We start from the raw sequence: 57,671 nt of genomic DNA, 5'->3' as shown, positions 1-57,671 counted from the left end.
GCGCGCCAGATGGGTGCCTCGGTAGCGCCGAGCCACGCTCGGCGAGCGCAGCGGCGGATCAGCGGCCCGCAGAAGGCGGCGTAATCAATACAGCCGGGGAAGGGTCCCGCCACCACACCCGGGTAGCGCCGAGCCACGCTCGGCGAGCGTAGCGGCAAATCAGCGGCCCGCGCAGAACGCGGCGTAATCGATATAGCCGGGGAACTCGACGCCCGGACCACAGACCGCGCACTGCGGGTCGGGGCTGAGCCGGGTTTCGCGGAAGCGCATCGCCAGCGCATCGAAGCGCAGCAGGCGTCCGGTCAGCGGCTCGCCGATGCCCAGCAGCAGCTTCAGCACCTCGGTCGCCTGCAGGATACCGGCCAGTCCGGGCAGGACGCCGAGCACGCCCGCCTCGGAACAGTTCGGCGCGAACTCCGGCGGAGGCGGCTGCGGGAACAGGCAGCGGTAACACGGCGCCACGCCGCGCTGGCGTCCGGCGTCAAACACGCTCACCTGGCCATCGAAGCGCTCGATCGCGGCATACACAAGGGGCTTGGCGTGCTTGATGCACGCGTCGTTGAGCAGGTAGCGCAGCGGGAAGTTGTCCGAGCCGTCGAGCACCACGTCCACCCCGTCCATCAGCGCGTCGATGTTTGACGAGGTGGCACGCTCGGCGATGGCCTCTACTTTGAGAGAAGGGTTCAGGGCCAGCAGGCGCTCGCGGGCCGAGTCCACTTTCAGCGTGCCTACGCTGGCTTCGGTGTGCACGATCTGCCGGTGCAGGTTGCTGCGCTCCACGCGGTCATCGTCGACAAAACGGAGCTGCCCTACCCCGGCCGCGGCCAGGTAGAAGCCGGCAGGCGAGCCCAACCCGCCAGCGCCCAGCACCAGCACGCGCGACCGTTGCAGTTGGCGCTGGCCTGCTTCGCCGACCTGCGGCAACAGCAGATGGCGGGCATACCGATCGTAGAAATCGCGGTCTTCGGCCGATGTCAGGGGCTGCACCAGCGGCAGTCCCTGCGCGCGCCAGGCGACGGTGCCGCCGGCCACCGAGGCGACGTTTGCATAGCCGGCAGCGAGCAGCGCCTGCGCCGCATCGACGGAGCGCCGGCCGGTCTGGCAGATCAGCAGGATGTCCTGGTCGGTGCGCGGCAGGTGCGCGCCAGGATCGGCCTGCAGCACGCCGCTGGCGATGCCGTGCGCGCCTTGGGCCATGCCGCCTGCACGCTCGTGCGCCTCGCGCACGTCGATCAGCGCCGCGCCGTGAGCGAGGCGTTGCAGGGCGATTTCCGGGGTTATTTCGGGGATACGCATGGCGGCATTATCGGCCATGCGCGCAGGGGTGGCACACCGCCGCTGCGCTCGCCGACCATGGGTCGGCGTTACCGGTGATCTGGTCGCGCCGCGAACGGCCCGCTGCGCTCGCCGACCATGGGTCGGCGCTACCGTGGGTTCGGCGTCAGTGGATTCGGCGTTACCGGGTCGCGTCAGCGACCCTTGACGTGCTTCATCAGGCGACGCTTGGCCTTGACCTGGCGTTCGGTCAGCGGGTTCTTCTTGCCTTCGTACGGGTTCGCTCCCTCGCGGAAGATGAACTGCACCGGCGTACCGACCAGCTTGAAGCGCTTGCGGAAGAAGTTCTCCAGGTAGCGCTTGTACGACTCGGACAGCTCTTTCAGCCGCGTGCCGTGCACGATGAAGGTCGGCGGGTTGGCGCCGCCCGGATGCACGTAGCGCAGCTTGGACACGTGGCCACGAATGGTCGGCGGCGGATTGGCCTGGTAGGCCACTTCCAGCGCCTGGTTCACTTCGCTGGTGCTGAACTGATGGTTCGCCGACGCATGCGCACGGTGCACTGCATTGAACAGTTCACGCAGGCCAGAGCCGTGCATCGCCGAAATACGCACCGACTCGGCCCACGGCACGAAGCCCAGGCGCAGCGACAACTGGGTCTCCGCCTGTTCGCGCTGGTAGTCGGTCAGTCCGTCCCATTTGTTGATCGCAATCACCAACGCACGGCCGGCATCCAGCACCGCACCGAGCACGGTGGCGTCCTGGTCGGTCACGCCTTCGTGTGCGTCCAGCATCAGCACGGCCACCTGGCACTGCTCGATCGCCTGCATGGTCTTGACGACGGAGAACTTCTCCACCGCTTCGTCCACGCGGCCCCGACGGCGCAGGCCGGCGGTGTCGATCAGTCGGTAGTCACGGCCCTCGCGCTCCAGGTCCACCGAGATGGAATCCCGGGTGGTGCCCGGCACTTCAGAGGCGATCATCCGCTCCTCGCCGAGGATGCGGTTCACCAGCGTCGACTTGCCCACGTTGGGGCGACCGACGAAGGCGATGCGCACGCGGTTCGGATCGTTGTCCATCTCTTCGGCGCTGCCTTCTTCCGGCAGGCGCTCGACGATTTCCTCGAGCAGGTCATCCAGACCCTGACGATGCGCCGCCGAGACGGTCATCATCTCGCTGAAGCCGTACCGCGAGAATTCCGCGCGCACGGTGTGCTCGTCGGTGCCGTCGATCTTGTTGATCAGCAGCACCTTGGGCTGCTGCTGCTTGCGCAGCCACGCCAGGATGTCATCGTCCAGCGACGAGGTGCCGTCGCGGGCATCCACGACGAACACGATCAGGTCGGCTTCCTCCGCAGCAGCACGTGCCTGGCGCGCGGTCGCGCCGGCCAGGCCTTCTTCCTGCTCGGCGATGCCGCCGGTGTCCACGATCAGGAACGGGTTGTCCTCGTCCAGGCGACAGACACCGTAGTTGCGGTCACGGGTCACGCCGGGCTGGTCATGGACCAGCGCGTCGCGGGTGCGCGTGAGCGCGTTGAAAATTGTGGACTTGCCGACATTCGGCCGTCCGACCAGGGCGACCAGGGGCAGCATCGCGTTTACTCCGTAATTAATTGGCCAACCGGTAAGCGGTCAGCTTGCCTTCGACGTTCTGCACCAGCAGCACCCCGTCAGCGACTATCGGTTGGGCCTTGACGGTCCCGCCGGTCTTTGCCCGGGCGGCCATCGCGCCGTCGGACTGTTGCAGCCAGTGAACATAGCCGTCGAGATCGCCGACAACCACGTAATCGCCCTGCAGCGCAGGACCGGTCAACTGGCGCCGGGCCAGGCCGGTCTGCGACCAGCTGGCCGCACCGCTCTGCTTGTCCAGGCCGAATACACCGCCCTGGTTGTCAGTAACGATCACGTAGGACGTCGACACGGCGACACCACCGGCACCGCCGTGATCGCGCGCCCACAGCGGGCGGCCGGTCGGGCCTTCGATGGCCATGGTCTGGTTCTTGAAGCTGCTGGCATACAGCGTGGCGCCTTCCAGCACGGGGGCGCCATCCACGTCGGCCATGCGGTCCAGTTCGGTGCGCCCTTCCGGGTTGCCGACCACCTGGTCCCACAGCGTGCGGCCATCGGTGGACGCCATCGCGGAGATGCTGCCGTCGTCGTTGCCGACGAACAGCACGCCCGGACCCGGCACGATCGGCGCGTTGCCGCGCACGGTCAGCGCCGGCAGTTCGCGCGGGTTGAACCAGCGCTGGGTGCCGTTGGACACATCGAACGCGGTGATGCGGCCGTCATTGCTGCGTACGTACACCATGCCTTGGCCGATGGCCGGCGCGGAAATCACTTCGCCGGGCACCTTGGCGCGCCACTTCTCGGTGCCGTCGTTGGCATCGAGCGCGATCACCTGTCCGTCCAGCGTACCGATGGCCACCAGGCCTTCGCCCACGCCCGGTCCACCGGACAGGCGCAGCTTCGGCTTCTTCTTTTCCTTGGCCGGCTCGTACGTCCAGATCTTCTTGCCGGTCTGCAGATCAATGGCGTGCACGCCACCGGTGATCGCCGCGCCGTAGACGCGACCATCGGCCACGACCGGACCCTGGCGGACGCCGATGCGCTCTTCGCCCTTGCCCAGGTTGACCGTCCACAGCTTGTCGATCTTCACCGTGGCATCGAACTTCACCAGTTCGGCCGGTTCCTGCAGTTTCTTCGCCGCTGCGTCCTTGCCGGCGAACCAGCCCTTTACCGTGCTGCAGCCGGACAGTGCCATGCCGAGCATCGCAACCGTGGCAACCCGCTTGAGGATGACCATCTGACCCATTACACCGTCTCCTCAGTCGCCGCGACCGTGCCGCCGGCGTCCATCAACTTGGTTTCCAGCAGGCGCCGTTGGGGCGCTGCCACGTCCAGCGTCTTAAGCGCTTTCTCGTACTGCCCGCGGGCTTCATCCCGCTTGCCGGCGGCCATCAAGGCGTCGCCATGAATCTCCAGCGCACTGCTGTCGGTGGCCGAGCCCAGCAGCTTGATGGCTTCGTCGCCCTTGCCGGTCGCAACCAGCAGACGCGCAATGCGTTGGTCAACCACGTGCTTCAGGTCGCCTTCCACGCTGACCGCGCGCAGGGTGGCAAGCGCGTCATCGTTCTTGCCGGCTTCCACCTGCGCTTTCGCCAGCTGCAGGGCAGCCAGTTCGGAATAGATGTTGGACGGGCCGGCGTCGAGTGCCTTCACTGCCTTGCCCGCCTCATCGAGTTTGTTCTCCTCGATGCCCTTGAGCACCTTCTGGTACTCCAGGTTGGCCGAGGCCAGCTTGTCGCCGTGCGACTGCTGCCAGTAGCCCCAGCCCCAGATCGCGCCGACGGCCACTGCTACGCCACCGAGGATGCTCAGGCCGTTCTTGCGCAGCCAGGAGCGGACGCGTTCACTTTGTTCGTGCTCGTCGAGCAGGTCGTCGATCGCCATGCGTACTCTCGCCCTACCCGAGCCGGAGACAAGCTCGCCGGGGAGGACTGTTCATTGGGTTGTGGAGTGCCGCCGCGGTCTCAGTTGGAAACCGGGACCACGGAGCCGTCAGAGGATACCGTAAAGCGGGCAACGTTGGCTCGCTGATACGGACCGAGATCGATGATGGTGCCGTTCTGCTGAACCTGCACCTGCGAGGCGTTGCCCAGCACGATCCGGCTGACCTGGCCTGCCGGGAAGCTGCGCGACTGGCCCGCCTTGATCAGCGCTTTTTCCACCGTCGCCCCATCGGGCCCGGTGATGTCCACCCAGCTGTCGCCGCTGAACTGCAGTGCCAACGCCGTGCCGGCAGCCACCGGCGGCTCGACCGCCGCAGGCCGTGGCACCGGCGTCAACGAGGCCATGTAGGGCTGGGCGGGCGGTCGCTGCGGTGTCGCAGCGGCCGTCGGTTCCGGCGCGGCATCGCGGCCATCGGCAGGCGGCGCGACGGCCACCGTTGCCGGGATCACATCCAGGGAGGCCGTGTTGGGCCCCTGCCCGCTGCCATCCAGATGGCTGCGGGTAGCGAACCAGACCGGCACCGCGAGCGCTGCGGTGATGCCCACGTACAGGAGGCGTCGGCCCAGGCTTTCCGCGATGCGCCGCGCGCGCGGCGTATGGGTATGGCTGACCAGGGTAGGCGGCACGATCGGCCCCACCTGGGCCTGTTCAAGCACCTGTCCCACGTCCACGCCCAGCAGCCGCGCATAGCTGCGCAGCTGGCCGCGGACGAACACCGGCGCGCCCAGACGCTGCCACTGCTCTTCCTCAAGCGAACGGACGACCTGCACAGGCATGTGCAGGCGCTTGGAAACCTCGTCAAGTGTCAGTCCTGCCGCTTCACGGGCCTGGCGGAGGCGTTGGCCACAGCCGGCTGCCGTCTCGAAAGCGTTCACGGTCTGGTTGTCAGTCACTATGCTTCAACCCTTGGAATTGGGGTCCGCATCCTGCGGAAATTCCTGACGAATCCGCTGCTGGTAGCGTGCGGCGGCTGCCGCATCACCCAGTCGCGTCTCGATTTGCGACGCCAGTTGTAACACGGAACGCGTTGACGGTGCAGCCGCGAGGCGGCGCTCCGAAAACGCACGCGCTTCCATGAAACGGCCATCGTCGTACGAAAGTTGCGCCATCGCGGTCAGCGCCTGGGCGTTTTTGGGCTCGCTGGCCAGCGATGCGCGCAGGTCACGCTGGGCGCGTTCACGCTGCCCGGCATCCAGGGCGCAGGCACCGGCGTTGGACAGCGCGATGGCCGGCGTGGCGTAGCCCGGCGCCACCAGCGCCCGGTCGAACCACGGCAGCGACTCCGCCGCACGCCCCTGCTGGCACAACCACGCCGCGTAGTTGTTCAGCACGTCGCCGCGCTCGGGAGCCAGCACGGTGGCCCGCTGCAGCAGCTGGCCGGTCTGTACGTTGTCGCCACGCCGCTGCGCGACGGCAGCGAGCAGCAGCAGCGCGTCAGGGCGTCCACTGTCCAGCTTGAGCGCCGAACGCGCGCGCTTTTCCGCCGCGTCCAGATTGCCGGCCCCGAGGTCGGCCCCGGCCAGCGTCACGTCGTTGTTGTATTGGTGCTGGCGTCGCACCTGTTCGCCGTCATGGGCTGTGTAGGTGGGCGCAACCGACATCTCGGCCTTGCCCATCTTCAATCCGCCCCCCTTGCTGCCACCACCGCACCCCGCCAGCACCAGCGCGCACAGGGCAGCACCGGCGAGCAGGCGGTCAGGCCGCTGCATCGCGCCCGGCCCGTACGTTCTCAAGCGCATCAAGGGTCTTGTTGAACTCGGCCTGGCGCCGCGTCCGATCCATGACCTGCCCCTTCAACTGGCCACACGCCGCATCGATGTCATCACCGCGGGTACGGCGCACCATCGTCAGCACGTTGTTGTCCAGCAGGATGGTCTGGAAGGCGCGGATCTGCACATCGTCGGAGCGTTCGTATCGCGTGCCCGGGAAGGGATTGAAAGGGATCAGGTTGACCTTGCCCGAGCCCTTGGCCTGCACCGCGTTGTCGAACTGGCGCATCAACCGGGCCAGTGCACGGGCGTGCTCGGGCTGGTCGTTGATGCCTTTCATCAGGGTGTATTCGAAGGTCACCGATTCGCGGCGCTTGTTGCCACGCAGGTAGCGCGCGCAGGACGCCATCAGATCTGCGATCGGGTACTTCCGGTTCAGCGGCACGAGGGTCTCGCGCAGCTCATCGGTCGGCGCATGCAGGGACACCGCCAGCGACACATCGCTTTCGGTGGACAGCCGATCGATCATCGGCACCAGGCCGGAGGTGGACAGAGTCACCCGCTTGTTGGCGAGGCCATAGCCCAGGTCGTCGCGCATCACGTTCATCGCGCGCACGACGTTGTCGAAATTCATCAGTGGCTCGCCCATGCCCATCATCACCACGTTGGTGAGACGGCGCATCAGGTGCGGCACGTTGCCCAGGTGACGCGCGGCAATCCATACCTGGCCGATGATCTCGGCGGTGGACAGATTGCGGTTGAAGCCCTGGGTGGCGGTCGAACAGAACGTGCAGTTCAGCGCACAGCCCACCTGCGAGGAAACGCACAGCGTGCCGCGGCTCTTGTCCGGAATGTAGACCGCTTCGATGGCGTTCTTGCCATCGTTGCCCATCGCCAGCAACCACTTGTGGGTGCCGTCGGCGGACGGTTTGTCGAACACGATGTTCGGAACCAGCACCTCGGCATGTTCCTGCAGCTTGGCGCGCAGTCCCTTGCCGAGGTCGGTCATTTCATCGAAATCGGTGACGTAGCGATGGTGGATCCACTTCATCACCTGATGTGCCCGGAACTTCTGTTCGCCGAGTTTTTCGACGAAAAAACGCTCCAGGCCCGCGCGATCGAGGTCGAGCAGGTTCTGCTTGCCAGCCGTGGGTGCCGACTTCGGCAGCGGCTGGATGGCGGGTGTCTGTACGACCTCGTTCACGGCAACCTCTTAACGGGAGACCACTTCCGTGGCGGCAAAGAAGTAAGCGATTTCGTTGGTGGCGTTCTCGACCGAGTCCGAGCCGTGGGCGGCATTGGCATCGATGGATTCAGCGAAATCAGCGCGGATGGTGCCGGCCGCGGCTTCCTTCGGATTGGTGGCGCCCAGCAGGTCGCGGTGGGCCAGAACGGCGTTCTCGCCTTCCAGCGCCTGGATCATCACCGGGCCGGAGATCATGAACTCGACCAGCGCGTTGAAGAACGGACGCTCGCGGTGCACGGCGTAGAAGCCTTCGGCTTCGCGGCGCGACAGCTGCTTGTACTTGGCAGCGACGACCTTCAGGCCGGCCTTTTCGAAGCGGGCGTAGATTTCACCGATGACGTTCTTGGCGACGGCGTCGGGCTTGATGATCGAAAGGGTGCGCTCCAGCGCCATGGTGGTATCTCCGAGATCCGGGCCACTCAAGGCCCGAGGGTAGCATGAAAAAAACCCACGTCGAAACGCGGGCTTAGGCTGATATACGTAGGCTTATTGTAGCGCCTCGCCGCAACACACGGTAGCCCCGGCCATTCATCTGCGGCCGGGGATGAACGGCGGCGACATGATGCTGCGGCGCACAATGCATTGCGCCGAGCCCCAGGTCTAATATCAAACAATCGTTTGATTGAACCCTGTTCTCCATGGCCAGACCTGCCCACTTCTCCACCAAAGACCGCATCCTCGGCGCCGCCGAGGCGTTGTTTGCGCTGCATGGCTTTGCCGGGACGTCGCTGCGCCAGGTGACCAGCCAGGCTGACGTCAACATCGCAGCGGTCAACTATCACTTCGGATCCAAGGAAAACCTGGTCAACGAGGTGTTCCGGCGCCGCATGGACGAAATGACCGCCGCGCGGATGGCGCAGTTGGAGAAAGCACGCAGCGAGCATCCGGGCGAACTGCGGCCGGTGCTGGCCGCATTCGTCGAGCCGGCGCTGGCGATGGCGCAGGACAGCCAGAGCGGTGGCGCGTTCGTGCGCGTCATCGCCCGTGCCTATGCGGAGAAAAACGACAACCTGCGGCGCTTCCTGTCGGATCACTACGGCCACGTGCTGCGAGACTTCGGTCGTGCCATTTCCGCCTGCGTGCCGGATCTGAGCAAGGAAGAGCTGTACTGGCGCCTCGACTTCCTGGCCGGGTCGCTTACCTATGCGATGGCCGATTTCGGCCTGATCAAGCGACCTGCCGGCGTCACCGAAGCCGCGCATGGTGCCCAGGCCGCACAGGAACTCATCCGTTTCGCCGAAGCCGGCTTCCGCGCGGCTGCACGCAGCGCCGCGATGTCCGCCAGCCCGGCTGTCACCCCACCTTCCCTTTCCACCCAGTAACTGCTGACCAACCAAGGCTTATCGACATGTCCAATTCCCTGCTAGTCCGCCGCGCCGCCGTGCTGGGTGCCGGCGTCATGGGCGCCCAGATCGCAGCCCACCTGACCAACGCCGGCGTCGACACCGTGCTGTTCGACCTGCCCGCCAAGGAAGGCCCCGCCGACGGCATCGTGCTGAAGGCGATCGCCAACCTGGGCAAGCTCAGCCCTGCCCCGCTCGCCAGCAAGTCCTACGCCGAGGCGATCACGCCGGCCAATTACGAGAGCGGGCTGGAGCAGCTGCGCGACTGCGACCTGATCATCGAAGCCATCGCCGAGCGGATGGACTGGAAGCAGGGCCTGTACAAGAAGATCGCGCCGTTCGTGGCCGACCACGCCGTGCTGGCCTCCAACACGTCCGGCCTGGGCATCAACAAGCTGGCCGACGTGCTGCCCGAACAGCTGCGTCATCGCTTCTGCGGCGTGCATTTCTTCAACCCGCCGCGCTACATGCACCTGGCCGAGCTGATCCCGGCCTCCACCACCGACGCCAGCGTGCTGGAGGGCCTGGAAAGCTTCCTGGTCACCACCTTGGGCAAGGGCGTGGTGTACGCCAAGGACACCCCGAACTTCATCGGCAACCGCATCGGGGTGTTCTCGATCCTGTCCACCATCCACCACACTCAGGAATTCGGCCTGGGCTTCGACGAAGTCGACGGCCTGACGGGCCCGCTGGTCGGCCGCCCGAAGTCGGCGACCTACCGCACCTCTGATGTGGTCGGCCTGGACACCATGGCGCACGTGATCAAGACCATGGGCGACACCCTGCCCAACGATCCGTGGCACGCGTTCTTCAAATCGCCGAAGTGGCTCGACGCGCTGATTTCCAAGGGCGCACTGGGCCAGAAGACCGGCGCGGGCATCTTCCGCAAGGTCGGCAAGGACATCATGGTGCTGGACCTGGAAAAGCAGGATTACCGCGCCGCTGACCGGACCGCTGCAGCGGAAGTGGTCGAGATCCTGAAGATCAAGAATCCGGCGGAAAAGTTCGCCAAACTGCGCGAGAGCCAGCACCCGCAGGCACAGTTCCTGTGGGCCACCTTCCGCGACCTGTTCCACTACAGCGCGTATCACCTGGCTGACATCGCCGAGACCGCGCGCGACGTCGACCTGGCCATCCGCTGGGGCTACGGTTGGTCGCTGGGTCCGTTCGAAACCTGGCAGGCCGCCGGCTGGAAGCAGGTCGCGCAGTGGATTGCCGATGACATCGTCGCCGGCAAGAGCATGAGCAGCGCGCCACTGCCGGATTGGGTGTTCGATGGCCGCGATGGCGTGCACGCCGCCGAAGGCAGCTACAGCCCGACGCGCAACGCCAAGCTGCCGCGCTCCGCATTGCCGGTCTACCAGCGCCAGCGCTTCCCCGATCCGCTGCTGGGCGAACAGTTCCCGCAGGGCGACACCGTGTATGAAAACGACGGCGTGCGCATGTGGCACGACGGCGATGGCATCGCGGTGGTCGGCTTCAAGACCAAGATGAACACCGTGTCCGATCACGTGCTCGATGGCCTGCAGGAAGCCATCAAGCGCGCCGAGAAAGACTTCAAGGGCCTGGTGATCTGGCAGCAGAAGGAACCCTTCTCCGCCGGCGCCGACCTGGCCGGTGCACTGGGCCTGCTGCAGGCCGGCAAGGTCGAGCAGTTTGAAGAAATGGTGCACAACTTCCAGCGCACCAGCCAGGCGATCAAGTACTCGCTGGTACCGGTAGTGACGGCGGTGCGTGGCCTGGCCCTGGGCGGTGGCTGCGAATTCCAGATGCACAGCGCGAAGAGCGTGGCATCGCTGGAAAGCTACATCGGCCTGGTGGAAGCGGGCGTTGGCCTGCTGCCCGCCGGCGGCGGCCTGAAGGAGTTGGCGGTGCGTGCATCGCAGGCTGCCGGCCCCGGTGGTGATGTGTTCGCCGAACTGAAGAAGACCTTTGAAACGGTGGCCATGGCCAAGGTCTCCAACTCGGCGGTCAACGCGAAGGAACTCGGCCTGATGCGCGCCACCGACAAGGTGGTGTTCAACAGCTTCGAGGCGCTGCACATCGCCAAGGCTGAAGTGCTGGCCCTCGCCGAAGGCGGCTATCGCCCGCCGATGCCCTCGCGCCGCATCCAGGTCGCCGGTGATGTCGGTATCGCGACCTTCAAGATGATGCTGGTCAACATGCTGGAAGGCCGCTTCATCAGCCCGTACGACTACGAGATCGCCGTACGCATCGCGACCGTCCTGTGCGGCGGCGAAGTGGATCGCGGCACGCTGGTGGACGAGGAGTGGCTGCTGACCCTGGAGCGCAAGCACTTCGTCGAACTGGCACAGCAGGAAAAAACCCAGGCCCGCATCGCGCACATGCTGAAGACCGGCAAGCCGCTGCGGAACTGACGGGACATCGGTCGTGCCGGCCGTTGGCCGGCAACCTCATCCCAACCCCTATTGAAGAGATCACTGCAATGACCAAGCAAATCCAGGACGCCTACATCGTCGCCGCCACCCGCACACCGGTAGGCAAGGCGCCCAAGGGCATGTTCCGCAACACCCGTCCCGACGACATGCTGGCCCACGTGCTGCGCTCGGTGGTAGCGCAGGCGCCGGGCATCGACGTCAACCGCATCGACGACGCCATCATCGGCTGCGCGATGCCGGAAGCCGAGCAGGGCATGAACGTGGCGCGCATCGGCGTGCTGCTGGCCGGCCTGCCGGACACCATCGCGGCGCAGACGGTGAACCGTTTCTGCTCATCCGGCCTGCAGGCCGTCGCCATGGCGGCGGATCAGATCCGTCTGGGCAATGCCGACCTGATGCTGGCCGGCGGTACCGAATCGATGTCGATGGTGCCGATGATGGGCAACAAGATCGCGATGGCCCCGAGCGTGTTCGATAACGACCACGTGGCCATTGCCTACGGCATGGGCATCACCGCTGAGAAGGTCGCCGAAGAGTGGAAGGTGTCGCGCGAAGAGCAGGACGCCTTTGCCCTCGCCTCGCACCAGAAGGCGATCGCCGCGATCCAGAACGGCGACTTCAAGGACGAGATCAGTCCGTACGACGTGCGCACCCGTCAGCCGGACCTGGCCGACGGCCGCCGCATCATCACCCGCGACACCGTCGTCGACACCGATGAGGGCCCGCGCCTGGATTCGTCCGCGGAAGGCCTGGCCAAGCTGCGCCCGGTGTTCCGCAACGGCCAGTTCGGCGGTACGGTCACGGCCGGCAATTCCTCGCAGATGAGCGACGGCGCCGGTGCGGTGCTGTTGGCGTCCGAGCAGGCGGTGAAGGATTACGGCCTGAAGCCGCTGGCCCGGTTCGTCAGCTTCTCGGTCGCCGGTGTGCGCCCGGAAGTGATGGGCATCGGCCCGATCGCGGCGATTCCGAAGGCGCTGAAGCAGGCCGGCCTGACCCAGGATCAGTTGGACTGGATCGAGCTCAATGAAGCATTTGCGGCGCAGTCGCTGGCGGTGATCCGCGATTGCGGGCTGGACCCGTCGAAGGTCAATCCGCTGGGCGGCGCCATCGCGCTGGGCCATCCGCTGGGCGCCACGGGTGCGATCCGTACGGCAACGCTGTTGCACGGTCTGCGTCGTCGCCAGCAGAAGTACGGCATGGTGACGATGTGCATCGGCACCGGCATGGGTGCGGCGGGCATCTTCGAATCGCTGTAAGAGGGTTTTGGTTGCCGCGGCTGCGCCCCGGCACCCTGCTTGAGCCAGAGCCAGAGCCAGAGCCAGAGCCAGAGCAAGAGCCACAGCAACAGCTGCATTGCCGGGGTGGGCGGGACGGGGTGGGTTCGCGGGGGACGGCAACAGCCGCATCCATGCGGGCCTCGTTTCGCGCCATCCATGGCGCTCAACGCCCCCGCGAGCCCACCCCGCCCCACCTTCGACAGGTCCATGGCGGCCACAGGACCTTCGGGCATCGGTAGCGCCGACCCATGGTCGGCGAGCGCAGCGGGCCGTTGGCGGGAACATTCCGCCGAAAGGGTTTTGGTTGCCGGGGCTGCGCCCCGGCACCCTGCTTGAGCCAGAGCTGCGGCAACGGCAACAGCCACAGCTGCAGGCATGTGTGTTTGGCGGGACGGGGTGGGTTCGCGGGGGACGGCAACAGCCGCATCCTGCGGGCCTCGTTTCGCGCCATCCATGGCGCTCAACGCCCCCGCGAACCCACCCCGCCCCACCTTCGACAGGTCCATGGTGGCCACGGGACCTGCGGGCATCGGTAGCGCCGATCCATGGTCGGCGAGCGCAGCGGGCCGTTGGCGGGAACATTCCGCCGAAAGGGTTTTGGTTGCAGGGGCTGCGCCCCGGCACCCTGCTTGAGCCAGAGCTAGAGCAAAGCCAAAGCCACGGCAACAGCAACAGCTGCATTGCCGGGATGGGCGGGACGGGGTGGGTTCGCGGGGGACGGCAACAGCCGCATCCATGCGGGCCTCGTTTCGCGCCATCCATGGCGCTCAACGCCCCCGCGAACCCACCCCGCCCCACCTTCGACAGGTCCATGGCGTCCACAGGACCTGCGGGCATCGGTAGCGCCGACCCATGGTCGGCGAGCGCAGCGGGCCGTTGGCGGGAACATTCCGCCGAAAGGGTTTTGGTGCCGGGGCTGCGCCCCGGCACCGTGCTGGAGCCAGAGCCACGGCAACAGCAACAGCCGCAGCTACAGCTGCAGGTATGTATGTTTGGTGGGACAGGACCTGCGGGCATCGGTAGCGCCGACCCATGGTCGGCGAGCGCAGCGGGCCGTTGGCGGCAACATTCCGCCGACCATGGGTCGGCGCTACCGCTTTTTTATTTTTTCTTACGTGGCGGGCTGCCACCGGAACCCGTCAGGGGGTCGGGCGGTGGGGCTGGGCGGGGGCGTTGAGTGCCATGGATGGCACGAAACGAGGCCCGCATGGATGCGGCTATTGCCGTCCCCCGACCAGCCCCACCGCCCGGCCCCGCCGCAGCTGCAGCTTTCGCCGCCCGCCACGAGGGGCTCGGCCGTTCGCCGGATCAATCGTCTTCGGCGAGCATTTCCTGCAGCTTCTGCCGGGCCGGCTTGGCCAGCTTCTTGCTGTTCAGTGCAAACCGGATGGTGGCTTCCACCAGGCCCAGATGCGTGCCGCAGTCGAAGCGACGTCCTTCGAAACGATAGGCATCGACGGGCTCGCTCTTCAGCAGCTCGGCGATCGCGTCGGTCAGCTGGATCTCGCCACCTGCGCCGGTACCGGTCGCTTCCAGCAGCTCGAAGATCTTCGGGCTGAGCACATAACGGCCCACTACCGCGAGGTCACTGGGTGCATCTTCCGGCTTCGGCTTTTCGACAATGGCCGAAATGCGGCCGTGACTGCCATCGAACGCGTCCGTGGCGACGATACCGTAGCTCGCCGTCTGCTCGTGCGGCACATCTTCCACCGCGATCACGCTGGCACCGGTGGCCTCGTTGAGGTCAGCCATCTGCTTGAGCGCACCGTCACCGCGGTTGTAGATCAGATCGTCCGGCAGCAGCACCGCGAAGGGCTCATCGCCGATGATCTCTTTCGCACACAGCACGGCATGGCCCAGGCCCAGCGCTTCAGCTTGGGTCACGAAGACCGCACGCACGCCGTTGGGAAGCACATGGCGAACCAGCTCCAGCTGCTCCAGCTTGCCGGCGCGTTCGAGCTTCTGCTCGAGCTCGTAGGCCTTGTCGAAATAGTCGGCAACCGCATGCTTGTAGCGGTTGGTGATGAAGATCAGGGTGTCGCAGCCCGCTTCGATGGCTTCGTCAACGGCGTACTGGATGAGCGGACGATCGATGATCGGCAGCATTTCCTTCGGAACCGTCTTGGTTGCCGGCAAAAAGCGTGTCCCTAGCCCTGCCACCGGAAAAACTGCTTTTCTGATTCGCTTGCTCATCTGCTACCTGTTGGCCTCTCTTACGGGGAAGGGAACCACGTTAGCCGAAGGGATGTAAGCATCCTGTTGAAGCGGATCGAACTCCGGCATCGTGGCGAACAGGATCTCCTGGATCGCTTCGATATCGTAAGTGGATATCGCGTCGCGCAGCTTCGGCACGTTGGCCAGCACGAGGTCCCGCGAGAACGTACGCACGCCCGCCTCCAGCACCTTGGGGTGTGAGGTGGGCCGGTATTCCTCATCGGAATAGAACAGCGTTTCGTGCAGCTTCTCACCGGGACGCAGGCCGGTGTAGATGATGGCGATGTCCTTGTACGGCTGCTTTCCCGTCAGTCGGATCATCTGCTCGGCGAGCACGCGGATCGGTACCGGTTCGCCCATGTCCAGCGTGTAGATCGCGCCGTGCGAGGCGGACGCGGCCGCTTGCAGGATCAGCTGGCAGGCTTCCGGGATGGTCATGAAGTAACGCGTGACCTCCGGATCGGTGACGGTCACCGGACCGCCCTTCATGATCTGGTCGCGGAACAACGGCACCACGCTGCCGGCGGAGGCCAGCACGTTGCCGAAGCGGACGGTCACGAAACGCGTGTGCGTGGACTTCTGGTCCAGGCTCTGGCAGATCATCTCGGCATAGCGCTTGCTGGCGCCCAGCGAGTTGACCGGGTCTACGGCCTTGTCGGTCGAGATGAAGACGAAGTGCTCCACCTTTGCTTCCATGCAGGCGCGCGCCACGTTCTCGGTGGCCAGGATATTGTTGCGGACCGCTTCGCGCAGTTGACGCTCCAATACCGGCACCTGCTTGTAGGCGGCCGCATGGAAGGTCGCTTCCACCCGACGCAGCGACAGCGCATGGCGGATCACCGCGGGGTCACCGCAGTCACCCAGCACGGCCTCGACCTCGATGTCCGGGAAGCTGCGACGCAGCTCGGCTTCGATGGTCAGCAGCAGCAGTTCGCTCATCTCGAGCAGCACGATGCGCCCTGCTCCATGGCGTGCACACTGGCGGCACAGTTCTGAACCGATCGACCCGCCGGCGCCGGTGACGAGCACCGTCCGGCCGCCCAGCCAACCGCGGATCAAGGTCCAGTCCGGCTGGATCGGCTTGCGCCCCAGCAGGTCTTCGATCGCCACTTCCTTCAACTGACCCGGCAGCGACTGGCCCTGCAGGATGTCACTCAATTTGGGCACCGTGCGGAACGGCACACCCGTGCTCTCACACAGGCCGACCACCCGCTGCATGCCCACCGCATCCAGCGAGGGAATGGCGATGACGATCAGCCGCGCAACGGTTTCGCGCGCGACAGCCGGCGCGTCGTCCAGCGTGCCGAGGATCGGCAGTCCCTGCAGCTTGGCGCCCTGCAGGTGCGGGGCATCGTCCAGCAGGCCGACCGGTTCGTACTCACCGGAACGGCGCAGGTCGCGCACCAGCGCCTCCGCAGCCTGACCTGCGCCCAGGATCAGCACACGGCGACCGGTCGAGTCGGACTGTACGGACTGATAATCCTTCCAGGCGCGATACAGCAGGCGCGGGGCACCGAGCAGCGCGGACAGCGCGAAGGGATAGATGACGAGCACCGACAGCGGCACGCCGTCGAAGCGCTTCCATGCCAACGTCAAGACGATGGCGATCAGGCCGATGAAGCTGGCCTTGAAGATGTTGATCAGGTCGGCCACGCTGGCAAAACGCCACAGGCCGCGATACAGGCCGACACGCCAGAACACCAATGCCTGGATGCCCAGCACCAGCGAGGTGTCTACATTCCAGAGAGGCAGCGCCGGCGCATCGGGGAGGATCGAGTACCGGCCCGCGTGCAGAAGCTGCCAGCAGGCCCAGACCATGAAAAGATCATGGACGACGATGGCGGCGCGCGGCAGCAGCGCAAGAATTCTGTTCCACCTAGCTGACATGAGCAGGATAAACCCTCAGAAATTGCGCAGGCGAACGCGCGACACGCCCCACAGGCAGGCCAACAGCACCCCCCAGGCGACCGCCACGCCAGCCTGATGCAGCGAAGATATCGAACGCGCTGCGTACAGCAGCACCGCTCCGACCAGGCCGAGCAGAATATACACGCCCGTCACCCGTGCGTGGCTGAAGCCAGCCTTCACGGCGCGCTGATAGACGTGCTGCGTGTGTGGTTCCATCCAGCGTTGCCCGGAGAGCATGCGGGATGACAGCGTGAAGCCTGCGTCCACAAGGAACACCGCGAGCGGCACCAGCAACAGCAGCCAGTTGATGTCGGTCACCACGCTGGCCAACCCGACAAGCGCCGCGAGCAGGTAGCCCAAGGCCCCGCTGCCGACATCACCCATGAAGATGCGTGCGCGCGGAAAGTTGAACGGCAGGAATCCAAGGCACCCGGCCGCCACGGCGATCGCCAGCAGTGCCGCAGGGGTTGGCAGAATCGCGGCGATGGCCAGCGCGGCAATCAAGGCCTGACTGGCGGCGATGCCGTTGATGCCATCCATGAAGTTCCACAGATTTATCAAGGCAGTTGCGACAAAGAACAGCAGGACGGCCTGCACGATGCTGCCCGTTGCCTGCCACACCAGCGCAGCCAGCAGCGCCGATGCCAGCATGTGTACCATCAGCCGCCGAATCGCCGGCAACGGATGATGGTCATCCCACCAGCCGATCCCTGCGACCAGCAACAGTCCCGCGGCGAACACGGCCAGCCCGACCACCGCAGCAGGCCACACCATCGCGCCGGCGGTCGTGCCCAGCAGGACCGTCGCCACGATGGCAATGCCACCGCCACGAGGCGTCGCCACCGCATGGCTGCGCCGCTCACCGGGCTGGTCCAGCAGCTGGCGATGCAGCGCATAGCGGCGTGCCAGCCAGGTCAGGCCGGCCGCCGCGAGGGTAAGCATGCCCAGCGCCTCGAACGCGACAACAGCGTTCATGCGTTACAGCACCGCGTAATTCAGCAGTGGCTTGACCGTGCCCCATTCCTTGCAGCTCGGGCACTGCCAATGGTGCGTGCGTGCGCCAAAACCGCAGCGCGTGCAGCGGTAGGCCGGGTTGCGCACCAGCAACTGGTCGGTGATGTGCTTCAGATCGTGCAGGGTGGCGGTCGGGTCGGCACCCTCGGCCAAGGTGAGGTCGATGAGCGCTGACTCGCCGCGTACCGACGGGCGATCCTTCAACTGGCGACCGAGGTAGGCACGCGCGGGGGCGACACCTTCCTGCTCTTCCATCAACCGGGTCAGCGCCAGCACGGGCGCGATGCCACGGTAATGTTCCGTCATCTCGGACAGGAAGCTGCGCGCGCCGCCCAGGTCACCGACCTTGCGGTAGTTCTGCATCAGCGGCTGCAGCACTTCCGGCAGGTACTCCGGATCGTTGCGCGCGGCGCGCTCGAAAGCGCGGACGGCGGCTTCGGCGTTGCCGGCATCGGTTTCCAGACGGCCTTCGATGATGCCGGCCCGTACGGACATCGCATCGGCCTGGTAGGCCCGCGCGATGGCTGCCCTCGCCTGCTCCACGTTACCGGCGCCGCGGTGGCGCTCGGCCAGTTCGCATTCGAACTGCCCGACCAGCTTGCCCATGGGCTCGCCGGTGACTTCTTCGAAGCGCAACGCGTTGTCGATCGCCTTTTCCCAGTCCCGCTCGGCCTGGTAGATGCCGATCAGGTGCTTGAGCGCCTGCGGTGCGCGCTGGTCGATCTGTGCCAGTTCGGAGAACACGGTTTCGGCACGGTCCAGCAGGCCGGACTTCATGTAGTCCTCGCCCAGCGCCAGCAGCGCCTGTACGCGCTGGGGATCGCTGAGGTCGGTGCGGTTAACCAGTCCCTGGTGCAGGCGGATCGCGCGATCGACCTCACCGCGACGGCGGAACAGATGGCCCAACGCGACCTGGGTCTCGAAGGTTTCCTTGTCCAGCTCGGCGATGTGCAGGAACAGTTCGATCGCCTTGTCCGGCTGCTCGTTGAGCAGGTAGTTCAGGCCGCGGAAGTAGGTGCTGGACAGGCGGCTGACCTGGTTGTCGCCGTGGCGCTGTCCGCCGCGCCGGCCGATGACCCAGCCGGCAACCGCCGCCAGCGGGACACACAGGAAAAACCAGAAGTACTCGGAGACAAATTCCATCTGCGATCAGCGTCCATCATAAGGAGGAGTAACAGCCACACCCGGAGTTGCCAGGGCAGCCTTGTTGGCACGGCGCAGCTGGGCATAGAGCGGAACGACCACGCTCACCAGCACCAGCCCGGCACCGACCACGACCCCGACCAGCAACGCAGCGATCATCGCCACGCCAACCGAGGTATGCAATTCAGTGAAAACCAGGTTGATCGTCATCTCGGTCATGTTGACCGCACCGATGATCAGTCCAATGACCAGCACTGCCAGCAGGACCAGTAAACGGAAAACCTTCATGCGACAGCTCCAGTCACGGAAGACCGTAGCTTATCCGACCCGGTGGGTGGATCGCACGTCGTGATGCAGGATCAGGCCGGATCGGCTTCCTGTGGCACCACATCGCTGACGCGTTCGCGCAGCTCTTTGCCCGGCTTGAAGTGCGGGACATGCTTGCCCGGCAGGGCGACCGATTCACCGGTCTTGGGATTGCGACCCAGGCGCGGCGGACGGTAATGCAGGGAAAAACTGCCGAAACCGCGGATCTCGATGCGATCACCGGCCGACAACGAGCCGCCCATCATCTCCAACAACGACTTCACCGCCAGATCGACATCATCGGCCTTCAGGTGCGCCTGCCGGCGCGCAAGGATTTCGATCAGTTCGGATTTGGTCATTGCAGGCTCTGCTCGAGGGGCTCAAACCCTGAAACGGCCCGGACTGATGTCCGGGCCGTCCAGGAAACTACGACAGCGGCAGACCGATTACTCGGACTTGTTGCCGCCCAGCTGTGCACGCAGCAGCGCGCCGAGCTGGGTCATGCCGGCCGAAGAGGCGGACTGGTAGTCCTCCAGCACTTCGCGCATTTCCGCATCGTCCTTCGCCTTGATCGACAGCTGCAGGGTACGGCCCTTACGGTCCATGCCCACGAACTTGGCTTCGATCTTGTCGCCAACCTTCAGGTGCTGGGTGGCATCGTCGACGCGGTCGACGGAGATATCGCGGGCAGCAACATAGCCCTCGATGCCGTCGGCCAGTTCGATGATGGCGCCCTTGGCGTCAACTTCCTTGACCACACCTTCGATCTTGGAACCCTTCGGATTGACGGCCATGAACTGACCGAACGGATCCTGCTCCAGCTGCTTGACGCCCAGGCTGATGCGCTCGCGTTCCGGATCAACCGCCAGGACCACTGCGTCCAGGTTGTCGCCCTTCTTGAAGTTGCGCACGATGTCTTCGCCAGTGGTCGCCCAGCTGATGTCGGACAGGTGAACCAGGCCGTCGATGCCGCCGTCCAGGCCGATGAAGATGCCGAAGTCGGTGATCGACTTGATCTGGCCCGACACCTTGTCACCCTTCTTGTGGGTGGCAGCGAAGGTTTCCCACGGATTGGCGGCAACCTGCTTCATGCCCAGCGAGATGCGGCGACGCTCTTCGTCACAATCCAGCACCATCACTTCGACTTCGTCACCGACCTGCACCACCTTGGACGGGTTGACGTTCTTGTTGGTCCAATCCATCTCGGACACGTGCACCAGGCCTTCCACGCCCGGCTCGATTTCGACGAATGCGCCGTAATCGGTCACGTTGGAGATCTTGCCGAACACGCGGCTGTTGGCCGGGTAACGACGCGAGATGTTATCCCACGGATCTTCGCCCAGCTGCTTCAGACCCAGCGAAACGCGGTTGCGCTCGCGGTCGAACTTCAGCACGCGCACGTCCAGCTCGTCGCCGACATTCACGACTTCGGACGGATGGCGCACGCGCTTCCAAGCCATGTCGGTGATGTGCAACAGGCCGTCGATGCCGCCCAGGTCCACGAAAGCGCCGTAATCGGTCAGGTTCTTGACGACACCCTTCAGGATCGCGCCTTCCTGCAGCTTGTCCATCAGCTGCTCGCGCTCTTCCGAGTGCTCGCTTTCGACGACAGCGCGGCGCGAAACCACGACGTTGTTACGCTTGCGGTCCAGCTTGATGAGCTTGAATTCCAGCTCCTTGCCTTCCAGGTAGGCCGGATCGCGCACGGGGCGCACATCGACCAGGGAACCCGGCAGGAACGCGCGGACATCCTTGATGTCGACGGTGAAACCACCCTTGACCTTGCCGCTGATGCGACCGGTGATGGTTTCGTTCTTTTCCAGCGCTTCTTCCAGCTCGTCCCACACCATCGCGCGCTTTGCTTTCTCACGCGACAGAACGGTCTCACCGAAGCCGTTCTCGATGGAATCGAGGGCGACCTTGACGACATCGCCTACGGCGACATCGATCTCGCCATCATCGTTACGGAACTGTTCGATCGGCACGATGCCTTCGGACTTCAGCCCGGCATTGATCACCACGACATCGCCGCGGACTTCCACGACGGTACCGCTGACGATGGAGCCCGGCTTCAGCTTGGCCAGATTGGCCTGGCTGGCTTCAAACAGTTCGGCAAAAGATTCGGTCATTAGATTTACTCTGTTGATCACATGGGTCAGCGGTTTCCATCAAGGAACCCAGCCGCCCGCCTGTTGGTCGACCCCGGAAAAGCGGGCCGTGTGTGAAGTGATTAAACCGCCACGCATCATTGCGCGACGGAGCATTTACAACCCTGCGGTGCGTGTTGCGACACCGCCCCGTCGAGGGCGGTTCTCCTGTACGAACGGATCAGGCAGCCGAAACCGGAAGCAGATCCATCACTCGTGCAACGACATCATCGATGCCGATACCAGTGGTATCGATGAGGACGGCATCGTCTGCCGGCTTCAGGGGCGCCACAGTGCGCTGTGCATCACGGGCGTCGCGGGCCATGATCTCGCGCAGGAGGTCATCAAAGCTAACAGAAACCCCCTTGTCATTCAACTGCTTATGACGGCGCTCGGCGCGCTCCTGGGCACTTGCGGTCAGAAACACCTTATAGGAGGCGTCCGCGAAGATGACCGTACCCATGTCACGGCCATCGGCCACCAGGCCGGGGGCAGACCTGAATGCGCGCTGCCGCTCCTTGAGTGCGCCACGCACCTCCGGGATGGCGGCAATGGCCGAGGCCAGCGCACCGGTGGTTTCCAGCCGCAGCTCGTCGGTGGCGTCGGTGCCGTTGACCAGCACCCGCATCGTCTCGCCCTGCTCCACGAACTGCACCTTGGTGTCGAAGGTGCAGCGCACCAGCGCCGACGCGTCCGAGGTGTCTATGTCCGCCCAGCTGGCGGCCACGCCCACGGCCCGGTACAGCGCGCCGGAATCGAGGTAGTGCCAGCCCAGGCGGCGGGCCACGATGCGGCTGATGGTACCCTTGCCAGCCCCGGAAGGGCCGTCGATGGTGAGGACGGGAACGAGTGCAGACATGGGGTTTCCAGCAGGTGTGAAGGGCCCATTCTAGCCCCAGCCTGACCGGGTGCTGCGATTGGTCTGTGCAACCACTTGAAACGATGGAGAAAAGCCCGGTAGAATGGCGGGCTTGAACGAGCGTCAACGCAGTATTGTCTCTGGCATATCGCGGCCGCGCTCCACTTGAACACTTACTTTTACACTCAACGTGTACGCCGAGGTATGCCATGAAAGTCCTGTCCTCCCTGAAGTCAGCGAAGGCCCGTCACCGTGACTGCAAGGTCGTGCGTCGTCGTGGCAAGATCTTCGTGATCTGCAAGTCGAACCCGCGTTTCAAGGCGCGCCAGCGCTGAGTTGGCCGGCCTCACGGCCGACCACAGGTCCTTCGCGGGGCCGGTTTGATACAGAAAGCCGCCTCCGGGCGGCTTTCTGCTTTATCCATGTTGTAATCGCGTTTCTTGACCACTGGGGAGTAGTTCGAGATGAAGCGTTGCCTGATGTCCCTGGCCGTGATGGCCACCCTCGCCGCGGCCATACCGGCCCTGGCAGACACCCTGCTGGTGGATCGCGCCGCCGAGAAGCCGGGCATCGCCCTGCCCGTCCGCGGCCAGAGCATGCAGCAGGTGCAGAGCCAGTTCGGCGCACCGGCCGAGCAGTTGGATGCTCGCGGCGGCCAGAAGCGCCAGTGGCCGACCATCAACCGCTGGGTCTACCCGCAGTTCACCGTCTACTTTGAAAAGCAGAAGGTGATCGACGTGGTGGCCAACAAGGCGGCCCCCAACGAGATCGGCCCGAAGCCGCCGATCCGCTGACGAACCCAGCCCGCGCCCGCGCGGGCCAATGCAAGCGAGACCATGAACGAGACCCTACGTTTTCCTGCCGAGTGGGAAGCCCAGAGCGGCGTCCTGATTGCCTGGCCGACGGCCGACACCGACTGGGCCGAGCGCCTGGGCCAGGTGGAAGAGACCTACATCGCCCTGGTGGCCGCGATCACCCGCTTCCAGCCGGTGCTGATCTGCGTGGCCGACGACGACGTGGAGACCTACGCCGAAATGCGCCTGCGCTCCAACCGCATCGACATGGACCGCGTGCACTTCGTCACCGCGCAGTACGACGACACGTGGCTGCGCGACTCCGGTCCGATCACCCTGCAGCGCAAGGACGGCGGCTTCCAGCTGCTGGACTTCCGCTTCACCGGTTGGGGCGGCAAGTTCGATGCCAGCCTGGATGACCAACTGGTCGGCGTGTTGGCCGGCGCGGGCGTGTTCACCGATGCACCGGTTCGCAGCATTCCCTTCGCGCTGGAAGGCGGCGGCATTGAAACCGATGGCCAGGGCACGTTGCTGACCACGTGGAAGTGCCTGCATGAGCGCCACCCGGACCGTGATCGCGCCAGCCTTTCGACCGACATGGCCGACTGGCTGCAGCAGGACCGGGTGCTGTGGCTGGATCACGGCTATCTGGAAGGCGACGACACCGACGCGCATATCGACACGCTGGCACGTTTCGCGTCCGCGGACAGCATCGTCTATCAGGCCTGTGATGACGCCGGCGACTCGCACCATGCCGAGCTGCAGGCGATGGGCGCCGAGCTGGCCGCGCTGCGCACCGTCGATGGTGCGCCGTACCGTCTGTTCCCGCTGCCGTGGCCGCAGCCGGTACTGGACGACGGCCGCCGCCTGGCTGCGTCGTATGCGAACTTCCTGATCATCAACGGGGCGGTGCTGATGCCGGCCTACGGTGATGTCGCCGATGACGCCGCACGGGATGTGCTGGCGGCGGCGTTCCCGGATCGGGAGATCGTGCAGGTGCCCTGCCGGTCGCTGATCTGGCAGAACGGGAGCCTGCATTGCATCACGATGCAGTTGCCGGCGGGGTTGCTGGCAAACGGCTGAGCCCTTCGTGGCTGGCTGGGAAGCGGCAGCTGGGTGAAGGGCCGGGCGGGGAGGCTATGCGGGGCACGCGCAAGTACGTCCATGTAGCTCTTCGCGGCTCCTGCCGCTCAAGGCCCCGCATAGCCTCCCCGCCCGGCCCTCGGACAAGTTCCGTGGGCCGCCCGCCACGTGAAAAATAGAAATGGGCGGGGCTCTGCCCCGCCCATTCTTTTTCCGTTCCGCTTCACCTCTATCGCCCCCCCCATAGGGACGTATTCACGGCGATTCCTGGCGATCCCTGCCGCGCCGGCCGGGGCGATGCAGCCGTGCTCCTGAAATTGCAGTTGCCGTCTGCTGTTGACGTTGCCTGCGCTTCTGCCGGCCGCAGGCCAGAACGCCCCCATACCCATCATTCAGCCGCGGCCACGCTGCCCTCGCCCATCCGCGTTAACATGCATGTTTTCCCCTGCAGGAACGCTTTCGGATGAGTCCCCGCCAGCCCCTTACCGTCGCTCTGATCCAGGAGCGCAACCACGGTGATGCCGCCGCCAATCTCGCCGTGATCGAATCCCGTGTCGCTGAAGCCGCAGCCAATGGCGCCAAGCTGGTGCTGCTGCAGGAGCTGCACAATGGCGCGTACTTCTGCCAGCACGAAAATGTGGACGAATTCGACCTGGCCGAGCCGATTCCGGGCCCCAGCACCGAGCGCCTGGGCAAGCTGGCCAAGCAGCACGGTGTGGTCCTGGTCGCCTCGCTGTTCGAGCGCCGTGCCGCGGGCCTGTACCACAACACCGCGGTGGTGTTCGAAAAGGACGGCAGCCTGCTGGGCAAGTACCGCAAGATGCACATTCCGGACGATCCGGGCTTCTACGAAAAGTTCTACTTCACCCCGGGCGATCTCGGCTTCACGCCGATCGACACCTCGGTCGGCCGCCTTGGCGTGCTGGTCTGCTGGGACCAGTGGTATCCGGAAGCGGCCCGCCTGATGGCGCTGGCCGGTGCCGAGCTGCTGCTCTATCCCACCGCCATCGGCTGGGACCCGGATGACCAGCAGGATGAAAAGAATCGCCAGCGCGATGCGTGGGTGCTCAGTCACCGCGGCCATGCCGTGGCCAACGGCGTGCCGGTGCTCAGCTGCAACCGCGTCGGCCACGAACCGTCGCCAATGGGCGCATCGGGCATCCAGTTCTGGGGCAACAGCCACGTGCTGGGGCCGCAGGGCGAGTTCATCGCTGAAGCCGGTGGTGAGGAAACGGTGCTGATCTGCGAGGTCGACCTGCAGCGCAGCGAGCACGTGCGCCGCATCTGGCCGTTCCTGCGTGATCGCCGCATCGACGCGTACGGCGACCTGCTCAAGCGCTACATCGACTGATCCCCTGCCGGAACCTGCGCCCATGGCCGTGCTTATCCGTGATGTCCGCGAGGCTGACATCGCTGCGATCACCGCGATCTACGCGGTGGAAGTGACCGATTTCGTCAACACCTACGAGTACGACATCCCCGACGCGGCTGAAATGCAGCGCCGGATGCAGGACATCGTGGCCCGCGGCTTCCCCTACATCGTCGCCGAGGTTGACGGCGACGTCGCCGGCTATGCCTACGCCAATACCTACCGCACCCGAGTGGCCTATCAGTGGACCGTGGAAAACTCGGTCTATGTGGATGCGCGCTTCCAGGGCCAGCGCGTAGGCACCACGCTGCTGCAGGCGCTGATCGATGCCTGCACCGCACGTGGTTATCGGCAGATGGTGGCCGTGATCGGCGAACCCACCAACACCGCCTCCATCAAGTTGCACGAGCGCTTCGGTTTCCATCTGGTCGGTGTTTTCCAGGGGCTGGGGCGCAAGCACGGCCGCTGGCTCGACACGGTGCAGATGCAACGCGCGCTCGGCGACGGCACTGACAGCGCACCCACCAATGAGTAATGCATGACTGACTCCCTGCCCCGCTCCAGCGATGTTGCTGATGGCGAAGAACTCTTTGCCGGCCAGCCCGTGCGCATCGTCGTACGCGAAGGTGTGCGTTACACGCTGCTGGGCACTGCGCACGTATCGCACACCAGCGTGGAAGCGGTGGAAAAGGCCATCTACAGCGGGCGCTTCGATGCCGTCGCGGTAGAACTGGATCCGCAGCGCCTGCAGGCACTGACCGAGCCGGACACGCTGGCCAAGCTGGATCTGGTGGAGGTGATCCGCAAGGGCCGCGTGGCCCTGTTCGCCGCCAACCTCGCGCTGTCGGCGTACCAGCGCCGCTTGGCCGAGCAGCTCGGCATCGAACCGGGCGCGGAGTTGAAGCGCGCGGTACTGCTCGCGCGTGAGCGCGGGCTGCCCGTGCACCTGATCGACCGTGAGGTCGGCCTGACCTTCAAGCGTGCGTCGGCGCAGCTGGGCTTTTTCGGCAAGATCAAGCTGATGACCGGCTTGGCGGCTGGCCTGTTCTCGTCCGACGAAGTGGGCAGTGATGAGATCGAGAAGCTGAAGCAGGGCGACATGCTCGAATCCAGCTTTGGCGAGTTCGCCAAGGAAAGCCCCGCGCTGTACGACACGATCATCGGTGAGCGCGACCGCTACATGGCGACCCGCCTGCGCGAAGAACGTGCCCTGCAGGGTGTCGAGCCGGCGCAGCGCGAAGTACTGGCGGTGGTGGGTGCCGGCCATCTGGCCGGTCTGGCCACCTATCTGGAAACCGACAATGAGCCGCCGGTGCCGCTGCGTGCGCAGCTGGAATCCGTGGCGAAGAAGCGCAACATTCCGTGGTTCACCCTGGCCATCCTGGCCATCGTGGCAACCGGCATCGGCGTGGGCTTCTACCGCGGCGGGATGGGCGTGGGCACCGAACTGCTGGCGACCTGGGCGATGTACACCGGCGGCCTGGCGGGCCTGGGCTGCCTGTTGGCAGGCAGCCACCCGTTGAGCATTCTCACGGCGATCGTGGTGGCCCCGTTCAAGCCGTTCCGCCTGAGCATTCCCACCGGCGCGTTCGCGGCGCTGGTAGAGACGCGCCTGCGCAAGCCGGCCTACGAAGACTTCCTGAAGCTGCGCGACGACGCGCAGACGCTGAAGGGCTGGTACCGCAACCGCGTCACCCGCGTGGTGCTGACCTTCATGCTGACCAACCTCGGCAGCATGCTGGGCCTGTGGCTGACCGGTTTCCAGGTATGGGGCAAGGTCGCCGCGCAGTAAATCGGGTAACGGCCCCTGGTCGTCACTCGTCTGGCGTTTTCGGAAATCAAACGGCGGGCCATGCGCCCGCGCTGCTGTGCTGCCGCGCTCGAATCATCGCGCGATTTGAAGTAGCAGCCTGTTTGCCAGACAGCCGGAGGTTCGGCAAAAGTGGCCCACGGTGCCTTTGGCCCAGCCCAGCGTGCCGGCCAGCGCAGGCACCAGGCTGTTGACGCTCGTCACTTGATTGGGCCCCGTCCTATTACGCCACCCTCTCCCGCCCCGGAGAATCCTCCATCAGAAGTGACACCCCCTGACGCACCGGACTCCGCGCGGTGCGTAACCCCTGATGAGGACGCCCGCCATGAAGTTGATCAAATCCGTATTGCCCGCAGTCGCGCTCGCCGGCATCACCCTGCTGTGCACCACCGTGCCAGCCAAGGCCGACGGCATGCAGCCTGAAACCACCATCGTCGTCATCCACGAAGAAGACGGCGAAGCGACGATGAGCGTGAAGAACAGCGATCCGATGTCCGCTCTGTTGCACACCACCATACATGACATTCCAGAAGACACCGAGAGCGTGGTCGTGGTGACGCCACCGATCGCGCGGGTAGAAGCGGGCCAGAGTCAGCTGGTGCGCTTCATCTACCAGGGCGAGCCGCTGGCAACGCAGCGCATGAAGCGGGTTTCGTTCGACACCATCAAGCAGTCCCGCAAAGGTGAAGAAGGCTCATCGGTGGGCGTCAGCGTGCGCCAGAACCTGCCGATCCTGCTTCACCCCAAGGGCCTGCCCCGCAATGAAAAGCCGTGGGAACTGCTTGCCTGGTCGCTGCAGGGTGACCAGTTGAGCGTCACCAACGACAGCGCCTACGTCGTGCGCTTGGCGCAGGAGGTCCACGTGATGCCTTCCGATGCCATGGGGACACTTCCCCGCACCTACCTGTTGCCTGGCGAGCGGTTCACCACGACCGTCGCAGGCGCTGGTAACGATGACCGCGTGCGACTCCAGCCCGCCAGTGTCTATGGCTTCACGGTCAAGGAACATATTGCGCCGCTGAAGTAAGGCTATCCGGCCAGTCCCGCCGCTCGCCCAACCTCATCCGGAGTTCCGCCATGCAGATGTCCACCACTGCCCGCAAGGGCGGCCATGGCGGGGTGTTGCCGACACCCAGCCGTCCGCACGCGCTGGCCTTGGCGCTTACCGCCGCCCTGTTCTGTCCCGCCGGGTACGCCGTGGCGACGGGCAGCGCGTCAATGGCAGACTTCGATGTGGACTCCCTGCGCGCGCGCGGCCTCGATCCTGCATTGGCTGCGTACTTCCGCGAAGCACCGCGGTTCTCCGCCGGCGAGCGCAGGGTCGGGCTGGTCATCAATGGCCAGTCACGCGGCACGCTGGATGCACGCTTCGACGCGTCAGGTGAGCTGCGCTTCGACGCCCGGTTCCTTCAGGACGCCGCCCTGCGGATCCCGCCCGCCCCGCATCAGCTTGCGCCGCCAGAAGCGGAAATTTACGACTTCCTGGGTGCGTGGCCCCAGGCGGTGCTACGACTCGACCCGGCCAATAACCAGGTGGAGCTGGTGGTGCCGGAAGCGGCCCTGGACGAGCGACCTGGCGAGATTCGCCACTACAGCACGGGGGGCGTGGCTGCGCTGATCAACTACGGCGTGAACTCGTCGGTCTTTCGCACCGAACGCGGCACGCGCCGCAATACTAGCGCCAACATCGAGCTGGGCTTGAACGCTGGCGACTGGATCGTCCGCAGCCGCAGTGCGCTGAATGCGGGCGAGGCAGGCGTACGCGTGCAGCAACTTGAGACCTATGCACAGCGCAGCTCGGTGAACCTGCAACAGGTGCTGCAGTTGGGAGAGATCAACGTCACCAGCCCACTGTTCGGCGGTACGCCCATTGTCGGCCTCCAGGTCGTCCCGGAAGAAGCACTGCGTCAAAGCGATGAGGGCGGCGCCTTGGTCGAGGGTAATGCGGCCAGCGAAGCACGCGTGGAAATCCGCCAGGCGGGCATGCTCCTGCACAGCACCGTCGTACCGCCGGGTCCCTTCGCGATCGGTGATTTCCGCGTGCTCAACCGTAACCTGGACCTGGAGGTGACGGTTGAGGAAGCCAGCGGCACACGCAGCTTCATCGTGCCTGCCAGCAGCTTCCGTCGGGCCAGCCTCAGTGTGCCGGGCGCGACGTTCGCGGCCGGCCAGATTCGCCGATTCGGTGGCGAGATGCTGCACGACAACCCCGTGGTTGTCTCCGCAACGACCGCTTGGGGCTCGCGGCGTGCCGATGCGGTGTTCAGCGCCGGGTTCCTCGCCACCCCTTACTACCAAAGCGTGGCAGTGGGTCTGGATACCCCGCTTGCCGCTGCGAGGCTGTCGACCCGTGCGCTCTGGTCGACGGATCGTACCGACGGATCACGCGGCGGCCAGATCGAGGCGCGGATCAGCGCTCCAATCGGTAGCCGGCTGAACCTCAATGTGACCGCCAGCCAGCGAACGGACGGTTACCGCGAGCTGCTCGCCGCCACCTATGGTGTTTCGGATCATTGGTCGGCGACGCGCAACAAGCGGCAGTGGAGTGCGGGCTTGAACGTGTCTGGGGGTGTCCTGGGATCGTTCTCCGGATCCTACTCGCCGCGCCAGACGTTCGACGGCCGCAGCAGCAACCGCGTGGGGCTGAGCTGGAGCAAGCGACTGGGGCAATCACTTGTATCGTTGAGCCTTGACCGCGACACCAACAGCAGTCCTACCGGCGCACGCAGGCAGCAGTCGGCCTATCTCAGTGTCACGGTCCCGCTTGGCCCCACCAGTGTTCGCGCCACGGCACGTACGCGCAGCGACTCCACGTATCTCGGCGTTGGGGTGGATCATCAGGATGACAACGGAATCGCCTATCGCCTGTCGGCTGAGCGGGAAATGCATTCTGGCCAGGAGTCGTTGTATGCCGGCATCAGTGCCATCCCGCGCTACGCCCAGGTATCGCTGGGCTACTCGCAGAGCGGCCAAAGTCAAGCGCTTTCCGGGTCGGCAACGGGTGGCCTTCTGGTACACCGCAATGGGCTGACCCTATCACCCTATCCACTTCGCGACACCTTCGGCCTGGTCAAGATCGGCGACCGGGCCGGCACGCGGATCTCCACTCCGGGCGGTACCGTGTGGACCGACATGCGTGGCCATGCCGTTATTCCACAGATGACCGCTTTCGGCGTCAGCCGCATCGAGGTGGAAACCAAAAGCCTGCCCCGCCACTACGAACTGGATAACGGCGTGCGCGTCCTCGAAGCCAGCCGGGGCTCTGTCAGCCGGGTTGAGTTTGGCGTCGCCAGTACCCGTCGCGTCCTGGCCCGCATCGTTGATGAGCACGGGCAACCCATCGCCAAAGGTACACCGGTGATGGCCGGTGAGGAGTTCGTCACCAGCGTGGGAGATCGCGGCATCGCCTTCATCAACAACTACCAGCCAGACCAGAAATTGACGCTTTCCCTGCCGGAAGCCGCCCAGTGCAGCCTCTCGATCAACCTTCAGCAAGAGCAGAACGAGGATCTCTTCTATGAAAACGCATCGGCGACCTGCCATGTGCTCTAACGCAGCGATGCTGCGACTGCTGTTGATGCTGCCAGGCGCTGCGGGTGCCTGCGAGATTCAGATCAGTCAGCCAAATGTCGACTACGGCCGAGTGCGCCCCTCGGAGCTGATGCCGCGAAGCGGCGGCGCCGCCGAGCTGGGGGCTCGCACGCTGTCGCTGAGCGTGGATTGCACCGCGCCGCGGGCGTTCGCGCTGCAGGCGGATGGGCCCGTTGCCCACGATCCGGAGTCGTTTTCGTTCAGTGAGCACGGCGATGTGCGGCTGACGCTGTTCGATGCCAGGGTGGACGACCGCGCGGTATCGCTTGAGCGGGATCAGGCATCGCCCGCCCTTGCCATGCTGCTGCCGCCTTCGGTCAGCGTGCGCGCGGTGGACGGTGGCCGGCCGGTTGAAGGCAAACGATTCACGGCGCAACTGCGGGTCAACCCACGCCTGACCACGTCGGTTCAGAGAGTAAGCGACCTTGAACCGTTGCGGCTGGATGCACTGATCAGTCTGCTGGACCCCTGAGTCGATAGAACTGCGCTTTCAGCCTGATCCGATGCCTGAGGCGCCATGTAACAGCGAAACTAGTCGTGTCAAGTCCAGGTTCACACCTCGAACCGTAGCGGGCCAGGGCATCTGACCAGTTTGTTCTGCCGCAAAGGCAGCGTCGCCCCTTCAAGGGCGGCTGACAGTCACGGCCATCCTTATCAGGGTGGCCTCCACCCCCAGCGATCACCCGATCGCTTATTCGATGAGGATTTTCCATGAACTTCAAGCACCACGCCCTACTGGGTCTGGCCATCACCGCCGCGTTGGGCTCGGGGCAAGCGCTCGCTCAAGCGGCGCCGTCGGCAAAACTGAGTGTCACCGGCAGTTTTGTCCCAACCGCATGCGTTCCCACCCTGAGCGAATCCAGCATTGACTATGGCGTCGTGGGCGCAGCAGCCCTGAACAAGAGCACGCCTACCTCATTGGGCAGTAAATCCGTCACCTTGACCATCACCTGTAAGGTTCCGGGCGCCGTCGGCGTGCGGATTGCGGATAGTCGCGCTGGCACGGCGGCCCCCGGCGTTACCGGCGTTATCGACAGCCGTACGGGCAATGCGCACGGCTTTGGCTTGGGTGTGATTGCCGATCCTGCCGGCGACCAGCCGATTGGTGCCTACACCGTGCGCATCACCGATGTCAGTTCGACTTCCGGCCCCAAGTTTCTGATGTGGTCGGCTGACAACGGCAGCACGTGGGGCGACTTCGTTGCCTCTGCACTCTTCGCCCCAGGCCAAGACCAGCTGCTTGGCTGGACCGGGACTGCGGGCACCGGTCCCGGTGCCTACGACGTAAGCACGATGAAGGTCAATGTGCTTGCAGGTATTGCACCCACGGACAACCTCACATTGGACAGCGAGGTGGAGCTCGATGGCGAGGCCGTCATTGAGCTGGTCTACATCTAAACCTACATCGAGGAATCAACATATGAAAAACTTCATGAAACTCAGCGCCCTGGCTGCAGCAATGGCTGCCAGTGCGGGCGTCTCGGCCGCCGACGTCAAGCTCGGCGTTACTGGCCGTATCGTGCCGCCGGCATGCACTGTTACGTTGGCTAATGGCGGCGCCGTCTCGTATGGGGCGATAACGATCGATGAGCTGAAAGCGGATGAGCCGGTCAAGCTGGATACAAAGACCCTCGCCACCACTATCCAGTGTGCCAGTAACGCCAAGTTCGCGCTGCAGTTCATCGACAACAACGCATTGTCGAAGAACGACGACGTTGCTGATGTTGCCATCCACGACGCCAGAGACAAGAATGCCGCCAGGCTGTTCGGCATGGGCACGGACAGGTCGGGTAACAAAATCGGTGGCTACTATCTTCGCTTCGACACTGGTGCAAGCGATCAGGACGGAACCGCGATGAGTAGTTCGGTATGGTCTGGCGGCAGCTGGAAAGGCAATACCACCGTCACCCCCGAGGTTGACCGGTCCGGCTGGCGCCTCGGCAGTGCTCCCGTTGGCTCGGCGCCGCCAGCGGTCAGCGGAATTGCGGCGTACCTGTCAATCTACCCGGGTGTGGCGGCCACGGATGACCTCGATGTGACGGATCGGGTGCGCTTCGCCGGTGATGTCAGCATTGTGCTGCACTACCTCTGATCGACCCCGCCGCGTTGATCTTTCCCGATGGGGCGCGTGAGCGCCCCATTTTTTGTGTCTGATCGTGGCCGCCGCGCTGCGTGCATCGTCCAGCACCGCGTAGATCGTCGGCAGAACCAACAGGCTGACCACCGTGAACTAGACACGACCCACGCAGCCGCCCGGTAGCGCCGACCCACGGTCGGCGAGCGCAGCGGGCGTGTCACCCGGACATCCCGCCACGCATGGCTCCGCGCTACCGCAGCGCCGGGGCCTCCACGCCGCGACCGCGCGCCTTGCGGATCAACTGGCCGGCTGCGCTGCGCGCATCGTCCAGCACCGCGTAGATCGTCGGCAGGAACAACAGGCTGACCACCGTGGAGAACGCCAGCCCACCGGCAATCGCACGGGCCATCGGGTAGTACGGCGGGCCATCGCCGAACATCTGCGTGTCGGTCAGCGAGATCGGCACCATCGCCAGGATCGCCGTACCCATCGTCATCATGATCGGACGCAGCCGCTCGCGTGATCCCTCCACCAACGCCTGCGTACGCCCCATGCCGTTGCGGCGCAGGTTGTTGATGTGCTCGATCATCACGATGCCGTTGTTCACCACCACCCCCATCAGCACCAGAATGCCGATGAAGGACATGATGCCGAACGAGGTGCCGGTCAGCCAGAACAGCCAGAACACACCGAAGATCGAGAACAGCACACCGCTCATGATCGCAGCCGGGAACAGCAGCGATTCGAACACCGCCGCCATCACCACGTAGATCATCACCAACGCGATCACCAGATTGAACAGCATCTGCTGCATGGCCTCGTCGTCGTTGCCGAAGTCGCCGCCATCGAAGCTGAAGCTGTAGCCCGCCGGGAAGTTCATCGGCTTCAGAACGGCTTCGATCGCCTTCCGACCATCCGGAGCGGTGATCTTTTCAGCAAGATTGGCCTTGATGGTCAACGTCGTCTGTCGGTTGGTCCGACCAATCTGTGTGGCCGATGACACGATGTCCACCGACACCAGGCTCAGCAGCGGCACGGTGCGGCCATCGCCCGTGCGTACGCTGAAGCCGGCAAGGTCTTCGGGCGTGCTCTTCTCGGCACCGGCGAAACGGACCCACACCGGCACCTCGTTGTCACCGCGTCGGAACTCCCGCATGGGCGCGCCACGCAGCGCCAGGCCCACGAAACTGGCGACCTGCTCGGCGTTGAAGCCGAACGCCGAGGCGCGCTCGCGGTCAACGCGGATCGCCAGTTCGCTGCCCTTCTCCCCGTTGTCGATGCGCACATCGCGCAGTTCCTTGCGCTGGGCCAGCAGCGGCAGCACTTCCTCGCCGATCTCCTGCAGCATCGAACTGGAATCACCGACCAGCTGCACCTGCACGCCGCTGTTGCTGCTGCCGGAATCACCGCCCTGGTTGCCGACGAAGTAGTCGGCCCGCGCGGATTTCGGCAGCCCCTTGCGCATCTCTTCCTGGATCGCCTTCAGACCACCCGCGTGCGCCTCGTCGACCGTGACGATGGTCGAGCTGCCTTCTTCCTCGCTGTACCAGGAATACACCTGGGTGATGTGCAACCGCTCGCGGTTGGCGTCCAGCCAGTCCTCCACGCGCTTCACTTCATCGGACATCTGCCGGTAGGTGTAGGCGCTCTTCCACATGTAGCCGATGAACACGTCCTTGCCGCCTTCGCCGCCGAACATGTCCACCTTGGTCAGCTTCATCGGCACCAGGCTGACCAGCACCACCAGCAGGATGCCCAGCAGGCTCCAGCCACGGTGGCGCAGCGTCCAGTCCAGCAGCACGGCATAGCGGTCCTGCAGGCGCGCGATGACACCCGTTTTGGAATGCAGCAGCTTGGGCGTATCCATGCGCGCGGACAGCATCGGGATCAGGCTCACCGCCACCAGCCACGATGCCAGCAGGGACACCGAGATGGTGATCGCGATCTGCGACATGAAGATGCTGATGTTGTTGGTCTCACCGAACAGGTTCGGCAGGAACACGATGCAGTGGCACAGGGTGCCGGCGCTGAGCGCGATGGCTACGTTGCGGGTGCCGATGATCGACGCCAGCCGCGGCTGGTCGGGTATCCGTTCGCGCTCCTGGTAGATGCTTTCCACCACCACCACGGCGTTGTCGACCAGCATGCCGACCGCCAGCAGCAGCCCCATCATGGTCAGGATGTTCAGCGTCACCCCGACGAAATACATGAAGCCCAAGGTGATGATGAAACAGATCGGGATGGCCAGGGTCACCATCAGGGTGGACGGCCAGTGGCGCAGGAAGAAGAACAGCACGGTCACCGACAGGATCAGGCCCACCGCACCGGCTTCGGCCAGCTCCAGCAGCGACGAGGTCACCGTCTTGCCCTGGTTGTCGATGACCTTGATCTGTACGTCGCGCATGCTCGGCTGCGCGCGGATCGCTTCCACTTCAGCCAGTGCAGCGCGCGAAACCTCCACCAGGTTCGCACTGCGTTCCTTGAAGACATCCAGGCCGATGGCCGGGTTGCCGTCCAGCCGGCGACCGTAGCTCATCCGCGTGGGCTTCAGGCGCACCTCGGCGATGTCACCCAGCCGCAGTCCCTTGGCATTGATCACCAGGTCGCGCATCTCCTGCAGGTCGGTGATCTCGCCTACCGGCTGCACGCGCACGCGCTGGCCGTTGTCATCGATCTGCCCCGCCGACAGCGAGAAATTCAGGGTCCGCAGACGGTCGCTGAGTTCATTGATGCTCAGCCCATGCGCGTTGAGGCGGTTCGGGTCGATGGCGATCTCGACCTCATTCGGTGGCGCACCGGAAATGTTCACCCGGGCTACGCCGGGAATGCGTTCCAGCCGCCGCTTGAACTCGCGGTCCAGCATGTCATACGCACCGGTCAGGTCGGTGTCGCTGGCAAGCCGCACCTTGAGCACCGGCTCGTCGCTGCTGGACCACTTGAACACGTTGTAGCGCTGCAGGTCGTCGGGCAGGTCGCTGCGGATGGCATCGATGCGTTCGCGCGCGTCGGACGCGGCGATGGCGATGTCACGGTCCCAGTCACTGAACTCGATGAAGATGCTGGCCCCTTCCGATGTCGCCGAAGAGCGCATCCGCTTGATCCCGGTCATCGTGGCCAGGCTTTCCTCTACCGGCCGGATCACCGTGCGCTCGACTTCTTCCGGCGTGGAGCCCGCGTACGGCACCTGCACGAACAGGAACGGTGCGGTGATGTCCGGTAGCGCCTCCAGCGGCAGCCGGAACGAGGCGATCAGGCCTACCACCACCAGCGACACGAAACACATGATGGTGGTGACCGGGCGGCGGATGGAGAACTCGGCAATGCTCATGCCGCGCGCTCCGGGTGACCTTCCACGGCGGACCCGTACGCCAGTTTGCGGCCGCGCTCACGGTAGTAGGCATCGCCCTTGCGGTCCATCAGGTCGTACACCACCGGGATCACCAGCAAGGTCAGCAGCGTGGACACCAGCAGGCCGCCGATCACGGTGATCGCCATCGGCGCGCGCACTTCGGCCCCCTCGCCCATCGCTACAGCCAGCGGCAGGAAGCCGAACAACGTGCACAGCGTGGTCATGATGATCGGGCGCAGGCGCGAGCGAGCGCCTTCCACCAGCGCCTCGTGCTTGGCTACTCCGGCTTCGCGCAGCTGGTTGACCTTGTCGATCAGGATGATCGCGTTCTTGGTCACCAGCCCCACCAGCAGGATCAATCCGATGAACACCACCACCGAGATCGGCTTGCCACTCAGCAGCAGTGCCAGCACCGCACCGACCAGGGCCAGCGGGATGGTGAACAGGATGACGAAGGGATGCAGCAGGGATTCGAACTGCGAGGCCATCACCAGGTACACCAGGAAGATCGCCAGCCCGAAGGCGAAGATCAGCGAGCGTGCGGACTCTTCCAGCTCTTCGCCCTGGCCCCCGATGTGCATGCCCACCGCAGCGCCCAGCGGCTGCTCGGCGACCATCGCCTGCACTTCGCGCATCGCCGCGCCCAGGTCGATGTCGCGCAGGTTGGCCGACACCACCGCCACCCGCGTCTGGTCAGCGCGATGGATCTCGCTCGGCCCGGTGGTGGCCACCACTTCGGCCACCGCATCCAGGGTCACCGGTCGGGTACTGCCCGGATTGACGATCAGCCGGCGGATGCTGTCCACGCTGGCCCGGTCGCCTTCCTGGGCCCGCACCAGCACGTCGATCTTGCGGTCACGGAAGCTGTAGCGCGTCGCCACGTCACCGCGCACCTTCTTGACCACCACATCGGCGATCTGCCGTGTGGTCAGCCCCAATGCACCGGCACGTTCCTGGTCGAAGCGGATCTGGATTTCCGGGAAGCCTTCTTCCACCGTGGATTTGACGTCGGCATAGTGCGCGTTGTTGCGCAGCATCGCCGCCAGCCGTTGCCCGGCCAGCTCCAGCGAGGCCATGTCCTGCCCGCGCAGTTCGATTTCCAGCGGCGTGGAGAAGCTGAACAACGCCGGCCGCGCGAAGTCCACCTGCACCCCCGGGTGCGTCGCCATGGTGGCGCGCAGCCGATCGCTGATCGCCGCTTCGCTGCGTGCGTTGCCGCCGCCTTCCATCACCACGGTCAGCTTGCCGATGTTCTCGCCACTTTCGGTCGGACTGGCATCCAGCCGCGTGCCGGCGCCGCTCACACCGTACAGCGAGGCGATGCCTTCACCGGCCGGTTGCTTGCCGTCGCCGTGGGTCAGCTGCAGTTCGCGCACCAGGGCATCGGTCTGCTTCAGCGGGGTGCCGGCCGGCAGCTTGACCGTCATTTCAAAGCGATCCTGCGCCAGTTGCGGAATCAGGTCCGCACCCAGCATCGGCACCAGCGCCATCGTGGCAACGAACGCCAGCGCGGCCAGCCCGAGCACCTTGCCCGGATGAGCCAAGGCATTGGGCAGCAGGCGTAGGTAACCGCGCTCCGCACCCGCATAGGGCTTCATCGCGACATCGCTGGTTTTGCGCATCACCGGGCCGACCACGGCCACGATGCCGCGCCACACCCGCACCACCAGCCAGGCCGCGCCGAAGAAGGTGTACCGGATACCGGCCATGGCACCCCGCCGACCGCCCGCCACCGGCTTCAGCCAGCGGTTCTGCGGACGCCATGCGTCGGTTGCCGGTTCTTCCGGGAACGCCAGCGGAGGGCGTCCTTTCAGCGAGCTCAGCATCGGAATCAGGGTCATCGACACCAGCAGCGAGATCGCGATGGCGATCGCCACGGTCAGCGCCTGGTCGCGGAACAGCTGGCCGGCAATGCCATCGACGAACACCAGCGGCAGGAACACGGCGATGGTGGTCAGGGTGGACGCGACGACCGCCATGCTGACTTCGCGGGTACCGGCAATGGCCGCCTGCAGCACCCCCAGCCCGCGTTCGCGCGCTTTGGCGATGCTTTCCAGCACCACGATGGAGTCATCGACCACCAACCCGGTTGCCAGTGCCAGGCCGCCCAGCGACATCACGTTCAAGCTCAGGCCCAACTGGCCCATGAAGAAGAACGTGGTGATGATCGAGACCGGCAGCGACAGGCTGATCACGAAGGTGCTCCAGCCGTCACGCAGGAACAGGAAAATGATCAGGATCGCCAGCAGGCCGCCGATCACCGCGTCTTTCTTGACGTCGCTGATTGCGTGTTCGATGAAGCGCGACTGGTCTTCGATGGTGGTCAGTTCGGCATCGGCCGGGAAGGTGGTCTTGATCTGCTCCAGCCGCGCGCGCAGCGCTTCGGCCGTGGTCACGGTGTTGGCGTCGCCTTCTTTGTAGATCGCCAGCTCCACCGCTTCTTTGCCACCGAGGCGGATGATCGCTTCGCGCTCCTTGTAGCCCTGGCGCACGGTAGCGACGTCCTTCAACCGCACCGGCACACCGTTGGCCACCACGCTGGAACTGCCGCCGGATGCACTCTGCGCCGCCGATGCCGCCGACATCGCCGCATCCGAGCCGGTGGCCGCCGCGATCGCGAACATCTGCGCCATGGCCGAGGCGGCAGCGCTACCGTTGGACGACTGGCTGGTGATCAGCAGGTTGCGGATCTCTTCGAGGTCGGCGAACTGGTTCACCGTCCGCACCAGGAAGCGCTGCGACCCCTCCTCCAGACGCCCGCCGGAGATGTTGACGTTCTCTTCCTTCAGCCGCTGGATGACCGTGTCGATCGGCAGGTTCAACTGCGCCAGTTTCTGCTGGTCGATGTCCACCTGGATCTCATCTTCCAGGCCGCCACCGACCTTCACCGCGGCCACGCCAGCCACCGGCTCCAGCTTCTTCTTCAGGTCTTCGTCGGCGTAGCGACGCAGGCCGGTCAACTCACGGATCGCCTCGGCGTCGCTGGCCGGTGCTTCCTTGCTGGATATCACCAGGCGCATGATCGGTTCGGTCGACGGATTGAAGCGCAGCAGCACCGGCGCCTTGGCCTCCAGTGGCAGGTTCAGCGCTTCCATCTTGTCGCGCACTTCCAGGCTGGCCTGGTCCATGTTGGTGCCCCACGCAAACTCCAGCACCACATCGCTCTGGCCGGTGCGCGAAATGGACTTCAGCTTGCGCAGGTTCTTGACCACCCCGACCGCTTCTTCCACGGGCTCGGAGATCAGGGTTTCGATTTCAGACGGCGCCGCGCCGGTGTACTCGGTGCGCACGGTCAACGTGGGATAGCTGAGGTCCGGCAGCAGATTCACCTTCAGGCTGCCCAAGGCGATCAACCCGAACAGGATCAGGGTGACCGTGCACATGGCGATGGTCACCCGGCGACGCGTGGCGAACTCCACCAGGCCGCCGCCCATGCTGCCGGGGCCGTGACCCTCGTGGGGGTCGCGACCGTGGTCGTTGCCGGCCGATGTCATGGGGCGCTCCCTGCCTTGGTCGCCGGCGTGGCCTTGGCCACCTGCTTGGGATCGGCGGGCACGATGACCTGCACGGCGGTGCCGTCGCGCAGCGCGACCTTGCCGGCGGTCACCACCTGATCGCCGGCGGCCAGACCTTCGCGCACCTCGATCCACGCCCCTTCGGCGTAGCCCAGGGTGATCGGCACGCGCGCGACCTTGCCGGCACGCACGCGGAACACGGCCGGATCCCCATCGTCCAGCAGCGCCAGGCGCGGTATCACCAACGCATTGGCGCGCTGGTCGTAATCGATGCGGATGCGGCCGAACATGCCCGGCTGCAGCGACTGCACGCCGCCGTCGAAGGTACTCACCACACGGAAGGTGCCACTGCCCGAATCCACCACCGGCGAAATGCGGTCCACCTGGCCGGTGAAGCGCTGCCCGGGCAGTGCATCGGCCAGCAGGGTCACCGGCTGGCCGGCACGCAGCGTTGCCAGCTCGCGCTCGGGCACGTTGAGCGTGGCTTCCAGGCGGGAGTTGTCGACGATGCGGAAGATCGGCGTATTGATCTGCACGAAGTTGCCGGTCTTGATCGAGCGCGACGCGATGACCCCGCTGATCGGTGCGGTGACCGTGGTGTAGGACAGTTCCAGCGTGGCCAGCCGGTACTGCGCGCGGGCGTTTTCCACGTCGTAACGCAACTGGTCGACATCGGCGGCGCTGACCATCTGCTGGCCGACCAGCCGGTTGGCGCGCTGGTAGTTGTTCTCCAGTTTGCGCATCACCGCCTCGCTCTGGGCGACAGCCAGGCGCGCGCGGTCCGGGTCCAGGCGCACCAGCGGCTGGCCGGCACGTATCTGCTGGCCTTCTTCCACCAGCACCGCCAGCGCCACGCCGGACGTCTTCGCAACGACCTGGGCTTCAGCGCGCGGTTCCAGTGCCGCCGTGCCGGTGTAGCTGGCTGCAACGCCGCGATGGCTGGCCACGGCCACTTCCACCGGCACGGACTCGACCTTCTTCTCGTCGGTCTTGCCATCCTTGGTTTCCGCTGCCTTGGCTTCGGTGTTGGGGCCCCCTGCGCAGCCGGACAGCAGCAACGAGGTGGAGATGAGCAGCGCGGCGGCGCAGATTCCGCTGCGGCCGGCGGGCAGGAAGGCATGGCGTGACATCATCGGGTCCCTGGGGATACGTGGACAGGTGTGGTAGCAAAGTAATGCACCACCTCACAGGTACACCATATCCCAAAGGTCACGGTGACTTCACGCCACCGGTCGGCCGCTGCCCATTTCAGCAACATGAAATGAGCCGCTATACTCGGGCCGTTCCGAACCCCACGCCGGAACGACCAGACCCGAATCCCGGAAACGACATCATGCGCCCGCAGCCGCTCGCCGCTTGTCTTGCTCTGGCCGTCCTCCTGCCCTTCGGGGCCGCCGTGGCCGCTCCTGCCCCTGCTTCACCCGCTACGGCTCCGGCCGCGCCGGCGCCGCTTCCGGCCCCGCAGGCGCCCGCCCCTGCCGCGGCGCTGACCGGCAATTTCGACAATGGCCGGGTATTGGCCTATACCTGCCAGGGGTGCCATGGCATCACCGGCTACAAGAACGCCTATCCCAGCTACAAAGTGCCCAAGATCGGCGGGCAGAGCGAGCAGTACCTGCTGCAGGCGCTCACCGAATACCGCCATGGCAAGCGCCGACATCCCACGATGCAGGCGCAGTCGATGAGTTTCAGCGAACAGGAGATCGCCGATCTCGCTGTTTACCTGTCCACCATCAAGTAAGGCACGCCCACATGTCGAAAGCCGCGCCGTTCACGCGTCATGCCATCGCCTTGTCCGTCGCCGTCCTGCTGGCGGCCTGCTCGCCCTCGCACGAGGACAGCAGCACGCAGTCGCCCGCACAGCCGGGACAGGCCGCGGGTGATCTTCCAGCGCCCTCGTCGTCTGCCGGCCTGCCGGCTGGGCGCCTCGCCGCCGGTGAGGCACGTGCGCAGGCCAAGGGCAAGGCCACCGGACAGAGCTGCATCGACTGCCACGGGGCCGACGGCAATTCGCCGATCGATCCGACGTACCCGAAGCTGGGGGGCCAGTACAGCGACTACCTTGCGCATTCGCTGCAGGCGTACCGCAGCGGCGATCGCCAGCACGCGCTGATGACCCCGCAGGCAACGGGCCTGAGCGATCAGGAGATCGCCGACCTGGCCGCCTATTTCGGCTCACGCCCCACCCAGCTGCGCGACCTGCACGGCCTGAAATAGCCGCAGGCCGGAAATGCCCGTGCACGGGTAGAGCCGAAACGGTAGAGCCGACTTCAGTCGGCTGCATCAGCGGTAGAGCCGACTTCAGTCGGCTACACCAGCGGTAGAGCCGACTTCAGTCGGCTGCACTAGCGGTAGAGCCGACTTCAGTCGGCTGCCTTAGCGGTAGAGCCGACTTCAGTCGGCTGTTTTGTACAGCAAGCAGCCGACTGAAGTCGGCTCTACCAGGGCAAAAGCCCAAGCCCAAGCACAGGCCCAAACCACCGCCCCGTCACCGGTAGCGCCGACCCATGGTCGGCGAGCGCAGCGGCCCAAGCGTTCACACATCCGGTAGCGCCGACCCATGGTCGGCGAGCGCAGCGGCCCAGGTGTTCACGCAATCCGCCGAGCATGGCTCGGCGCTACCACCGCCCACCCCCGAGCGGCAGCGCATCCCTCAGGCATCCAGCTCCTGCCAGCGGGCGTAGGCGGCATCCAGTTCGGCCTGCACCTTCGCCAGCTTCTGGTTGTGCGCGGCCATGTCCGGCGCGCTGCGCTGGTAGAACGCGGGGTCGTTCATCGCGGCGGTCAGGCCCTCGACGTCCTTCTCCAGCGTTTCAATCTTCAACGGCAGCTGCTCCAGCTCGCGTGCATCCTTGTAGCTCAGCTTGCGCTTGGCCGGTGCAGCCGCTGCGGCAACGGCAGGTGCAGCCGCCACGGCAGGCCGGCTGGCCAGCACCGGCGCGTTGAGGGCCTGCGCCGCCACGAACGCCGCATGGCGCTGCCAATCGGTGTAGCCGCCCACGTAATCGCCGACCACGCCATTGCCTTCCATCACCAGCGTGGAGGTCACCACGTTGTCCAGGAAGTCACGGTCATGGCTGACCAGCAGCAACGTGCCCGTGTAATCGCCCAGCAGCTCTTCCAGCAGCTCCAGGGTTTCCACGTCCAGGTCGTTGGTCGGCTCATCCATCACCAGCAGGTTGGACGGCTGCGCGAACAGCTTGGCCAGCAGCAGGCGATTGCGTTCACCACCCGACAGCCGCGTGATCGGTGCACGTGCCCGTTCCGGCGTGAACAGGAAGTCCTGCAGGTAGGCATGCACGTGCTTGCGCTTGCCGTTGAACTCGATGAAATCGCGGCCCTCGGCCACGTTCTCGATCGCCGTCCAGTCCTCGCGCAACACCGCGCGGTACTGGTCGAAATAGGCGATCTCCAGGTTGGTGCCGGCACGCACTTCGCCGCTGTCCGGTGCCAGGTCGCCCAGCAGCAGTTTCAGCAGCGTGGTCTTGCCGCTGCCGTTCGGCCCGATCAGGCCGATACGGTCGCCGCGCAGGATCGTCGCGGAGAAGTCGCGCACCATGCAACGCTCACCGAAGGAGAACGACACGTCCTTGATGTCGATGACCTTCTTGCCGGAGTTGGCCGCCTGGGCCGCTTCCATCCGTACGTTGCCACTGAGGTCACGGCGCACGGAGCGCTCGCTGCGCATCGCTTCCAGACGGCGCACGCGCCCTTCATCGCGGGTACGGCGGGCCTTGATGCCCTGCCGGATCCACACTTCTTCCTGCGCCAGCATCTTGTCGAAGCGGGCGTTTTCCTGCGCCTGCGCGTTCAGCCGTTCCTCGCGGCGACGCTCGTAGTTGGCCCAGTCGCCCGGCCAGCTGGTGACCTGGCCACGGTCGATCTCGACGATGCGGGTAGCCAGTGCACGCAGGAAGCGGCGGTCATGGGTGACGAACACCACGCTGCCGTTCCAGTTCTTCAGGAACATTTCCAGCCAGTCGATGGCCTCGATGTCCAGATGGTTGGTCGGTTCGTCCAGCAGCAGCAGATCCGGGCTGGACACCAGCGCGCGGCCCAGCAGCACGCGGCGCTTCATGCCCCCGGACAGGCGCGCGAACTCGGCATCACCGTCCAGGTCCAGCTTGGTCAGCGTTTCGCTGACGCGCTGGTCCAGGCCCCAGCCGTTGGCCGCATCGATCTTCGCCTGCACCGCGCCCAGCGCGTCGCCGTCGAAGTCCTCGGCCATGCTGAGGTGGTGGAATTCGGCCAGCCACTGGCCCAGCTCGCCCAGGCCCTCGGCGACCACGTCGAACACGCTGCCGGCGGCACCGATGGGCACTTCCTGTTCCAGGCGCGTCACGCGGACGCCCTGCTGGATGCGGACTTCGCCGTCGTCGGGCTTGTGGTCGCCGGACAGCAGCTTGAGCAAAGTGGATTTGCCGGCGCCGTTGCGGCCGATCAGGGCGATACGCTCACCCGGTTCGATCGACAGTTCGGCTTTTTCCAGCAACAACGGGCCGCCGACGCTGAAGTCGACGTTCTGCAAGGTAATCAGAGGCATGGGGCTATTGTACGGGGTCGGATCGCTTTTCTGGGGAAAAGGGATCAGGCCCGGCGCGGACCCCGTACAATGCGCCATGAATGAATTCTCGACCCTGCCGCTGAGCCCGGCCCTGCAGCCCGGCCTGGAAGCGCTTGGCTACACCACGATGACCGCCATCCAGGCGCGCGCCCTGCCCCCCATCCTCGACCGCCGCGACGTGATCGCGCAGGCGCCGACCGGCAGCGGCAAGACCGCCGCCTTCGGGCTGGGCCTGCTGCAGGCACTGGATCCGGCCACCCAGCGCGTGCAGGCGCTGGTGTTGTGCCCTACCCGCGAACTGGCCGACCAGGTCGGCAAGCAGATCCGCAAGCTGGCCACCGGCATCCCCAACATGAAGCTGCTGGTGCTGACCGGCGGCTCGCCGCTGGCCCCACAGCTGGCCTCGCTGGAAGCTCACCACCCGCACGTGGTGGTCGGCACCCCCGGCCGCGTGCAGGAACTGGCGCGCAAGCGTGCGCTGAACCTGGGCCAGGTGCGCACCCTGGTGCTGGATGAGGGCGACCGCATGCTGGACATGGGCTTTGAAGAGCCCATCCGCGAGATCGCAGGACGCACGCACAAGGATCGGCAGACGATGCTGTTCTCGGCCACCTTCCCCGATGCGATCCGCGCGATCGGCCGCGACGTGCTGCGTGAACCGGTGGAAGTGACCGTGGACGGTGCCGACGACGCCCCCGACATCCGCCATCTGTTCTGCGAAGTAGAGCCTGCGCATCGGCAGAAGGCGCTGGCCGGCCTGCTGCTGAAGTACACCCCGGAATCGGCCGTGGTGTTCTGCAATACCCGCAAGGATGTCGACGAGGTCGCCAACTCGCTGCAGCAGTTCGGCTTCTCGTCGCTGGCCCTGCATGGCGACATGGAGCAGCGCGACCGCGAGGAAGTGCTGGTGCGCTTCGTCAACCGCAGCTGCAACGTGCTGGTGGCCAGTGACGTGGCTGCGCGCGGACTGGACGTGGAAGACCTGGCTGCAGTGATCAACTACGAACTGCCGACCGACATCGAGACCTACCAGCACCGCGTGGGCCGCACCGGTCGCGCCGGCGCCAGCGGCATGGCGATCAGCCTGGTCGCGGGGCGCGAGAAGTCGCGCGCGGAGGCACTGGAAGCGCAGCGTGGCAAGCCGCTGGACTGGCAGAAAACGCCGCTGGCCACCTCGCGCCCGGATGAACTGCCGCAGGCCGCCATGCGCACCCTACGCATCGACGGCGGCAAGACCGACAAGCTGCGTGCAGGTGACATCCTGGGCGCACTGACCGGCGATGCCGGCCTGGCGGGCAAGCACATCGGCAAGATCGCGATCTATCCCACGCGCTCCTACGTGGCGATCGCCCGCGACCACGCCAACCGCGCACTGGGCAAGCTGGAAGAAGGCAAGATCAAGGGCCGCCGCTTCCGCACCCGGGTGATGTAAGCATCACGCACCGGTGCACCGGTACGCCGGTGCTCTGGCTTGGTTCGGGCTTGGTTTGCTTCGGCTCTGGCTTGCTTCGGCTCTGGCTTGCTTCGGGCCTGGCTTGCTTCGGGCCTGGTTTGCTTCGGGCCTGGTTTGCTTGGGGCCTGGCTTGCTTCGGCTCTGGTTTGCGTCTGGTAGAGCCGACTTCAGTCGGCTTCGCACGCAACAGCAGCCGACTGAAGTCGGCTCTACCGGATTCCGATCGACCGTTTGTCTCGGCCGACCGTTTGTTTCGGACGGCCGTGTATTTCCGGCCAACCGTGTATTTCTCGGCCACCCGCGTTTTTCCGTTCGACCGTGTATTTCCGTTCGACCGTGTATTTCCGTTCGACCGTGTATTTCCGGCCAACAGTGTATTTCCGGTCGGCCGTGTATTCCAGCCGACCGTGCATTCCGGTCGGACCGGCGGGTCCCTCAGTACACCAGTTCTGCGTGCAGCGGCAGGTCGGCTTCCCAGCGGCCGCGGCCGCCCAGGCCGTCGAGCTCGACCAGCACGCCGGCACCCACCACGTTCACGCCCAGGCGCCGCACCAAAGACAGCGCCGCCACCAGCGTGCCGCCGGTCGCCAGTACGTCATCGATGATCGCCACCCGCGCACCGGCCGGCAACGCGTCGGCGTGCACTTCGATGCAGTCGCTGCGGTATTCCAGCGTGTATTCCTCACGCAGCACCTTGCCCGGCAGCTTACCCGGCTTGCGCACCGGCACGAAGCCGATACCCAGTTCGTGCGCCATGGCTGCGCCCAGGATGAAGCCGCGCGACTCGATGCCGACCACCGCATCCAACTGCAGGTCACGCCAGCGTGCGCTCATCGCCTTGACCGCGGCGCGGAAGTCGTCGCCGTTGGCGAGCAGCGGCATGATGTCCTTGAACAGGATGCCCGGCTTGGGGAAATCAGCGATGTCGCGCAGGCGCGATGCCCACTGCGGTTCGACGGATGCGTCGGTCATGGCGAGGCCAGCAATGTAGGGCGGCATAGGGTAACAGGCCGTTCAAAGGACAGCTTCACTGTCAGGAACTGCACGACAGCATCGAACAGCCTGCCTTGTGATCCGCCCACGCTGGGCGTTTGCCGGCGTAATGCTCCAGCCCGGCACGTTCGGTGCAGGGATCACGCAGGACCTCCTGCAGCGCCCGCACACCGCCCAGATCGCCCTGCTCGGCACGCTCGATCGCTTCCTGGGCCAGCCAGTTTCGCAGCACGTACAGGGGATTGGCGCGGGTCATCCGCGTCATGCGCTCCGATGCCGACAGGGGATCGGCACGCAACCGCGCGGCATAGTCGCCCAGCCACTGCAGCAGCGCCTCATGGACGGCGGCCTGGCGCGCAGGGTCGTAATACACGCCGTCCAGCACAGCGGCATCCGGACGCGTGGCATCGAAGCGAATCAGCGCCCGGTAGGCCAGGGTCATGTCCATCGCTCCGTCCTGCATCAGCCCTTGCCAACGCTTGTGCAACTGCAGGTCGTCCTCGCCCGCCACGGACAGACCCAGTTTGGCGGCGACGTCGCGTCGCATGCAGGCGGCCAACGTGACCTGGAAGGTGTCCAATCCCGCCTGCAGCGGCTGCACGTCCGTGAACAGCGGTGCCACCGCCTGCGCCAGCCGGGTGAGGTTCCAGAACACCACCTGTGGCTGGGTGCCGAACCGGTAGCGCCGCCCCTGTGCGTCAGTGGTATTGGGCGTCCACTCCGGGTCGAAATCCTCCACCCAGCCATACGGGCCGTAGTCGATGGTGAGCCCGAGCACCGACATGTTGTCGGTGTTCATCACGCCATGCACGAAGCCCACGCGCATCCAGTGCGCGACCATTTCCGCGCTGCGGGTGCACACCGCGCCGAACCATGCGCCCAACAGCGCATCGCCACTGCCCTGCAGCTCGGGGAAATCACGGGCGATGCACGCGTCGACCATCCGCTTCAGCAACACCACATCGCCGCGCGAAGCGGGAAGTTCAAAGCTGCCAAAGCGCAGGAATGAAGGCGCCACGCGGCATACGATGGCGCCAGGCTCGGCCTTTGCATGGCCGTCGTAGAACATGTCGCGCACCACACCTTCGCCGGTGCCGACCAGCGACAGCGCGCGCGTGGTCGGCACGCCCAGATGGTGCATCGCCTCGCTGCACAGGAACTCCCGTATCGACGACCGCAGCACGGCGCGGCCATCGGCCCCGCGCGAGTAGGGCGTCGGCCCTGCGCCCTTCAGCTGCAACTCCCAGTGGCGTCCGTCGGCAGCGACCAGTTCACCCAGCGAGATCGCCCGTCCATCACCCAGTTGCCCCGCCCAATGGCCGAACTGATGGCCGCCGTAGTTGGCGGCCCACGGCTGCATGCCGGCCAGCAAGGCGTTGCCGCCGAACACCTCCGCGAACTCACTGCTTTCAACGAACACAGCGGGCAGACCGAGCAGCTCGGCGACCTCCGGCCAGACGGCCAGGGTGCCCGGCGCGGCGACCGGCGTGGGCATGACCGCCGACCACGCGGCCCCGATCACCTCACGGCGGCGTGGCCCCTGCTCTGGATCCCCCGGTAGGGTGGAGATAAGGCGGTTGTCGAAGTGCGGCGATTGCGTATCCATGCCGACTACATGGGGATGCCCGCGCGAAGCGGCAAGTCGCTTCCTCAGCGGCCGTCCAGCGCCTTCAGGCTGCCGCCACGCGCCACGGCGTGCTGGTAGCCCGGACGCTGCTCGATGCGCTGCAGGAAGCTGCGGATCGCCGGCTTGTCGGCCAGGCCATCGCCGCGGCTGCCCGCGGCCTGCAAGGGGAAGCTCATCTGGATGTCGGCCAAGGTGAAGCGCTGACCGGCAAACCACGGGCTTTCGCTGAGCCGCTGCTCCATCCAGTCCAGATGCAGGCGACGCTGTGGCCCGACGAAGCCTTGCTCTGCCTTGTCCGCGATCGCGCGCGCGATGGGGCGGGCAAAGAACGGCATCGGCGCGTTGCGGATACGGGCCATCACCAGCGTCAGCAGCATCGGCGGCATGGCCGAACCTTCGGCGTAGTGCAGCCAATACCGGTATGCCATGCGCTCGTCACTGCCGGACGGCTGCGGCGCGGGGGAAAGCACGCGTTCCTTGTCGTAGGTATCGGCCAGGTAGTCCAGGATCGCACCGGATTCGGCCAGCATCCGCGTCCCGTCCTGCAGCACCGGGGCTTTGCCCAGCCCGTGGATCTGCTTGAGCGCGGCAGGCGCGAGCATGGTCTTGGTATCCCGCGCGTACTGCTTGAGTTCGTAGTCCAGCCCGAGCTCTTCCAGCGCCCACAGGACGCGCAGGGAACGGGAATTGTCGAGGTGGTGGACGATGCGCATGCAGGGGATCCGCGATGAAGGGTTCCCATAGCGTAGTGGGCAGCGTTTGCGCGAAGCGTGACGAACAAGGGCGTCGCCCGGCTGGGACGCGGGCAAAAAAAAACGCCGGAAGCTTTCGCTTCCGGCGTTCATAGCTACCTTAAGGTAGCAAGCGGATTAGACCGCCTGCACCTGGTCAGCCTGCATGCCCTTCTGGCCCTGCACGGCGACGAAGGTTACCTTCTGGCCTTCCTGCAGCGACTTGAAGCCGTTGCCCTGGATGGCACGGAAGTGCACGAACAGGTCCGGGCCGCTTTCCGGGGTGATGAAGCCGAAGCCCTTGGCATCGTTGAACCACTTCACGGTACCGCTCTGACGATCAGACATCTTTGAAACTCCTGAAACAATATGAAATAAATCGCAGCCACCGGATATCGGGGCCGAGACTGAGTTGCAGGCGTTGGCAAAGCGGATCGATGGAGCAGATCGTGAGATCAACTGCACCAGGCCACGATTTACGGTGACCCTAGCAAACACAGTGGGACGGACAATACGCGTGTTTGGACTAAAAAGCGATAGCGGAGATGTTCATCAAGCCCAATTCAGGCTTCCGGCGCGTTGGTGTCAGCCCCCGTGGCCCTGCCGGGGGATCCTCGCGACGGCTCCTTCAAGGTCAAGCCGCTGCAGAAATGGCGCACCTCCCCGCTGAGCGGATCGCTGAATGAAAGCGTCCGGGCCAACAGCTGCAAGGGCTGGGAGTAGTCCCCCGCATCCCGCGGAGCCAGGGTCGGGTACAGATCATCCCCCTGCAGGGGTGCCCCCAGGGCGGCCATGTGCACCCGCAGCTGGTGCTTGCGGCCCGTGACCGGGCGCAGCCGGTAACGCCAGACCGGACCGGTTCCCTCGATCACCTCCACCTCGGTCTCGCTGTTGGGCGCGCCCTCGACTTCAGCCATGCGGTGGAAGGGCGCCCCGCGCTCCAAACGACTGCAGTAGCGAAGCGGAAACGCCGTCGCAGGCAGCGCAGGCGCCAGCGCTTCATAGGTCTTTTCGATACGCCGCTCGCGGAACAGGCGCTGGTAGGCATCCCGGCTGCCGGGCCGGGTCGAGAACAGCACCAAGCCCGCAGTCAGCCGGTCCAGCCGGTGAAGGGGCACCAGGTCTGGATTGCCGGTCGCGGCGATCAGGCGCGCCAACAGCGTCTGCTGGACGTGCCCGCCCGCCGGCACCACCGGCAGGAAGTGAGGCTTGTCGGCGACCAGCAGGTGCGCATCGTGATGCACGATGCGCTCGGCGAACGGCACGACCGGCTCGTGCGCCACCTCGCGGAAATAGCGGATCTCCAGACCGACCTGCCACGGCTGTGCCGGATCGAGCGCCCTGCCCTGCGCATCCTGCACCCGCCCACGGCCGAAGCGGTCCAGCCACTGCGCGCGACTGATCCGCGGGAAGCGCGCGCACAGCCCATCCAGCAGGCAGCCCCAGGCCCCCGGCGGCAACTGCAGGCGACTGGCGGCAACGTGCGGGTACATCGGATCGGACGGCATCATGGCCCACCCATTATCATGGTGCTCTTTGTACACGGAAGCCCCATGGCCCTCACCGCCACCATCCGCAAGGCCGAGCTGCAGATCAGCGACATGGATCGCGGCTACTACGCGACCCACAACCTCACCCTCGCCCAGCACCCGTCGGAGACCGACGAGCGCCTGATGGTGCGCTTGCTGGCCTTCGCGTTGAACGCAGCGGATCGCCTGGAGTTCGGCCGTGGCCTGAGCACCGACGACGAGCCGGACCTGTGGGAGCACGACTACACCGGCGAGATCCTGCGCTGGATCGACCTGGGGCACCCGGACGAGTCACGCATCCGCAAAGCCTGCAACCGCAGCCGGCAGGTGCAGATCGTCAACTATGCCGGCCACGCGTCGGATGTGTGGTGGCAGAAGCAGGGCAAGGCGCTGGAGCGCTTCGGCAACCTGTCGGTACTGGACCTGCCCGCCCCGTTCGTCGAACAGTGGACCACGCAGATCCAGCGCGCGATGCGCTGGAGCGTGCTGATCCAGGACACCGAAGTACAGCTGATCGCCGACCACATGCAGCTGGACGTCATTCCGGTCTGGCGCAAAACCGCCAAGGCGTGAGTGGCGTGGCGACCCCCCGTTGCGATGTCCTGGTGATCGGTGCCGGCGCAGCCGGGCTGATGTGCGCGCTGACCGCCGGCAAGCGCGGCCGCGTGGTGCAGGTCATCGACCATGCCAACAAGGTCGGCAAGAAGATCCTGATGTCCGGCGGTGGCCGCTGCAACTTCACCAACACCGGCACCACGCCGGCCAACTTCGTGTCGGCCAACCCGCACTTCTGCAAGTCCGCGCTGGCCCGCTACACGCCCTGGCACTTCATCGACATGGTCGAGCGCCATGCCATCGCGTATCACGAAAAGGAACTGGGCCAGCTGTTCTGCGATGTGTCGTCCAAGCAGATCGTGAAGATGCTGGTCGACGAATGCCAGCAGGCCGGTGTGCAGATCCGCACGGACTGTGCGGTGCAGCGCATCGAGCGTGGCAGTGATGGGTTTCATGTGCACACCGCCGATGGCGTGATCTTTGCTGCCTCGCTGGTGGTGGCCACCGGCGGGCTGTCCATCCCCAGCCTGGGCGCCAGCGGCTTCGGCTACGAGATCGCACGCCAGTTCGGCCACGATGTCCTGCCCACCCGCGCCGGCCTGGTGCCGCTGACACTCAGTGGTACCCACCAGCAACGCCTGGCCGACCTGGCCGGCGTGGCGCTGCCGGTGGAAGCACGCAGCAACGGGGTGTCGTTCCGCAACGCGATGCTGGTCACCCACCGCGGCATCAGCGGCCCGGCGATCCTGCAGATCTCCTCGTTCTGGCAACCGGGCGACGCGCTGGAGCTTGACCTGCTGCCCGGCCAGGATGCAGCGGACTGGCTGCGCCAGATGAAGCGCGACCGCCCGGACGCGGCGCTGCGCACGGTGCTGGGCGATGTGTTGCCCAAACGGCTGGCACAGCGTCTGTGCGAGCACTGGTTGCCGGATCGCCCGGTCAAGCAGCTGGATGAACCGCAACTGCGGCAGGCGGCGGCCCTGCTGGGCGCCTTCCCGCTGGTGGCCAGCGGCACCGAAGGCTACCGCACGGCCGAGGTCACCCTGGGGGGTGTGGATACCGCACAGGTGTCTTCGTCGACCTTCGAATCTCGGCAGGTGGACGGGCTGTATTTCATCGGCGAAGTGCTCGATGTCAGCGGCTGGCTGGGCGGCTACAACTTCCAGTGGGCGTGGGCCAGCGGACATGCCGCCGGCAGCGTGGTGTAGGCATGGCGCAGTTCCCGTCCGCCCCGGGGGCTGGCGCATGGACCTGCGGACGTGCATCGTGTATCTAATGCGCAGCTTGGGGAGCAATGAATGCAGAACTCGAATGACATCACCCTGCGCCTGGTGATCGTGGATGACAGTGGCGAGAACGCCGAAGCCATCGTGAGCGCGCTGCGCAACAGTGGCATCGCCGTCCGCCCGTCGCGCCCGCAGGACGCCGAGGAGCTGGGCCAGGTGCTGACCGCACAGGCCATCGACCTGGTGCTGGCCGCGCCGTCGCAGTCGATCAGCCTGCCGCAGGTATCCCAGCAGATTGCCGCCAGCGGCAAGGATGTGCCACTCATCCTGCTGGTGGACCACATCGAAGAAGACGCGCTGGTGGAGGCCAGTGCGCACGGTTTCCGCGCCCTCGCCCTGCGACCGCGTCCGGAACACCTGCTGGCCGTCGTGCGCGACCAGTGGGTGGATCTGCAGGCGCGTCGCAGCCTGCGCCGCATCGAGGCGCAGATGCGCGAGACCGAGCGCCGCTGCGATGCACTGATCGCCTCGTCGCGCGACCCTATCGCGTACATCCATGAAGGCATGCACATCCGTGCCAACGAGGCCTACCTGGAGATGTTCGGCTTCGAGCATTTCGACGATGTGGAAGGCATCTCGTTGCTGGACATGGTGTCGGCGCAGCACGTTGAAGGCTTCAAACAGCTGTTGAAGGGCCTGAGCAAGGGCGAGGCGCCACCCCCGCAGTACCAGGTGGATGCGCGCCACCAGGATGGTTCCGCGTTTGCCGCCACGATGGAGTTCACCGCGGCCACTTACGAGGGTGAGACCTGCCTGCAGGTGGTGTTCCGCCGCCGCCTTGAACTGGACCCCGAACTGGCCCGCGAAGTGGAAGAGCTGCGCCAGCGCGACCAGGTGACCGGCCTGTTGAACCGGCCAACGTTCATGGTGCGCGTGGAGAACGCCGTCGCCCAGGCCGGCCGCAGCGAAGGCCGCGCCGGCCTGCTGCTGGTCGAGCCGGACCACTACGCCCGGCTGCTGCCAGACTTCGGCCTGGATTCGGCAGATGCCTTGATCGCCGCCATGGCGGCCCTGCTGCAGGACACGGTGGGCGAACAGGCCGAGCTGGCGCGCTTCGGCGAACACAGCTTCGGCGTGCTGCTCGAGGGCGCCTTCGCCGACACGTCTGCACTTGCAGAGCGCATCCGCGCCGCCTACGCCGCCCATGTCTTCAGCATCGGCAACCGCTCCGCGACCGTCACCGTCAGCATTGGTGGCGTGCAGGTGGGCGAGAAGATCGCCAGCATCGGCCAGGTGTTGGCCCGCGCCACGGCCTGCGTGCAGGACGCCTCCGAGCTGGGCAACACCGTGCGCATCTTCGATCCCGGCGCGACGGACCGCGTCGAGGAAGAACGCATCTCGCGCTGGGTATCGCGCATCCGCGAGGCACTGGACGGCGATGGCTTCCAGCTGCATTACCAACCGGTGTTGAACCTGCAGGGCGAGCCGCGCGAGCTGTACGAAGCGTACTTGCGACTGGACAACAACGGCGAACTGCAGAGCCCGGTGGCCTTTCTGGGCATCGCTGAAGAGCATGGCCTGCTGGCGGACATCAACCGCTGGGTCGTGCGCCGCGCGATCGCCGTTCTCGGCGAGCACCAGCGTGCCGGCCGGTCCACCAACATGCTGGTCAAGATCACCCCGGAGTCCTTCGCTGATCCGAAGTTGATCGCGGTGCTGCACGATGAACTGCGCGCCCATGGCGTGCCCGGTGAGCGGCTGTGGCTGCATGCGCCGGAGTCGAAGGTGTTCACCCACCTGCGCAATGCGCAGCAGTTCCTGCAGGACGTGGCACCGTTGGGCTGCCGCATCGGCTTGGAGCAGTTCGGTTCCGGCCTGGATTCGTTCCAGCTGCTGGCGCACTTCCAGCCACAGTTCCTGAAGCTCGATCGCGGATTCACCCGCGACGTGGCCAGCACCCGCGAGAACTTCGAGAAGATCAAGGAAATCACGGCGCGCGCGCAGGCGGCGGACATCGCCACCATCGCCGAGTTCGTGACCGACGCCAACTCGATGACCTTGTTGTTCAGCGCCGGCGTGGATTACGTGCAGGGCGAGTTCGTCGGCGTAGCGACGCCGCGAATGGAGTTTGACTTCGGCTGACGCCCGGCGCTCCGGAGTACCGGTAGCGCCGAGCCCTGCTCGGCGGGGCGCATCGGCGCCCGTCGACAAAAACCGCCGCGCCATGCGCGGCGGGCGGCATCAGGTCATGTCGACCAGATTGTCGATCTTGACGTCCGGATCGACGTCGGCGTCGTAGTCCACGCGTTCCACGCCAAAGCCGAACAGGCGCAGGAAATCCGCCTTGTAGCCCGCCAGATCACTGATCTGGTACAGGTTCTCGTTGGTCACCTGCGGCCACAACGCCAGCACCTCGGCCTGGACCTCCGGCACCATTTCCTTGTAGTCCGCACGCAGGCGGCCTTCTGCATCGATCAGGGGTACCGTGCGGCCATCGGCGTCGATCAGTTCGCGGCGCAGACGATCCACTGCCGTCCCCTCGTCCTTGCCGCCGTACAGGATGTCGTACAGCACATCCAGCTGCTCGATGCAGCCTTCGTGCGTGCCTTTTTCCTTCATCACCTTGAACAGCAGCGAGAGGTACAGCGGCATGGTCGGGATGGCCGAGCTGGCCTGGGTGACCACTGCCTTCAGCACCGATACGCGCGCGTCGCCGCCGATCTTCGCCAGCTTCTCGCGCAGGCCCAGCACCTTCAGGTCCAGGTCTTTCTTGGCCGCGCCGATGCTGCCGTTCCAGTAAATGGCCTGGGTGATCTCTTCGCCGACGTAGGTGAACGCGGTGGTGGTGCAGCCGTTGGCGAGCACGCCGGCATCGGCCAGCGCATCGATCCACATCTGCCAGTCTTCGCCGCCCATCACGGCCACGGTGCCGGCGATCTCTTCGTCGGTCGCCGGTTCCAGGTGCGTCTCGGTCAGTTTTTCCTTGTCGGTATCCAGCCCACGCAGGGTAATCGGCGCGCCGATCGGCTTCAGCGTGGAATTGATCACTTCGCCGGTCTTGGGGTGTCGGCGACGCGGCGAGGCCAGGCTGTAGATCACCTGGTCGACTTCACCCAGGTCGGCCTTGATCGTCGCGATGACCTGCGCCTTGACCTCGTCGGAAAACGCATCGCCGTTGATGCTCTTGGCATACAGCCCGGCCTGGTCTGCGTATTTGTGGAACGCGGCCGAGTTGTACCAGCCGGCACTGCCCGGCTTGGTTTCGCTGCCGGGCTTTTCAAAGAAGACGCCCAGGGTGGCGGCGTCGCTGCCGAAGGCGGCGGTGATGCGCGCAGCCAGGCCATAGCCGGTGGAGGCGCCGATCACCAGCACGCGCTTGGGACCGTTGACGATCCTGGGCTTGCTGCTGATGTAGTCGATCTGCTGCTTGACCGCCGCATCGCAGCCGGTGGGATGGGTGGTGACGCAGATGAAGCCGCGGATGCGCGGTTTGATGACCATGGATACCTCGGTGTGGGACAGGCGCAACGCGGAGGCGCGCATACGCTTAACGCTGGAATCGTAGTGTGCGGGGGGATTATGCACAACCGACGGCGGCGTATGCAGGCGCCTGCGCTGAGGAGGCCGGAGGGTCCGCGCGGGACACGCCGCAAGTACGTCCCTGTAGGCTACCGTTCGGCTCCTGCCTCACAGTGTCCCGCACGGACCCTCCGACCTCCTCCGGATGGTTTCCTGCTCGCCGCGGTGTGTGCGGGGGGACGACAAGCAAAAAAAAGAGCCGCACTTTCGTGCGGCTCTCTTGTTCAACTGCTGCGGGGACGGTTACGGGCGGCGGGCGAGCGCTTCCACGTCCTTGGTCTTGGGCAGCAGGTCCTGCTTGGTCACCGCGAGGACGCCCATGGTCAGCAGCGGGCAGGCGATGAAGATCGAGGACAGCGTGCCGATCACCGCGCCGATCATCTGGCTCAGGGCCAGTCCTTCCAGCGAACCGCCGCCGTAGATGTACAGCGCCAGCACGGACAGGAAGAACACCAGCGAGGTGATGATGGTGCGCGACAGGGTCTGGTTGATCGAACGGTTCATCACTTCCAGCGGCTCGACGCGCAGGCTGCGGAAGTTTTCACGTACGCGGTCGAAGACCACGATGGTGTCGTTGATCGAGAAGCCCATCACCGACAACAGGCCGGCCAGTACGGTCAGGTCGAACTCGCGGCCGCTCAGGGAGAAGTACCCCGCCACCACCAGCACGTCGAACAGCGTCGTGATGATGGCGACCACGGCGAACTTCCACTCGAAGCGGAAACCGATGTAGATCAGGAAGCCGACCAGCACGAACAGGGCCGCGTACAGGCCGTTCAGGGCCAGCTCCTTGCCGACCTGCGGACCGACGAACTCCGAGGACAGCACGGTCGCCGCGTTGCCTTCCAGCGACACGGCGGTACGTACGGCTTCTGCGGTGCGATTGTTGGCATCGCCGGCGCTTTCGCCTTCTGCCTGTGCCTGCGGCTGCAGGCGGATCAGCAGGTTGCTGCCGCTGCCGAAGCTCTGCACCTGGGCACCGCCGTACCCGGCGGTCTCCAGGTGTTCGCGAACGGCATCGACGTCGGCCGGGCGGTCAAAACGTACTTCCACCACGGTGCCACCGGTGAAATCCAGTGCGTAGTTGAAGCCTTTGCCGATGATGCTGCCCAAGGCCACGATGAACACCAGCGCGGCAATGCCGATGGCGATCCAGCGGGTGCGCATGAAATCGAACTTTGTATCGTTCGGGATCAGGTGGAGCGGAAACAATTTCATGGTATCGATCCTTTTCCCGTCAGATGGCCAGGGACTTGAGCTTCTTGCGGCGGCCATACAGCAGCACGGCAAGGGCACGGGAAACGGTGATCGCGGTGAACATCGAGGCGATGATGCCCACGATCATGGTCACGGCGAACCCCTTCAGCGGACCGGTACCGAACGCATACAGCGCCACGCCCGCGAGGATGCCGGTCAGGTTGGCGTCGAGGATGGTGCCCGATGCCTTTTCATAACCGGCCACGATGGCGGCCTT

48 protein-coding genes (1 of these 48 cut by a window edge) are annotated in these 57,671 nt (G+C 65.5%); 20 read left to right on the top strand and 28 right to left on the bottom strand.

Going from position 1 to position 57,671, the window contains the following annotated elements:
- Positions 1-159: 159 nt before the first annotated feature.
- From moeB to ndk, 8 genes are all read right to left on the bottom strand, one after another.
- Entirely contained in the window at positions 160-1,314 is a 1,155-nt protein-coding gene (gene moeB / locus IFT65_RS05725) for a molybdopterin-synthase adenylyltransferase MoeB (protein WP_274602791.1), read from the bottom strand.
- 155 nt (positions 1,315-1,469) lie between these two features.
- Positions 1,470-2,867, bottom strand: coding sequence for a ribosome biogenesis GTPase Der (der, locus tag IFT65_RS05720; RefSeq protein ID WP_192080690.1), 1,398 nt, complete (start codon positions 2,865-2,867; stop codon positions 1,470-1,472).
- A gap of 16 nt (positions 2,868-2,883) precedes the next feature.
- Complete coding sequence (gene bamB, locus IFT65_RS05715; RefSeq protein ID WP_188324258.1) at positions 2,884-4,089, bottom strand: outer membrane protein assembly factor BamB; 1,206 nt, start codon at positions 4,087-4,089, stop codon at positions 2,884-2,886.
- A complete protein-coding gene (locus IFT65_RS05710; RefSeq protein ID WP_188324259.1) occupies positions 4,089-4,727 on the bottom strand; it encodes a tetratricopeptide repeat protein in 639 nt (212 codons plus the stop codon). The genes bamB and IFT65_RS05710 overlap by 1 nt, the downstream gene beginning before the upstream one ends.
- 80 nt (positions 4,728-4,807) lie before the next feature.
- On the bottom strand, positions 4,808-5,680 hold the full coding sequence (locus IFT65_RS05705) for a RodZ domain-containing protein (RefSeq protein WP_192080689.1): 873 nt from the start codon (positions 5,678-5,680) through the stop codon (positions 4,808-4,810).
- A 6-nt stretch (positions 5,681-5,686) separates the two neighbouring features.
- Positions 5,687-6,403: a tetratricopeptide repeat protein gene (locus IFT65_RS05700; RefSeq protein WP_249405067.1), complete on the bottom strand. Its 717-nt coding sequence runs from the start codon at positions 6,401-6,403 to the stop codon at positions 5,687-5,689.
- Positions 6,404-6,482: 79 nt separating this feature from the next.
- The gene (gene rlmN / locus IFT65_RS05695) at positions 6,483-7,700 is read right to left on the bottom strand and encodes a 23S rRNA (adenine(2503)-C(2))-methyltransferase RlmN (RefSeq protein ID WP_192080688.1); all 1,218 of its coding nucleotides are present in this window, start codon (positions 7,698-7,700) and stop codon (positions 6,483-6,485) included.
- Positions 7,701-7,709: 9 nt separating this feature from the next.
- Positions 7,710-8,135 (bottom strand): nucleoside-diphosphate kinase, encoded by a 426-nt coding sequence (gene ndk / locus IFT65_RS05690; protein ID WP_188324263.1) that lies wholly within the window; start codon positions 8,133-8,135, stop codon positions 7,710-7,712.
- 245 nt (positions 8,136-8,380) lie between these two features.
- Here ndk and IFT65_RS05685 point away from each other — a divergent pair, with 245 nt between their 5' ends.
- From IFT65_RS05685 to IFT65_RS05675, 3 genes are all read left to right on the top strand, one after another.
- The gene (locus IFT65_RS05685; RefSeq protein WP_192080687.1) at positions 8,381-9,064 is read left to right on the top strand and encodes a TetR family transcriptional regulator; all 684 of its coding nucleotides are present in this window, start codon (positions 8,381-8,383) and stop codon (positions 9,062-9,064) included.
- A 26-nt stretch (positions 9,065-9,090) separates the two neighbouring features.
- Complete coding sequence (locus IFT65_RS05680) at positions 9,091-11,463, top strand: 3-hydroxyacyl-CoA dehydrogenase/enoyl-CoA hydratase family protein (RefSeq protein WP_192080686.1); 2,373 nt, start codon at positions 9,091-9,093, stop codon at positions 11,461-11,463.
- 68 nt (positions 11,464-11,531) lie between these two features.
- On the top strand, positions 11,532-12,740 hold the full coding sequence (locus IFT65_RS05675) for an acetyl-CoA C-acyltransferase (protein WP_188324266.1): 1,209 nt from the start codon (positions 11,532-11,534) through the stop codon (positions 12,738-12,740).
- A gap of 1,329 nt (positions 12,741-14,069) precedes the next feature.
- Here IFT65_RS05675 and galU read toward each other — a convergent pair.
- The 8 genes from galU to cmk all read right to left on the bottom strand — a co-directional run bounded on the left by galU (position 14,070) and on the right by cmk (position 22,352).
- Positions 14,070-14,954 (bottom strand): UTP--glucose-1-phosphate uridylyltransferase GalU, encoded by an 885-nt coding sequence (gene galU, locus IFT65_RS05670; protein ID WP_188324267.1) that lies wholly within the window; start codon positions 14,952-14,954, stop codon positions 14,070-14,072.
- Positions 14,955-14,957: 3 nt separating this feature from the next.
- Positions 14,958-16,862, bottom strand: a complete 1,905-nt coding sequence (locus tag IFT65_RS05665; protein WP_192080685.1) for a nucleoside-diphosphate sugar epimerase/dehydratase — start codon at positions 16,860-16,862, stop codon at positions 14,958-14,960.
- A gap of 15 nt (positions 16,863-16,877) precedes the next feature.
- A complete protein-coding gene (locus IFT65_RS05660; RefSeq protein ID WP_192080684.1) occupies positions 16,878-17,858 on the bottom strand; it encodes a glycosyltransferase family 4 protein in 981 nt (326 codons plus the stop codon).
- Positions 17,859-17,861: 3 nt separating this feature from the next.
- A complete protein-coding gene (lapB, locus tag IFT65_RS05655) occupies positions 17,862-19,040 on the bottom strand; it encodes a lipopolysaccharide assembly protein LapB (protein WP_188324270.1) in 1,179 nt (392 codons plus the stop codon).
- 6 nt (positions 19,041-19,046) lie between these two features.
- Positions 19,047-19,328, bottom strand: a complete 282-nt coding sequence (locus IFT65_RS05650) for a lipopolysaccharide assembly protein LapA domain-containing protein (RefSeq protein WP_188324271.1) — start codon at positions 19,326-19,328, stop codon at positions 19,047-19,049.
- A gap of 71 nt (positions 19,329-19,399) precedes the next feature.
- Positions 19,400-19,705, bottom strand: a complete 306-nt coding sequence (locus tag IFT65_RS05645; protein ID WP_188324272.1) for an integration host factor subunit beta — start codon at positions 19,703-19,705, stop codon at positions 19,400-19,402.
- Positions 19,706-19,792: 87 nt separating this feature from the next.
- The gene (gene rpsA, locus IFT65_RS05640) at positions 19,793-21,475 is read right to left on the bottom strand and encodes a 30S ribosomal protein S1 (protein WP_192080683.1); all 1,683 of its coding nucleotides are present in this window, start codon (positions 21,473-21,475) and stop codon (positions 19,793-19,795) included.
- A gap of 199 nt (positions 21,476-21,674) precedes the next feature.
- The gene (cmk, locus tag IFT65_RS05635) at positions 21,675-22,352 is read right to left on the bottom strand and encodes a (d)CMP kinase (RefSeq protein WP_188324274.1); all 678 of its coding nucleotides are present in this window, start codon (positions 22,350-22,352) and stop codon (positions 21,675-21,677) included.
- A 209-nt stretch (positions 22,353-22,561) separates the two neighbouring features.
- On the opposite strand from cmk, the gene ykgO reads away from it, so the two are divergent.
- From ykgO to IFT65_RS05580, 11 genes are all read left to right on the top strand, one after another.
- A complete protein-coding gene (gene ykgO, locus IFT65_RS05630) occupies positions 22,562-22,687 on the top strand; it encodes a type B 50S ribosomal protein L36 (protein ID WP_005409283.1) in 126 nt (41 codons plus the stop codon).
- Between the two features lie 129 nt (positions 22,688-22,816).
- On the top strand, positions 22,817-23,146 hold the full coding sequence (locus IFT65_RS05625; RefSeq protein WP_192080682.1) for a hypothetical protein: 330 nt from the start codon (positions 22,817-22,819) through the stop codon (positions 23,144-23,146).
- Positions 23,147-23,188: 42 nt separating this feature from the next.
- Complete coding sequence (locus IFT65_RS05620) at positions 23,189-24,229, top strand: agmatine deiminase family protein (protein ID WP_188324276.1); 1,041 nt, start codon at positions 23,189-23,191, stop codon at positions 24,227-24,229.
- Between the two features lie 463 nt (positions 24,230-24,692).
- Positions 24,693-25,580 (top strand): carbon-nitrogen hydrolase, encoded by an 888-nt coding sequence (locus tag IFT65_RS05615; protein WP_192080681.1) that lies wholly within the window; start codon positions 24,693-24,695, stop codon positions 25,578-25,580.
- A gap of 22 nt (positions 25,581-25,602) precedes the next feature.
- Positions 25,603-26,133 (top strand): GNAT family N-acetyltransferase, encoded by a 531-nt coding sequence (locus tag IFT65_RS05610; RefSeq protein ID WP_188324278.1) that lies wholly within the window; start codon positions 25,603-25,605, stop codon positions 26,131-26,133.
- Positions 26,134-26,136: 3 nt separating this feature from the next.
- Positions 26,137-27,390 (top strand): TraB/GumN family protein, encoded by a 1,254-nt coding sequence (locus IFT65_RS05605; RefSeq protein ID WP_192080680.1) that lies wholly within the window; start codon positions 26,137-26,139, stop codon positions 27,388-27,390.
- Between the two features lie 343 nt (positions 27,391-27,733).
- The gene (locus IFT65_RS05600; protein WP_192080679.1) at positions 27,734-28,435 is read left to right on the top strand and encodes a fimbria/pilus chaperone family protein; all 702 of its coding nucleotides are present in this window, start codon (positions 27,734-27,736) and stop codon (positions 28,433-28,435) included.
- 50 nt (positions 28,436-28,485) lie between these two features.
- Positions 28,486-30,960: a fimbria/pilus outer membrane usher protein gene (locus IFT65_RS05595; protein WP_192080678.1), complete on the top strand. Its 2,475-nt coding sequence runs from the start codon at positions 28,486-28,488 to the stop codon at positions 30,958-30,960.
- Between the two features lie 7 nt (positions 30,961-30,967).
- Positions 30,968-31,471 (top strand): hypothetical protein, encoded by a 504-nt coding sequence (locus tag IFT65_RS05590; RefSeq protein ID WP_192080677.1) that lies wholly within the window; start codon positions 30,968-30,970, stop codon positions 31,469-31,471.
- Between the two features lie 239 nt (positions 31,472-31,710).
- Positions 31,711-32,397, top strand: coding sequence for a DUF1120 domain-containing protein (locus IFT65_RS05585; protein ID WP_192080676.1), 687 nt, complete (start codon positions 31,711-31,713; stop codon positions 32,395-32,397).
- 22 nt (positions 32,398-32,419) lie between these two features.
- The gene (locus IFT65_RS05580; protein ID WP_192080675.1) at positions 32,420-33,091 is read left to right on the top strand and encodes a DUF1120 domain-containing protein; all 672 of its coding nucleotides are present in this window, start codon (positions 32,420-32,422) and stop codon (positions 33,089-33,091) included.
- Positions 33,092-33,326: 235 nt separating this feature from the next.
- Here the strand turns inward: IFT65_RS05580 and IFT65_RS05575 are convergent, their stop codons facing one another.
- From IFT65_RS05575 to IFT65_RS05565, 3 genes are read right to left on the bottom strand one after another with little or no spacing between them, the layout of a single operon-like run.
- Positions 33,327-36,404 carry an efflux RND transporter permease subunit gene (locus IFT65_RS05575; RefSeq protein WP_192080674.1) on the bottom strand — a complete coding sequence of 1,026 codons (3,078 nt, stop codon included), beginning with the start codon at positions 36,402-36,404 and terminating at the stop codon, positions 33,327-33,329.
- On the bottom strand, positions 36,401-39,919 hold the full coding sequence (locus IFT65_RS05570) for an efflux RND transporter permease subunit (protein ID WP_192080673.1): 3,519 nt from the start codon (positions 39,917-39,919) through the stop codon (positions 36,401-36,403). The genes IFT65_RS05575 and IFT65_RS05570 overlap by 4 nt, the downstream gene beginning before the upstream one ends.
- Positions 39,916-41,070 carry an efflux RND transporter periplasmic adaptor subunit gene (locus IFT65_RS05565; protein WP_192080672.1) on the bottom strand — a complete coding sequence of 385 codons (1,155 nt, stop codon included), beginning with the start codon at positions 41,068-41,070 and terminating at the stop codon, positions 39,916-39,918. The genes IFT65_RS05570 and IFT65_RS05565 overlap by 4 nt, the downstream gene beginning before the upstream one ends.
- 203 nt (positions 41,071-41,273) lie before the next feature.
- Here IFT65_RS05565 and IFT65_RS05560 point away from each other — a divergent pair, with 203 nt between their 5' ends.
- Both IFT65_RS05560 and IFT65_RS05555 read left to right on the top strand, forming a co-directional pair.
- A complete protein-coding gene (locus IFT65_RS05560) occupies positions 41,274-41,681 on the top strand; it encodes a cytochrome c (protein ID WP_188327298.1) in 408 nt (135 codons plus the stop codon).
- Positions 41,682-41,692: 11 nt separating this feature from the next.
- Complete coding sequence (locus IFT65_RS05555) at positions 41,693-42,157, top strand: cytochrome c (RefSeq protein ID WP_188324283.1); 465 nt, start codon at positions 41,693-41,695, stop codon at positions 42,155-42,157.
- A gap of 436 nt (positions 42,158-42,593) precedes the next feature.
- Here the strand turns inward: IFT65_RS05555 and IFT65_RS05550 are convergent, their stop codons facing one another.
- Entirely contained in the window at positions 42,594-44,483 is a 1,890-nt protein-coding gene (locus IFT65_RS05550) for an ATP-binding cassette domain-containing protein (RefSeq protein WP_192080671.1), read from the bottom strand.
- 76 nt (positions 44,484-44,559) lie between these two features.
- On the opposite strand from IFT65_RS05550, the gene dbpA reads away from it, so the two are divergent.
- On the top strand, positions 44,560-45,936 hold the full coding sequence (dbpA, locus tag IFT65_RS05545; RefSeq protein WP_188324285.1) for an ATP-dependent RNA helicase DbpA: 1,377 nt from the start codon (positions 44,560-44,562) through the stop codon (positions 45,934-45,936).
- 456 nt (positions 45,937-46,392) lie between these two features.
- Here dbpA and IFT65_RS05540 read toward each other — a convergent pair whose 3' ends face one another.
- From IFT65_RS05540 to IFT65_RS05520, 5 genes are all read right to left on the bottom strand, one after another.
- On the bottom strand, positions 46,393-46,929 hold the full coding sequence (locus tag IFT65_RS05540; RefSeq protein ID WP_188324286.1) for an adenine phosphoribosyltransferase: 537 nt from the start codon (positions 46,927-46,929) through the stop codon (positions 46,393-46,395).
- Positions 46,930-46,990: 61 nt separating this feature from the next.
- Entirely contained in the window at positions 46,991-48,556 is a 1,566-nt protein-coding gene (locus IFT65_RS05535) for a YdiU family protein (protein WP_192080670.1), read from the bottom strand.
- Between the two features lie 44 nt (positions 48,557-48,600).
- Positions 48,601-49,290: a glutathione S-transferase gene (locus tag IFT65_RS05530; RefSeq protein WP_192080669.1), complete on the bottom strand. Its 690-nt coding sequence runs from the start codon at positions 49,288-49,290 to the stop codon at positions 48,601-48,603.
- A 156-nt stretch (positions 49,291-49,446) separates the two neighbouring features.
- Positions 49,447-49,656 (bottom strand): cold-shock protein, encoded by a 210-nt coding sequence (locus IFT65_RS05525; protein ID WP_042615064.1) that lies wholly within the window; start codon positions 49,654-49,656, stop codon positions 49,447-49,449.
- Positions 49,657-49,871: 215 nt separating this feature from the next.
- Positions 49,872-50,819: a pseudouridine synthase gene (locus IFT65_RS05520; protein ID WP_192080668.1), complete on the bottom strand. Its 948-nt coding sequence runs from the start codon at positions 50,817-50,819 to the stop codon at positions 49,872-49,874.
- Positions 50,820-50,861: 42 nt separating this feature from the next.
- Between IFT65_RS05520 and IFT65_RS05515 the strand changes: the two genes are divergently transcribed.
- The 3 genes from IFT65_RS05515 to IFT65_RS05505 all read left to right on the top strand — a co-directional run bounded on the left by IFT65_RS05515 (position 50,862) and on the right by IFT65_RS05505 (position 54,760).
- Positions 50,862-51,410, top strand: coding sequence for a YaeQ family protein (locus IFT65_RS05515; RefSeq protein ID WP_188324301.1), 549 nt, complete (start codon positions 50,862-50,864; stop codon positions 51,408-51,410).
- 5 nt (positions 51,411-51,415) lie between these two features.
- The gene (locus IFT65_RS05510) at positions 51,416-52,600 is read left to right on the top strand and encodes an aminoacetone oxidase family FAD-binding enzyme (protein WP_192080667.1); all 1,185 of its coding nucleotides are present in this window, start codon (positions 51,416-51,418) and stop codon (positions 52,598-52,600) included.
- A gap of 90 nt (positions 52,601-52,690) precedes the next feature.
- A complete protein-coding gene (locus tag IFT65_RS05505; protein WP_192080666.1) occupies positions 52,691-54,760 on the top strand; it encodes an EAL domain-containing protein in 2,070 nt (689 codons plus the stop codon).
- A 99-nt stretch (positions 54,761-54,859) separates the two neighbouring features.
- On the opposite strand, the gene fabV is transcribed toward IFT65_RS05505, so the two are convergent.
- From fabV to secD, 3 genes are all read right to left on the bottom strand, one after another.
- Positions 54,860-56,119 carry an enoyl-ACP reductase FabV gene (gene fabV, locus IFT65_RS05500; protein ID WP_192080665.1) on the bottom strand — a complete coding sequence of 420 codons (1,260 nt, stop codon included), beginning with the start codon at positions 56,117-56,119 and terminating at the stop codon, positions 54,860-54,862.
- 321 nt (positions 56,120-56,440) lie between these two features.
- On the bottom strand, positions 56,441-57,415 hold the full coding sequence (secF, locus tag IFT65_RS05495; RefSeq protein WP_192080664.1) for a protein translocase subunit SecF: 975 nt from the start codon (positions 57,413-57,415) through the stop codon (positions 56,441-56,443).
- A gap of 19 nt (positions 57,416-57,434) precedes the next feature.
- A protein-coding gene (secD, locus tag IFT65_RS05490) for a protein translocase subunit SecD (RefSeq protein WP_192080663.1) crosses the window boundary here: on the bottom strand, positions 57,435-57,671 show its 3' end. 1,614 nt of this gene lie beyond the right edge of the window; only the last 237 of its 1,851 coding nucleotides appear in the window; its start codon lies off the right edge, out of view; the stop codon is at positions 57,435-57,437.

The organism is Stenotrophomonas sp. CFBP 13725 (assembly GCF_014841935.1).
Taxonomy (GTDB): Bacteria; Pseudomonadota; Gammaproteobacteria; order Xanthomonadales; family Xanthomonadaceae; genus Stenotrophomonas.
The sequence above is the reverse complement of the archived record's forward strand: the minus strand, read 5'-3'. Positions and strand labels throughout refer to the sequence as shown.

Excerpts from the sequence above, each read along its gene's own strand:
- moeB (WP_274602791.1), bottom strand. The coding sequence starts at position 1,314 with ATGGCCGATAATGCCGCCATGCGTATCCCCGAAATAACCCCGGAAATC.
- der (WP_192080690.1), bottom strand. The coding sequence starts at position 2,867 with ATGCTGCCCCTGGTCGCCCTGGTCGGACGGCCGAATGTCGGCAAGTCC.
- bamB (WP_188324258.1), bottom strand. The coding sequence starts at position 4,089 with ATGGGTCAGATGGTCATCCTCAAGCGGGTTGCCACGGTTGCGATGCTC.
- IFT65_RS05710 (WP_188324259.1), bottom strand. The coding sequence starts at position 4,727 with ATGGCGATCGACGACCTGCTCGACGAGCACGAACAAAGTGAACGCGTC.
- IFT65_RS05700 (WP_249405067.1), bottom strand. The coding sequence starts at position 6,403 with ATGGGCAAGGCCGAGATGTCGGTTGCGCCCACCTACACAGCCCATGAC.
- ndk (WP_188324263.1), bottom strand. The coding sequence starts at position 8,135 with ATGGCGCTGGAGCGCACCCTTTCGATCATCAAGCCCGACGCCGTCGCC.
- IFT65_RS05685 (WP_192080687.1), top strand. The coding sequence starts at position 8,381 with ATGGCCAGACCTGCCCACTTCTCCACCAAAGACCGCATCCTCGGCGCC.
- IFT65_RS05680 (WP_192080686.1), top strand. The coding sequence starts at position 9,091 with ATGTCCAATTCCCTGCTAGTCCGCCGCGCCGCCGTGCTGGGTGCCGGC.
- IFT65_RS05675 (WP_188324266.1), top strand. The coding sequence starts at position 11,532 with ATGACCAAGCAAATCCAGGACGCCTACATCGTCGCCGCCACCCGCACA.
- galU (WP_188324267.1), bottom strand. The coding sequence starts at position 14,954 with ATGAGCAAGCGAATCAGAAAAGCAGTTTTTCCGGTGGCAGGGCTAGGG.
- IFT65_RS05665 (WP_192080685.1), bottom strand. The coding sequence starts at position 16,862 with ATGTCAGCTAGGTGGAACAGAATTCTTGCGCTGCTGCCGCGCGCCGCC.
- IFT65_RS05660 (WP_192080684.1), bottom strand. The coding sequence starts at position 17,858 with ATGAACGCTGTTGTCGCGTTCGAGGCGCTGGGCATGCTTACCCTCGCG.
- lapB (WP_188324270.1), bottom strand. The coding sequence starts at position 19,040 with ATGGAATTTGTCTCCGAGTACTTCTGGTTTTTCCTGTGTGTCCCGCTG.
- IFT65_RS05650 (WP_188324271.1), bottom strand. The coding sequence starts at position 19,328 with ATGAAGGTTTTCCGTTTACTGGTCCTGCTGGCAGTGCTGGTCATTGGA.
- IFT65_RS05645 (WP_188324272.1), bottom strand. The coding sequence starts at position 19,705 with ATGACCAAATCCGAACTGATCGAAATCCTTGCGCGCCGGCAGGCGCAC.
- rpsA (WP_192080683.1), bottom strand. The coding sequence starts at position 21,475 with ATGACCGAATCTTTTGCCGAACTGTTTGAAGCCAGCCAGGCCAATCTG.
- cmk (WP_188324274.1), bottom strand. The coding sequence starts at position 22,352 with ATGTCTGCACTCGTTCCCGTCCTCACCATCGACGGCCCTTCCGGGGCT.
- ykgO (WP_005409283.1), top strand. The coding sequence starts at position 22,562 with ATGAAAGTCCTGTCCTCCCTGAAGTCAGCGAAGGCCCGTCACCGTGAC.
- IFT65_RS05625 (WP_192080682.1), top strand. The coding sequence starts at position 22,817 with ATGAAGCGTTGCCTGATGTCCCTGGCCGTGATGGCCACCCTCGCCGCG.
- IFT65_RS05620 (WP_188324276.1), top strand. The coding sequence starts at position 23,189 with ATGAACGAGACCCTACGTTTTCCTGCCGAGTGGGAAGCCCAGAGCGGC.
- IFT65_RS05615 (WP_192080681.1), top strand. The coding sequence starts at position 24,693 with ATGAGTCCCCGCCAGCCCCTTACCGTCGCTCTGATCCAGGAGCGCAAC.
- IFT65_RS05610 (WP_188324278.1), top strand. The coding sequence starts at position 25,603 with ATGGCCGTGCTTATCCGTGATGTCCGCGAGGCTGACATCGCTGCGATC.
- IFT65_RS05605 (WP_192080680.1), top strand. The coding sequence starts at position 26,137 with ATGACTGACTCCCTGCCCCGCTCCAGCGATGTTGCTGATGGCGAAGAA.
- IFT65_RS05600 (WP_192080679.1), top strand. The coding sequence starts at position 27,734 with ATGAAGTTGATCAAATCCGTATTGCCCGCAGTCGCGCTCGCCGGCATC.
- IFT65_RS05595 (WP_192080678.1), top strand. The coding sequence starts at position 28,486 with ATGCAGATGTCCACCACTGCCCGCAAGGGCGGCCATGGCGGGGTGTTG.
- IFT65_RS05590 (WP_192080677.1), top strand. The coding sequence starts at position 30,968 with ATGCTGCGACTGCTGTTGATGCTGCCAGGCGCTGCGGGTGCCTGCGAG.
- IFT65_RS05585 (WP_192080676.1), top strand. The coding sequence starts at position 31,711 with ATGAACTTCAAGCACCACGCCCTACTGGGTCTGGCCATCACCGCCGCG.
- IFT65_RS05580 (WP_192080675.1), top strand. The coding sequence starts at position 32,420 with ATGAAAAACTTCATGAAACTCAGCGCCCTGGCTGCAGCAATGGCTGCC.
- IFT65_RS05575 (WP_192080674.1), bottom strand. The coding sequence starts at position 36,404 with ATGAGCATTGCCGAGTTCTCCATCCGCCGCCCGGTCACCACCATCATG.
- IFT65_RS05570 (WP_192080673.1), bottom strand. The coding sequence starts at position 39,919 with ATGACATCGGCCGGCAACGACCACGGTCGCGACCCCCACGAGGGTCAC.
- IFT65_RS05565 (WP_192080672.1), bottom strand. The coding sequence starts at position 41,070 with ATGTCACGCCATGCCTTCCTGCCCGCCGGCCGCAGCGGAATCTGCGCC.
- IFT65_RS05560 (WP_188327298.1), top strand. The coding sequence starts at position 41,274 with ATGCGCCCGCAGCCGCTCGCCGCTTGTCTTGCTCTGGCCGTCCTCCTG.
- IFT65_RS05555 (WP_188324283.1), top strand. The coding sequence starts at position 41,693 with ATGTCGAAAGCCGCGCCGTTCACGCGTCATGCCATCGCCTTGTCCGTC.
- IFT65_RS05550 (WP_192080671.1), bottom strand. The coding sequence starts at position 44,483 with ATGCCTCTGATTACCTTGCAGAACGTCGACTTCAGCGTCGGCGGCCCG.
- dbpA (WP_188324285.1), top strand. The coding sequence starts at position 44,560 with ATGAATGAATTCTCGACCCTGCCGCTGAGCCCGGCCCTGCAGCCCGGC.
- IFT65_RS05540 (WP_188324286.1), bottom strand. The coding sequence starts at position 46,929 with ATGACCGACGCATCCGTCGAACCGCAGTGGGCATCGCGCCTGCGCGAC.
- IFT65_RS05535 (WP_192080670.1), bottom strand. The coding sequence starts at position 48,556 with ATGGATACGCAATCGCCGCACTTCGACAACCGCCTTATCTCCACCCTA.
- IFT65_RS05530 (WP_192080669.1), bottom strand. The coding sequence starts at position 49,290 with ATGCGCATCGTCCACCACCTCGACAATTCCCGTTCCCTGCGCGTCCTG.
- IFT65_RS05525 (WP_042615064.1), bottom strand. The coding sequence starts at position 49,656 with ATGTCTGATCGTCAGAGCGGTACCGTGAAGTGGTTCAACGATGCCAAG.
- IFT65_RS05520 (WP_192080668.1), bottom strand. The coding sequence starts at position 50,819 with ATGATGCCGTCCGATCCGATGTACCCGCACGTTGCCGCCAGTCGCCTG.
- IFT65_RS05515 (WP_188324301.1), top strand. The coding sequence starts at position 50,862 with ATGGCCCTCACCGCCACCATCCGCAAGGCCGAGCTGCAGATCAGCGAC.
- IFT65_RS05505 (WP_192080666.1), top strand. The coding sequence starts at position 52,691 with ATGCAGAACTCGAATGACATCACCCTGCGCCTGGTGATCGTGGATGAC.
- fabV (WP_192080665.1), bottom strand. The coding sequence starts at position 56,119 with ATGGTCATCAAACCGCGCATCCGCGGCTTCATCTGCGTCACCACCCAT.
- secF (WP_192080664.1), bottom strand. The coding sequence starts at position 57,415 with ATGAAATTGTTTCCGCTCCACCTGATCCCGAACGATACAAAGTTCGAT.